Source organism: Nocardia sp. NPDC059236 (assembly GCF_042754085.1).
Taxonomy (GTDB): Bacteria; Actinomycetota; Actinomycetes; order Mycobacteriales; family Mycobacteriaceae; genus Nocardia.
In genome coordinates this window covers 1-56,614 of record NZ_JBHZAF010000015.1, presented here as the reverse complement: position 1 = coordinate 56,614, position 56,614 = coordinate 1, and the positions used below count along the sequence as shown (strand labels likewise).

The 56,614-nt window shown below is 67.7% G+C and carries 52 protein-coding genes and 1 pseudogene (1 of these 53 cut by a window edge); 34 read left to right on the top strand and 19 right to left on the bottom strand.

Going from position 1 to position 56,614, the window contains the following annotated elements:
• The 8 genes from mqo to ACFXIV_RS32445 all read left to right on the top strand — a co-directional run.
• Positions 1-807: the 3' portion of a malate dehydrogenase (quinone) gene (mqo, locus tag ACFXIV_RS32480; RefSeq protein ID WP_379402473.1), read on the top strand. Its footprint begins 726 nt before the window's first position; the window shows 807 of its 1,533 coding nt (coding positions 727-1,533); its start codon lies beyond the left edge, outside the window; its stop codon occupies positions 805-807.
• Positions 808-825: 18 nt separating this feature from the next.
• The gene (locus ACFXIV_RS32475; RefSeq protein ID WP_354837578.1) at positions 826-1,275 is read left to right on the top strand and encodes a GNAT family N-acetyltransferase; all 450 of its coding nucleotides are present in this window, start codon (positions 826-828) and stop codon (positions 1,273-1,275) included.
• A 140-nt stretch (positions 1,276-1,415) separates the two neighbouring features.
• Positions 1,416-3,572 (top strand): magnesium chelatase subunit D family protein, encoded by a 2,157-nt coding sequence (locus ACFXIV_RS32470; protein WP_379402474.1) that lies wholly within the window; start codon positions 1,416-1,418, stop codon positions 3,570-3,572.
• Between the two features lie 192 nt (positions 3,573-3,764).
• A complete protein-coding gene (cobO, locus tag ACFXIV_RS32465) occupies positions 3,765-4,385 on the top strand; it encodes a cob(I)yrinic acid a,c-diamide adenosyltransferase (RefSeq protein WP_356997889.1) in 621 nt (206 codons plus the stop codon).
• Entirely contained in the window at positions 4,379-5,764 is a 1,386-nt protein-coding gene (locus ACFXIV_RS32460) for a cobyrinate a,c-diamide synthase (protein ID WP_379402476.1), read from the top strand. The genes cobO and ACFXIV_RS32460 overlap by 7 nt, the downstream gene beginning before the upstream one ends.
• On the top strand, positions 5,751-6,131 hold the full coding sequence (locus ACFXIV_RS32455; protein WP_379402477.1) for a cobalamin biosynthesis protein: 381 nt from the start codon (positions 5,751-5,753) through the stop codon (positions 6,129-6,131). Before ACFXIV_RS32460 ends, ACFXIV_RS32455 begins: the two co-directional genes overlap by 14 nt.
• A gap of 63 nt (positions 6,132-6,194) precedes the next feature.
• A complete protein-coding gene (locus tag ACFXIV_RS32450; protein WP_379402479.1) occupies positions 6,195-7,646 on the top strand; it encodes a DUF222 domain-containing protein in 1,452 nt (483 codons plus the stop codon).
• Positions 7,647-8,126: 480 nt separating this feature from the next.
• The gene (locus ACFXIV_RS32445; protein WP_379402480.1) at positions 8,127-8,489 is read left to right on the top strand and encodes a hypothetical protein; all 363 of its coding nucleotides are present in this window, start codon (positions 8,127-8,129) and stop codon (positions 8,487-8,489) included.
• Positions 8,490-8,630: 141 nt separating this feature from the next.
• Here ACFXIV_RS32445 and ACFXIV_RS32440 read toward each other — a convergent pair whose 3' ends face one another.
• A complete protein-coding gene (locus ACFXIV_RS32440; protein ID WP_379402481.1) occupies positions 8,631-9,743 on the bottom strand; it encodes a hypothetical protein in 1,113 nt (370 codons plus the stop codon).
• A gap of 3 nt (positions 9,744-9,746) precedes the next feature.
• Positions 9,747-10,883 (bottom strand): phosphotransferase family protein, encoded by a 1,137-nt coding sequence (locus tag ACFXIV_RS32435; RefSeq protein WP_379402482.1) that lies wholly within the window; start codon positions 10,881-10,883, stop codon positions 9,747-9,749.
• A 325-nt stretch (positions 10,884-11,208) separates the two neighbouring features.
• On the opposite strand from ACFXIV_RS32435, the gene ACFXIV_RS32430 reads away from it, so the two are divergent.
• Complete coding sequence (locus ACFXIV_RS32430) at positions 11,209-12,564, top strand: DoxX family protein (protein ID WP_379402483.1); 1,356 nt, start codon at positions 11,209-11,211, stop codon at positions 12,562-12,564.
• Here the strand turns inward: ACFXIV_RS32430 and ACFXIV_RS32425 are convergent.
• Positions 12,554-13,516, bottom strand: a complete 963-nt coding sequence (locus tag ACFXIV_RS32425; protein WP_379402484.1) for a hypothetical protein — start codon at positions 13,514-13,516, stop codon at positions 12,554-12,556. The genes ACFXIV_RS32430 and ACFXIV_RS32425 overlap by 11 nt on opposite strands.
• Positions 13,517-13,725: 209 nt before the next feature.
• Here ACFXIV_RS32425 and cobA point away from each other — a divergent pair, with 209 nt between their 5' ends.
• On the top strand, positions 13,726-14,934 hold the full coding sequence (gene cobA, locus ACFXIV_RS32420) for a uroporphyrinogen-III C-methyltransferase (RefSeq protein ID WP_379402522.1): 1,209 nt from the start codon (positions 13,726-13,728) through the stop codon (positions 14,932-14,934).
• Positions 14,935-14,986: 52 nt separating this feature from the next.
• Positions 14,987-16,471 (top strand): MFS transporter, encoded by a 1,485-nt coding sequence (locus tag ACFXIV_RS32415; protein ID WP_379402485.1) that lies wholly within the window; start codon positions 14,987-14,989, stop codon positions 16,469-16,471.
• Here the strand turns inward: ACFXIV_RS32415 and ACFXIV_RS32410 are convergent.
• Positions 16,468-17,457, bottom strand: coding sequence for an SMP-30/gluconolactonase/LRE family protein (locus ACFXIV_RS32410; protein WP_379402486.1), 990 nt, complete (start codon positions 17,455-17,457; stop codon positions 16,468-16,470). The two genes, ACFXIV_RS32415 and ACFXIV_RS32410, sit on opposite strands and share 4 nt — an antisense overlap.
• A 56-nt stretch (positions 17,458-17,513) precedes the next feature.
• On the opposite strand from ACFXIV_RS32410, the gene ACFXIV_RS32405 reads away from it, so the two are divergent.
• Together ACFXIV_RS32405 and ACFXIV_RS32400 are read left to right on the top strand one after the other, a co-directional pair.
• Entirely contained in the window at positions 17,514-18,089 is a 576-nt protein-coding gene (locus ACFXIV_RS32405; RefSeq protein ID WP_379402487.1) for a TetR family transcriptional regulator, read from the top strand.
• A gap of 74 nt (positions 18,090-18,163) precedes the next feature.
• Positions 18,164-18,817 (top strand): metal-dependent phosphohydrolase, encoded by a 654-nt coding sequence (locus tag ACFXIV_RS32400; protein WP_379402488.1) that lies wholly within the window; start codon positions 18,164-18,166, stop codon positions 18,815-18,817.
• Between the two features lie 15 nt (positions 18,818-18,832).
• Here ACFXIV_RS32400 and ACFXIV_RS32395 read toward each other — a convergent pair whose 3' ends face one another.
• Positions 18,833-19,327, bottom strand: coding sequence for an Lrp/AsnC family transcriptional regulator (locus tag ACFXIV_RS32395; RefSeq protein WP_379421369.1), 495 nt, complete (start codon positions 19,325-19,327; stop codon positions 18,833-18,835).
• A gap of 104 nt (positions 19,328-19,431) precedes the next feature.
• On the opposite strand from ACFXIV_RS32395, the gene ACFXIV_RS32390 reads away from it, so the two are divergent.
• Entirely contained in the window at positions 19,432-20,559 is a 1,128-nt protein-coding gene (locus ACFXIV_RS32390; protein ID WP_379402490.1) for a metallophosphoesterase, read from the top strand.
• Positions 20,560-20,569: 10 nt separating this feature from the next.
• Here the strand turns inward: ACFXIV_RS32390 and ACFXIV_RS32385 are convergent, their stop codons facing one another.
• From ACFXIV_RS32385 to ACFXIV_RS32370, 4 genes are all read right to left on the bottom strand, one after another.
• Positions 20,570-21,985 (bottom strand): NAD(P)/FAD-dependent oxidoreductase, encoded by a 1,416-nt coding sequence (locus ACFXIV_RS32385; RefSeq protein ID WP_379402491.1) that lies wholly within the window; start codon positions 21,983-21,985, stop codon positions 20,570-20,572.
• Between the two features lie 290 nt (positions 21,986-22,275).
• Positions 22,276-23,763 (bottom strand): gamma-aminobutyraldehyde dehydrogenase, encoded by a 1,488-nt coding sequence (locus ACFXIV_RS32380; protein ID WP_379402492.1) that lies wholly within the window; start codon positions 23,761-23,763, stop codon positions 22,276-22,278.
• 37 nt (positions 23,764-23,800) lie between these two features.
• Positions 23,801-25,165 (bottom strand): aspartate aminotransferase family protein, encoded by a 1,365-nt coding sequence (locus ACFXIV_RS32375; protein WP_379402493.1) that lies wholly within the window; start codon positions 25,163-25,165, stop codon positions 23,801-23,803.
• Between the two features lie 12 nt (positions 25,166-25,177).
• Positions 25,178-26,668 (bottom strand): CoA-acylating methylmalonate-semialdehyde dehydrogenase, encoded by a 1,491-nt coding sequence (locus ACFXIV_RS32370; protein ID WP_379402494.1) that lies wholly within the window; start codon positions 26,666-26,668, stop codon positions 25,178-25,180.
• 134 nt (positions 26,669-26,802) lie between these two features.
• Between ACFXIV_RS32370 and ACFXIV_RS32365 the strand changes: the two genes are divergently transcribed.
• The 4 genes from ACFXIV_RS32365 (at position 26,803) to ACFXIV_RS32350 (ending at position 33,693) form a co-directional block, all read left to right on the top strand.
• On the top strand, positions 26,803-28,374 hold the full coding sequence (locus ACFXIV_RS32365) for a PucR family transcriptional regulator (RefSeq protein WP_379402523.1): 1,572 nt from the start codon (positions 26,803-26,805) through the stop codon (positions 28,372-28,374).
• Positions 28,375-28,629: 255 nt separating this feature from the next.
• Complete coding sequence (locus ACFXIV_RS32360) at positions 28,630-31,683, top strand: BTAD domain-containing putative transcriptional regulator (protein WP_379402495.1); 3,054 nt, start codon at positions 28,630-28,632, stop codon at positions 31,681-31,683.
• A gap of 80 nt (positions 31,684-31,763) precedes the next feature.
• The gene (locus ACFXIV_RS32355; protein ID WP_379402496.1) at positions 31,764-32,978 is read left to right on the top strand and encodes an FAD-dependent monooxygenase; all 1,215 of its coding nucleotides are present in this window, start codon (positions 31,764-31,766) and stop codon (positions 32,976-32,978) included.
• Positions 32,979-33,120: 142 nt separating this feature from the next.
• Entirely contained in the window at positions 33,121-33,693 is a 573-nt protein-coding gene (locus ACFXIV_RS32350; RefSeq protein ID WP_379402497.1) for a methyltransferase family protein, read from the top strand.
• A gap of 2 nt (positions 33,694-33,695) precedes the next feature.
• Here the strand turns inward: ACFXIV_RS32350 and ACFXIV_RS32345 are convergent, their stop codons facing one another.
• Positions 33,696-34,538 (bottom strand): hypothetical protein, encoded by an 843-nt coding sequence (locus tag ACFXIV_RS32345; RefSeq protein WP_379402498.1) that lies wholly within the window; start codon positions 34,536-34,538, stop codon positions 33,696-33,698.
• A 250-nt stretch (positions 34,539-34,788) separates the two neighbouring features.
• Here ACFXIV_RS32345 and ACFXIV_RS32340 point away from each other — a divergent pair, with 250 nt between their 5' ends.
• The 5 genes from ACFXIV_RS32340 (at position 34,789) to ACFXIV_RS32320 (ending at position 39,990) form a co-directional block, all read left to right on the top strand.
• Positions 34,789-36,303, top strand: coding sequence for an APC family permease (locus ACFXIV_RS32340; RefSeq protein ID WP_379402499.1), 1,515 nt, complete (start codon positions 34,789-34,791; stop codon positions 36,301-36,303).
• Between the two features lie 13 nt (positions 36,304-36,316).
• Entirely contained in the window at positions 36,317-37,705 is a 1,389-nt protein-coding gene (locus ACFXIV_RS32335) for a purine-cytosine permease family protein (RefSeq protein ID WP_379402500.1), read from the top strand.
• Between the two features lie 5 nt (positions 37,706-37,710).
• The gene (locus ACFXIV_RS32330; protein WP_379402501.1) at positions 37,711-38,160 is read left to right on the top strand and encodes a nucleoside deaminase; all 450 of its coding nucleotides are present in this window, start codon (positions 37,711-37,713) and stop codon (positions 38,158-38,160) included.
• The gene (locus ACFXIV_RS32325) at positions 38,157-39,116 is read left to right on the top strand and encodes an isopenicillin N synthase family dioxygenase (protein WP_379402502.1); all 960 of its coding nucleotides are present in this window, start codon (positions 38,157-38,159) and stop codon (positions 39,114-39,116) included. The genes ACFXIV_RS32330 and ACFXIV_RS32325 overlap by 4 nt, the downstream gene beginning before the upstream one ends.
• Before the next feature lie 196 nt (positions 39,117-39,312).
• Positions 39,313-39,990 carry an NAD(P)-binding domain-containing protein gene (locus tag ACFXIV_RS32320; RefSeq protein ID WP_364624018.1) on the top strand — a complete coding sequence of 226 codons (678 nt, stop codon included), beginning with the start codon at positions 39,313-39,315 and terminating at the stop codon, positions 39,988-39,990.
• 77 nt (positions 39,991-40,067) lie between these two features.
• On the opposite strand, the gene ACFXIV_RS32315 is transcribed toward ACFXIV_RS32320, so the two are convergent.
• Positions 40,068-40,430: a DUF4189 domain-containing protein gene (locus ACFXIV_RS32315; RefSeq protein WP_379402503.1), complete on the bottom strand. Its 363-nt coding sequence runs from the start codon at positions 40,428-40,430 to the stop codon at positions 40,068-40,070.
• A gap of 640 nt (positions 40,431-41,070) precedes the next feature.
• On the bottom strand, positions 41,071-41,469 hold the full coding sequence (locus ACFXIV_RS32310) for a PPOX class F420-dependent oxidoreductase (RefSeq protein ID WP_379402504.1): 399 nt from the start codon (positions 41,467-41,469) through the stop codon (positions 41,071-41,073).
• 718 nt (positions 41,470-42,187) lie between these two features.
• On the opposite strand from ACFXIV_RS32310, the gene ACFXIV_RS32305 reads away from it, so the two are divergent.
• Positions 42,188-42,469: a helix-turn-helix domain-containing protein gene (locus ACFXIV_RS32305; RefSeq protein WP_379402505.1), complete on the top strand. Its 282-nt coding sequence runs from the start codon at positions 42,188-42,190 to the stop codon at positions 42,467-42,469.
• Between the two features lie 224 nt (positions 42,470-42,693).
• On the opposite strand, the gene ACFXIV_RS32300 is transcribed toward ACFXIV_RS32305, so the two are convergent.
• Entirely contained in the window at positions 42,694-43,509 is an 816-nt protein-coding gene (locus tag ACFXIV_RS32300) for a hypothetical protein (RefSeq protein ID WP_379402506.1), read from the bottom strand.
• A gap of 816 nt (positions 43,510-44,325) precedes the next feature.
• A complete protein-coding gene (locus tag ACFXIV_RS32295) occupies positions 44,326-44,580 on the bottom strand; it encodes a hypothetical protein (RefSeq protein ID WP_379402507.1) in 255 nt (84 codons plus the stop codon).
• Between the two features lie 277 nt (positions 44,581-44,857).
• Here ACFXIV_RS32295 and ACFXIV_RS32290 point away from each other — a divergent pair, with 277 nt between their 5' ends.
• From ACFXIV_RS32290 to ACFXIV_RS32280, 3 genes are all read left to right on the top strand, one after another.
• Complete coding sequence (locus ACFXIV_RS32290; RefSeq protein ID WP_379402524.1) at positions 44,858-45,052, top strand: hypothetical protein; 195 nt, start codon at positions 44,858-44,860, stop codon at positions 45,050-45,052.
• A 67-nt stretch (positions 45,053-45,119) separates the two neighbouring features.
• A complete protein-coding gene (locus tag ACFXIV_RS32285; RefSeq protein WP_379402508.1) occupies positions 45,120-45,602 on the top strand; it encodes a macro domain-containing protein in 483 nt (160 codons plus the stop codon).
• A gap of 156 nt (positions 45,603-45,758) precedes the next feature.
• Entirely contained in the window at positions 45,759-46,223 is a 465-nt protein-coding gene (locus ACFXIV_RS32280; protein WP_379402509.1) for a hypothetical protein, read from the top strand.
• A 247-nt stretch (positions 46,224-46,470) separates the two neighbouring features.
• On the opposite strand, the gene ACFXIV_RS32275 is transcribed toward ACFXIV_RS32280, so the two are convergent.
• From ACFXIV_RS32275 to ACFXIV_RS32265, 3 genes are all read right to left on the bottom strand, one after another.
• The gene (locus ACFXIV_RS32275; protein WP_379402510.1) at positions 46,471-47,064 is read right to left on the bottom strand and encodes a hypothetical protein; all 594 of its coding nucleotides are present in this window, start codon (positions 47,062-47,064) and stop codon (positions 46,471-46,473) included.
• A gap of 326 nt (positions 47,065-47,390) precedes the next feature.
• Positions 47,391-48,446: a dihydrodipicolinate reductase gene (locus tag ACFXIV_RS32270; protein ID WP_379402511.1), complete on the bottom strand. Its 1,056-nt coding sequence runs from the start codon at positions 48,444-48,446 to the stop codon at positions 47,391-47,393.
• Positions 48,447-48,479: 33 nt separating this feature from the next.
• Positions 48,480-49,367: an LLM class flavin-dependent oxidoreductase gene (locus ACFXIV_RS32265; protein WP_379388188.1), complete on the bottom strand. Its 888-nt coding sequence runs from the start codon at positions 49,365-49,367 to the stop codon at positions 48,480-48,482.
• 368 nt (positions 49,368-49,735) lie between these two features.
• Here ACFXIV_RS32265 and ACFXIV_RS32260 point away from each other — a divergent pair, with 368 nt between their 5' ends.
• The 7 genes and pseudogenes from ACFXIV_RS32260 (at position 49,736) to ACFXIV_RS32230 (ending at position 55,836) form a co-directional block, all read left to right on the top strand.
• Complete coding sequence (locus ACFXIV_RS32260) at positions 49,736-50,332, top strand: PadR family transcriptional regulator (protein WP_379402512.1); 597 nt, start codon at positions 49,736-49,738, stop codon at positions 50,330-50,332.
• Between the two features lie 14 nt (positions 50,333-50,346).
• The gene (locus ACFXIV_RS32255; protein WP_379402513.1) at positions 50,347-50,979 is read left to right on the top strand and encodes a DUF998 domain-containing protein; all 633 of its coding nucleotides are present in this window, start codon (positions 50,347-50,349) and stop codon (positions 50,977-50,979) included.
• Positions 50,980-51,358: 379 nt separating this feature from the next.
• Positions 51,359-51,757: a hypothetical protein gene (locus ACFXIV_RS32250; RefSeq protein ID WP_379388186.1), complete on the top strand. Its 399-nt coding sequence runs from the start codon at positions 51,359-51,361 to the stop codon at positions 51,755-51,757.
• A gap of 5 nt (positions 51,758-51,762) precedes the next feature.
• Positions 51,763-52,434, top strand: coding sequence for a TetR family transcriptional regulator (locus tag ACFXIV_RS32245; RefSeq protein ID WP_379402514.1), 672 nt, complete (start codon positions 51,763-51,765; stop codon positions 52,432-52,434).
• Between the two features lie 881 nt (positions 52,435-53,315).
• Complete coding sequence (locus ACFXIV_RS32240; RefSeq protein WP_379402515.1) at positions 53,316-54,359, top strand: hypothetical protein; 1,044 nt, start codon at positions 53,316-53,318, stop codon at positions 54,357-54,359.
• Positions 54,356-54,487 (top strand): annotated as a pseudogene (locus tag ACFXIV_RS32235) (23S rRNA (adenine(2503)-C(2))-methyltransferase RlmN); the annotation flags it as partial. The gene ACFXIV_RS32240 and the pseudogene ACFXIV_RS32235, both read left to right, overlap by 4 nt.
• A gap of 965 nt (positions 54,488-55,452) precedes the next feature.
• On the top strand, positions 55,453-55,836 hold the full coding sequence (locus ACFXIV_RS32230; RefSeq protein WP_379402516.1) for a hypothetical protein: 384 nt from the start codon (positions 55,453-55,455) through the stop codon (positions 55,834-55,836).
• 16 nt (positions 55,837-55,852) lie between these two features.
• Here ACFXIV_RS32230 and ACFXIV_RS32225 read toward each other — a convergent pair whose 3' ends face one another.
• Positions 55,853-56,185 carry a hypothetical protein gene (locus tag ACFXIV_RS32225; RefSeq protein WP_379402517.1) on the bottom strand — a complete coding sequence of 111 codons (333 nt, stop codon included), beginning with the start codon at positions 56,183-56,185 and terminating at the stop codon, positions 55,853-55,855.
• Positions 56,186-56,364: 179 nt separating this feature from the next.
• The coding region (locus tag ACFXIV_RS32220) for a winged helix-turn-helix transcriptional regulator (RefSeq protein ID WP_379402518.1) at positions 56,365-56,614 on the bottom strand (250 nt) is incomplete at its 5' end.

Sequence of the window (56,614 nt, the reverse complement as noted above, 5' to 3'; positions counted from 1 at the left end):
GTCGGCGCGGGCGGCGGCGCGCTGCCGCTGCTGCAGAAGTCGGGCATCAAGGAGATCCGCGGCTTCGGCGGCTTCCCGGTGTCGGGCCTGTTCCTGCGCTGCACCAATCCGGGCCTGGTGGCTCAGCACGAGGCCAAGGTATACGGCCAGGCGTCGGTCGGTGCGCCTCCGATGTCGGTGCCGCACTTGGACACTCGCGTCATCAATGGCGAGAAGGGCCTGCTGTTCGGCCCGTACGCCGGCTGGACGCCGAAGTTCCTCAAGGACGGCAAGATGACCGACCTGATCAAGTCGGTGAAGCCGAACAACCTGTTCTCCATGCTCGGTGTCGGCGTCACCGAGATGGGCCTGGTCAACTACCTGGTCGGTGAGCTGCTCACGTCGCAGGCCGGTCGCATCGGCGCCATGGAGGAGTTCATTCCGCGTGCCGACGGCGACGATTGGGAGCTGATCATCGCCGGTCAGCGCGTTCAGGTCATCCGCCGCAAGGGCGCGGGCGGCGTGCTGGAGCTGGGCACCGCGGTCGTCGCGGCCGAGGACGGCACCATCGCCGGTCTGCTCGGCGCGTCCCCCGGCGCGTCCACCTGTGTGAGCGCCATGCTGGATGTCATGGAGAAGTGCTTCCCGCGCGAATTCTCCACGTGGGAGCCGAAACTCAAGGAAATGGTGCCGTCGCTGGGCGTCAAGCTCTCCGAGAACCAGGCCCTGTACCGCGAGGTCTGGGACTGGTCCACCAAGGCTCTGCAGCTGGATTCGGTGGATTCGGACAACACGCCCAAGCCCGTCGGTATCGCTTCTCACGCCTAGATGTGATAGCAAGACGCGATGATGTCAACGGTTGCTCTCAAACGGTCGTGGTCCCAAGACCTGGACACCGCGACGCTGTACAAGCTGTTGAAACTTCGCGTCGAGGTGTTCGTCGTCGAGCAGAAGTGCGCGTACCCGGAACTGGACGGGTTCGACCTGCTGCCGGAAACCCGGCACTTCTGGCTCGACGATGAGGGCGAGGTCATCTGCACCCTGCGCCTCATGGAGGAGCACGACGAGGGCGTGAAGTCCTTCCGCATCGGCCGCCTCTGCACCACCCCCGAGGCCCGCGGCCACGGCTACACCACCCGCCTGCTGCAGGCCGCCCTGGCCGAAGCCGGCTCGGCGACCGTCCGCCTGAACGCGCAGACCTACCTGCTCGACATGTACACCAAGCACGGCTTCAAGCCCGACGGCGAGGAGTACATCGAAGACGGCATCCCGCACATCCCGATGCGCCGCGGCTGACCCCGCACCCACCGAACAACCCCGCGCCCGCTGTGAAACCCACAGCGGGCGCGGCTGTTTCGTCCAGTGGTCCAGGTCGGCAGCGCGACCGGGAAGGGGTGCTCGGGGTGGGGGACGGGGGCGCCCTTAGAGTTGGGGTCGTGTCCGTTTCTCCTGTGGCTTACTCCGAGAGTGTTCGTGCGGCCCGTGATGAGGCCGGGTTTCCGTTCTCCGCGGTGGTCGGGCAGGAGCGGTTGCAGCTGGCGCTGATCCTGTGCGCGGTGCATCCGGGGATCGGCGGGGTGCTGGTGCGCGGGGAGAAGGGGACCGCGAAATCGACCGTGGTGCGGGCGCTGGCGCAGTTGCTGCCGCCGGTGGTGGACGAGTCCGGGGCGCGGCCCGCGCGGCTGGTGGAGTTGCCGGTGGGCGCCACCGAGGACCGGGTGGTCGGGTCGCTGGATCTGGAGCGGGTGCTGCGGGACGGGGAGCAGGCGTTCAAGCCGGGGCTGCTGGCCGCCGCGCATCACGGCGTGCTCTACGTCGACGAGGTGAACCTGCTGCACGACCATCTGGTGGATGTGCTGCTCGACGCGGCCGCCATGGGGCGGGTGCACATCGAGCGCGACGGTGTCTCGCATACGCATCCGGCGCGATTCGTCCTGGTGGGCACCATGAATCCGGAGGAAGGCGAGCTGCGGCCGCAGCTGCTGGACCGGTTCGGGCTCACCGTGGACGTGGTCGCCTCCCGCGATGTGGACGTGCGGATGGCCGTCGTTCGCCGCCGCCTGGACTACGAGGCGGATCCCGTCGCCTTCGCCGGCCGCTACGCCGCCGCGGATCGTGAAGTGGCCGAACGCATTCTGACCGCCCGCGACCAGCTCGCCGACGTCGGTCTCGACAATGTCGAGCTGCGCCGCATCGCCGCCCTGTGCGCGAGCTTCGATGTCGACGGCATGCGCGCCGACCTGGTGGTGGCGCGCACCGCGACCGCCCACGCGGCCTGGCGCGGAGCGACCGCGGTCACCGAGGCCGACGTCCGCGTGGCCGCCGAACTGGCGCTGCCGCACCGCCGTCGCCGTGATCCCTTCGACGAACCCGGCATCAGCGAGGAGCAACTCGACGACGCCATGCGGAAAGCGGCCGAGGAAGCGGCCCGCGCCGAGGAGGACGACAGCCTGGGAAAAGGTGAAGCGGTCCCGCCGAACAACGGTGCGGGACCGCAAGATCCGGCGGACGAGGCCGAGGACTCCGGCCTGAACCCGGAACACGCCAATTCACCTGGCGCCGAACCGGACTCGCGCGATGGCGGCCCCGGGTCGTTCGATGGCGCGGACCCCTTGCCGAGTGACTCCGATACCCCGGGTGACGGCCCGGATTCGGGCCATCGCCTCGAGCCGGACGGCGACCCGGATTTCTCTGGGGGAAGCCAGAATCCACCGGCTGACCTGCGCCCGGACGACGACGATCGGCGTGGCCGGAACGACTCGGCCGGCCGTGAGGGCCGCATCGCCGCCCCCACCGCAACCCTGCCCAAGCCCCCGCGCTGGGAGGTCCCTGGCGTCGGCGAGGGCGCGCCCGGCCGCCGCTCCCGTGCCCGCACCCGCCAGGGCCGCGTCGTGCGCATCACGGACGACACCTCCACCGGCCTGCATCTGCTGGGCACCATCTTCGCCGCGGCCCCGCGCCAGTTCGAGCGCGGCCGCCTGTCGGGCCCCCTCGCCTTCGCTGCCGACGACCTGCGGGGCGCGTATCGCGAAGGCCGCGAAGGCAACCTGGTCGTCTTCGTCGTCGACACCTCCGGCTCCATGGCCGCCCGCGACCGCCTAGCCGCCGTCACCAACGCGGTGGTGGCGCTGCTCCGCGACGCCTACCAGCGCCGCGACAAGGTCGCCGTCATCACCATGCGGGGCCAGGACGCGGAACTGGTCCTTCCGCCCACCACGTCGGTCGACATCGCCGTCCGCCGCCTCGCCGACCTCCGCACCGGCGGCAAAACCCCACTCGCCCAAGGCCTCCTGAAGGCCCGCGACCTCATCCGCCGCGAACGCACCCGGGACCCCCACCGCCGCCCCCTCCTGGTCCTCCTCACCGACGGCCGGGCCACCGGCGGCACCGACCCGCTCCCGCGCGCCCGAACCGCCGCCCGCATGCTCGCCGCCGACGCCGTCACCGCCATGGTCATCGACTGCGAACGCGGCATGATCCGCCTGAACCTCGCCCGCGACATAGCCACCGCACTCCGCGCCGGCTATCTCCAATTGACCGCCCTCACCGGCGATTCCGTCGCCGGCATCGTCCGCGCCACCCGAGCCGCCTGACCTTCGTCGGCGAAGCCGCACCGTCGCGGTCGGCCGATCCGGATCAGGGCGGGCACCGGGGTTCCGGAGCGGCCCCGGCCATGACCACGAGCGGTGACCGGTCGTCGTGCTGGACCGGGGCGCGGATCGGCGCGCCGGGTGCGTATGGCACCGTGATTCACCGACGAGTCGGTGTGGAAGGAGCTGGAGACGATGCCGAAGGGTGTGCCGCTGCCGGAGAGCATTCCGGATGACGGGCTGACGACGCGGCAGCGTCGGAATCTGCCTGTGCTCGCGGTGCACACCGGACCCGGGAAGGGGAAGTCGACGGCGGCGTTCGGGATGGCGCTGCGGGCCTGGAATCAGGGGTTCGATGTCGCGGTGTTCCAGTTCGTGAAGAGCGCGAAGTGGAAGGTGGGCGAGGAGGCCGCGTTCCGGACGCTCGGGAAGCTGCACGACGAGACCGGGGTCGGCGGGGCCGTGGAGTGGCACAAGATGGGGGAGGGCTGGTCGTGGACGCGGAAGCAGGGGTCCGATGAGGATCATGCGGCCGCGGCGCTGGCGGGGTGGCAGGAGATTCGCCGCCGCCTGGAGGCCGAGCAGCATCGGTTCTATGTGCTGGACGAGTTCACCTACCCGCTCAAGTGGGGCTGGGTCGACGTGGACGAGGTCGTCGAGACACTGCGCAACCGGCCGGGCAACCAGCACGTGGTGATCACCGGCCGCGACGCACCCCAGGCGCTGATCGAGGCCGCGGACCTGGTCACCGAGATGACCAAGGTGAAGCACCCGATGGACGCGGGCCGCAAGGGCCAGCGCGGCATCGAATGGTGAACACGCCCGCGGTCGTCATCGCCGCGCCCGCCTCGGGGAGCGGGAAGACAACCGTCGCCACCGGTTTGATCGGGGCGCTGCGCCGGGCCGGGCACCGGGTCGCGCCGTTCAAGGTGGGCCCGGACTACATCGACCCGGGATATCACGGGCTGGCGGCCGGACGGCCCGGGCGGAACCTGGATCCGGTGCTGGTCGGGGCCGACCGCGTGGTGCCGCTGTACCGGCACGGGAGCCAGGGCTGCAATCTGGCGGTCGTCGAGGGCGTCATGGGCCTGTTCGACGGGCGCATCGACGAACACCACACCGAACCCGTCGCCGAGGGCTCGACCGCCCAGATCGCCGCCATGCTGGGCGCGCCGGTCATCCTGGTGGTCGACGCGCGCGGGCACAGCCAGAGCCTGGCGGCCCTGCTGCACGGATTCGCGACCTACGACAGCGGAATCCGGCTCGGCGGGGTGATTCTCAACCGGGTCGGCAGCGAACGCCACGAGCAGGTGCTGCGTACGGCCTGCGCCCGCGTCGGGCTGCCGGTACTGGGTGCACTGCCGCGACTGGCCGAATTGGCGGTGCCGTCACGGCATCTCGGCCTGATTCCGGCGGTGGAGCACGGCTCGGCGGCCCAGGCCGCCGTGGACGCGATGACGGATCTCGTTGCGGCACATATCGATCTCGCGGCGGTGGCCGCCCTGGCCGCGTCGAGCGCACAGGGACAGGACTGGGATCCCGGCGCCGAGGTGACGGCGGCGGAATCCGGGCCGGTGGTGGCGATGGCGGGCGGACCGGCCTTCACCTTCGGGTACGCCGAACATCGCGAGCTGCTGGCGGCGGCGGGCGCGCAGGTGCGAGTCTTCGACCCGCTGCGCGACGAATTGCCCTCCGGTGCAGCCGGACTGGTCCTTCCCGGTGGTTTCCCCGAAGAGCACGCCGCCGAACTCGCGGCCAACACGGGCCTGCTCGACGCCATCGCCGAACAGGCCGGCCGCGGCCTCCCGATCCACGCCGAATGCGCGGGCCTGCTCTACCTGACCCGCACCCTCGACGGTCACCGCATGGCCGGGGTCATCGACGCCGAAGCCGAGTTCGGCCCGCGCCTCACCCTCGGTTACCGGGATGCGGTGGCGCTCACCGATACTCCGCTCTGGCGCGCGGGCGAACGCGTGCGCGGCCACGAATTCCACCGGACCCGCCTGGTCACCCCCGGATCCGCCGCTGCGGCCTGGGCCTGGCGCGCTCCCTCCGGCGAGACCGTCCGCGAGGGTGCGGCAGTGCATCGCGTCCACGCGTCCTACCTGCACACCCACCCCGCCGGCAATCCCGCGGCCGTCAGCCGATTCGTCACCACCGCCGCTGATTTCGCCCGCACCCATGCCCCGGCCTGAATTGGCTGTCGGGATCGGACTTCGTCCCGGGACAACCGCCGACGCGATCCTCGTCGCCATTCGAAACGCGGTAGGTGACAGGGAGATTCGCTGCTTGGCGACCGTCGAGCGGCGGGTCGGAGAGCCCGGGATCAGAGCGGCCGCCGACCGGTTGGGTGTCGAGCTGGTGGGATTCACGCTCACGGAGCTGGAGGCCGTTTCCGTCCCCAATCCGTCGGAGCGGGTTGCGCTTGCCGTGGGGAGCGCGAGCGTTGCTGAGGCGGCTGCTGTGCTGGCCGGCGGTAGCGGGAATTTGGTCATCGCCAAAACTGTTTTCGCTGGGGTTGTTATCGCTGCGGCAGAATTCAATTCGTCGTCGCAAATATGAAAAGCTAAGTAATACAGGACATTTCGGGTTTCTAGGTGATCGCTGTGGCGGTAAAATCAATGCATGAACTCGATGGAGGTGACACTCGACGCATGCGGAATCGCCGACCTGGCGACCGCCGTCGAAACCCTGTCGAACACCATCCAGCACGGCAACCTGAACCCATTCTCCGACGGTGATGTCGTGGAGTTGATGCAGCGCCTCGAAACCTGCAAACGCCAACTGTCCGCGTTGGATTCACGCCTGATCATCGAAGCTGCGAATCGCTCCTTGCCTGAAACCAGCGGAGCCGGGGAACTGGTGCCGTTCCTGCGCCAGACATTGGGATTGTCGAGGTACGACGCGTCGGTGCGGGTGAAGATCACCCGCCAGTGCGGAGAGTTCTTCGAACCCACGGGTCATCTGCGTCCGGCTGCGTTGGCGGCGACCGCCGAAGCGTTTGAGGCAGGCGATATCTCGCGTGATCATGTTCGCAACATCATCGACGTGATGAACCACCTGCCCGCCGACATCCCCGCCGAGACCCGCGCCGAGGCCGAAGACATCCTCGTCGGCCACTCGCGGATCGGGTGGCCCGATGACCTGCCCAAGATCGGCCGCGACATCCTTGCCCGTGTCGACCCGGACGGCAAGGTCGTCTCCGACACCGACCGCCGTCGCCGCCGTGGCCTGATCCTGGGCCGTCCCGGGGTGGATGGCATGTCGTGGATCGAGGGCTGGATCACCCCCGAACTGCGGGCCCTGCTCGATGCCGTGTTCGCGAAGCTGGCGCGTCCGGGCATGTGCAACATCGACGACACCGACAGCGTCGCCGCCACGGTCAAAGTCATCGATTCCAAGGTGCTGGAAGCGGCCGCCCGCCGCGACCGCCGTGATGCCGGTCAGCGCACCCACGACGCGTTGTTCGCGCTGCTGCAGCCCGGCGTCGACCCGGCCAAGCTGGGTTCGCACCGTGGCCTGCCGGTGCAGGCCATCCTGACCATGTCCGTCGCTGATCTCGAGCGTGGGACCGGTGTCGCGACCACCGCCTCCGGCGGGCACGTCTCCATCGACGAGGCATTGAAGATGGCCGAGGGCACCCGCCCGGTGCTGGCGGTCCTCGACGCCGACGGGCTGCCGCTGTACCTGGGCCGCTGCGAGCGACTGGCCACCCCCGCCCAACGGTTGGCCCTTATCGCTCGCGACAAGGGCTGCACCCGACCCGGATGCGATGCGCCCGCGAGCATGTGCGCGGTGCACCACATCACCGACTGGGCCAAGGGTGGCCCCACGGATCTGACCAATCTGACCTTGGTGTGCGATCACTGTCACGCGCTGGTGAATGACGGTGCCGAGGGTTGGAAAACCGTTGTCATGGGCAAGGATTCCCCTTACAGGGGGCGGACCGGGTGGATTGCCCCGAGACGTCTTGACCCGACCGGCACGGCGCGGGTGAACGACAGACATCACGTGGGGCAGCAGGTCGCCGCTGCGATCGATTCCAGTTGCCGGAGGTGGGGTTCACGGGCGGCGTGATTCGCGGCTGCTCGTGTCGGGTTGGCGTGCGCAGGGCATGGGGAGGTGCGGGTGAACGATCGGCATCACGTTGGGCAGTGGCTCGCCGCTGCCATCGATTCCAGCTGCCAGAGGTGGGGTTCACGGGCCGCGTGATTCCCGCATTCCCGCCAACGCACGAACCCACGAGGCTGGTGACCCCATCCCGGGCAGCACAGACCAATCCAGCCCGCCGGCTCCCTGTCCTCACCACACTGCCGCCCGCCGGGGAGGTCGATCCCCGGCTTCACTACCGATCCGCAGTGTCCCCAACGGGCGCAAGCCATCATGTGGCGACCCCAACCCCGTGATCTGAGGGAATACCTCCTGCAATAACCCCACATGCGGCTTCAAAGGTGAGGGGGCTGGTAGGTGTAGGCGCGGACGTGAGCCCGACCCCCGCTCTTCTCCAGGCGTCCTTGGTCTTTTGTCTTTTGCGTTTTGTTCTTTATCTTTTGCCTTGTGGCGTATCCCACCCTCGTACCCGACGCCTGGCGCAGCTTCCTGATGTGGTGGCGTTTCTGGGGCACCGTCGGCTTCTGCGTCACAGGCTTCCTGTCCTTCATCATCATCAGAAACCTGGACGGCATCCCAGAGTTCTGCGGCTGGCGGCACCCTTGCCCACCCCAGATCATCCTGGGCCTGGGCGCGTTCCCCCTGTACACCTGGGCGGCCGGTGGAGCCGTCTCCTGGCAGCTCGGTCGCATAGCCCTGCGCCACGGCTGGCGCCCCACCTGGGGACTCGCGATCGGTGCCCTGATCTTCATCGCAGGCTTCCTATTCAGCCTCTACATGGTCGCCAATTACTGGTGGCCCTCCACCTGACCACTTCCGCATCCGCCTGTGGCGTCCGCGATCAGTGAATTCCGTAGTGGGCCACCGGAATTGCCGACATGTGAGGCCACTCTCGCACGCCGCAGCCCCCGCCGGGTGGTTGGTTCCGGCGAGGGCTGCGGCTGTGCGCGATCAGGGTGCGACAGCACCCCAATCGGCGAATCCGGTCGGATCGTGGCGCCCCATGGTGCCGTGCTCGAACAGTCCCCAGCCCTCGGCGTCGCCGCAGCGCGCCTTGCCGACATGGTCGATGACGCCGAACGGAACGCGCCCGGCAATGGCCGGATCGGTCAGGTCGTAGAGCTTGCTCTCGGACCAGTCGCGGCCCTTCCATTGGCCGTGCTGCCAATCGGGGTCGCCGCCGTAGCCGCAACCGACATTGAGGGCCATGAAGGTTCCGGCCTCGACCTCGACCTCGAGCGGCTTGCCGTCGGGCGTGGTGAGATCCAGGCGCACCCGCGTCGGGATGCGTGTGCCGGACTTGTACGTCAGATGCACACGGGGCCAGCCCAGTTGCTCGACTCGCCCGTCCTTCCAGATCCGGGTGGCGTCATTCAGCGTGCGGAAGCCGTTGGGCTCCTCCTGCACGATGACGATGATGGAGAACTCGTCGAACAGCAGCGGCACGTACAGCCACCAGAAGCCTTCGGACGGTTCGGCCGCCAACCGGCCCGGGTGATCGGATTCGCCGACCGGGCGGATCCCCCAGGAGCGGTCGCGGGTGCCACACCACGCGGACGGGTCCACGCTGATATCGGTGCCGTCGACATGCAGTGTGCCCGACCAGGTTCCGACCTGTGCGAAGCGCTGCGCGTCGATGATGGGCCGGTGCACGCCGGTGAGGATGGTGTGCGGCTGTTCGGCCATGGCCGGGAAGGAACCCTCCCAGGTCAGGTCGAAGGACAGGTCCTCGTGTTCGCAGAGCACACGGATCTTCTGCAGCGGTTCGGCGATCTCGATCCGGTAGCCGCCGACCTTGGGCTCGAGGCTGCGCTCGGCCAGGGCGTCGGAGAACCGCACGGCCCGCTGGGTGTCGCCGCGGCGCACGGTCGCGAACGCGTCGGTCACGCCCAGATTCGGGTACACGCCGAAACCGGTGACCAGAAAGGTGTCACTGCCGGTGTCGAGCGCGTTGAAGTAGTTGCGGTCGTAGAAGTTCCGATCACTGGTCCCGACCCGCGACATGGACAGCGGGGTCTGGTGGATCGGGTATTCGTCGAGCGAGTTGATCTGATTCTGCGTCATCTCTCAATCCCACGAGTAGGTGCCGTCGAGCATGGCTTCCAGCAGATGCCGGTGCATCACGTAGTCGTCGCGATCGTCGTTGTCGGCCGCCTCACCGAAGTGGATCATCCGCCGCCGGATGCGGGCCATCACGATGCCGTGCCGCAGCGCGGCGTACATGAGGTACCAGTCCAGGTCGCGCACGGCGTGCCCGCTGGCCTCCTCGTAGAGCTTCTCCACATCGGCGCGCCGCATGTAGTCGGCCAGGCCCGGCTGGTCGAACCGGGTGGCGATGTCCTGGAAGAACCGGTGGATGAGAATCGTCCAGGCCACGTCGAGTTCCCGCGGGCCGATGGCCGCCATCTCCCAGTCCAGTACCGCGACCGGATCGAACTCGTCGAACATCACATTGCCCGGCCGGGCGTCGCCCCAGCTCAGCACGTCCGGTCCGGTATCGGTGGGGAAGTTCTCCTCGAGCCAGTCGAAGGTGCGCTCCAGCAGCGGGATGCGGAATCCGTCGCGCGCGAGCGCCCAGTCGTACCACGCCCGCTGGGCCTCGAAGTGCCGCCGCAGCGCCGAGCCCTCGCCCGCCAGCATCGGGAACCGCTGGGCCGGATCGGGAATCGTGTGCACCTTGGCGATGATCTCGATGGTCCGGCAGGTCACCTGGTAGCGCTGCTCCGGGGTGGCCTCGTGCAGCCAGCCGATGAACACGTACGGCGGATTGTCCTCCGGCACACGGCCGTTCACGCGTCGCATGACGAAGAACGGTGCGCCCAGCACATTGTCGGAACCGGTTTCCAGCCAGCACAGCGGCGGCACCGGCAGGTCGGTGGCCTCGGCGACACCGGCAATGACCGCGAACTGCGTTGCCAGGTCGTAGTTCTCGAACACCGGGAAGGAGTTCCGATCGGGCGCGAGCCGCGCCACGAAGGACCCGCCGGCCGCCTGCCCCTGCTCGGTCCACTCGGCGTCGAAGAGCAGCGTGGTGCTGGACATGCCGCCGGCCTGCGGCCGGGTGATCGAGGTGACCTGCGGCGGCTCGTCGGCCTCGACCTTGGTCCCGAGCCACTGCGCGAGTTCGGTCGCGAGTTCATCGAGGTTCTGGTCGGAGACGGTGAGTTCCATCCGCTGGTTGGGATCGGCGTGGGCCGAAGTCATGGGGTCCTCCCTGCGCGGGTGTAGCGGAGTGTGCCTGCGGGGTACCGGATGCGGCCGAGTCGCCGCTGTGGTAAGTCCGGTCGGCACGTTGGGTGAAATGTAACGCGTTCTAAATAGCTCCGGTAGGGGATCGGCAAGACCCGTTTCGCCAGTACCGGTGACCGGGATGTGGCTTGGTCGCCACATCGTGGTCGTGCTGACACGTACTCCTCGAGAAGTAGTTCCTATCAGGCATATTCCGGGTCGGCTCAGGGTGAATCCGGAAGCGTGCGGGCCGCCGGACCGCCTACCGTCGAAGCTTCCGAATGGAAGTGAGGGACGGGGTATGAGCGTGCTGACAATCGACACCGCGACCGATCGGGAGGGGAGGGACACCGAACCCGCACGGTCCTGGAATCCGATCGGACGCATTCTCTTCCGCTTCGGATTCCTGTACTTCGGGCTCTTCTGCGTCTTCTACCCGCAAATGCTGATCGACTTCGCGGGACCGCTGCAACGCCGGCTCCCGGACGACTGGCCCCGCCTCTGGATGAGCGTGTCCCTGCCCATGGTGAAGTGGGTGGGCCACACCGTCTTCGGGACCGATGTGACGCTGCACGAAACGGGCAGCGGTGATCAGGCGGTCTTCTGGATCCTGGTGTTCTGCCTGCTCGTGATCGCGGCAGCCGGGACCGTGCTCTGGACGATGCTGGACCGCACCCGGACCGAGTACCACCGCCTGTCCGCGTGGTTCCTGTTGTTCATCCGGTTGTGCCTGGCCGGTCAGATGCTCGGATACGGTTTCGCCAAGGCGATTCCGACGCAGATGCCCGAGCCCGCGCTCACCACGCTGCTGACCCCGTACGGCGACTTCGCGCCCATGGGTGTGCTGTGGAGTCAGGTCGGCGTGTCACCGGTGTACGAAAGCCTGCTCGGTACCGCCGAGGTGCTGGGCGGCGTGCTCCTGCTACTGCCGCGCACCCGGTTGGCGGGTGTGCTGCTGAGCCTGGTGAGCATGGCGCAGGTGTGGGTGCTGAACATGACCTTCGATGTGCCGGTGAAGCTGCTGTCGTTCCATCTGATGCTGCTCTGCCTGGTCCTGCTGGTGCCCGAGGCGCCGCGGCTCACCGCGTTCCTGACCGGCCGGGCCGCCGGTCCGGCCGCCACCCCACAGCCGTTCCGCACTCGCCGGACGGTGCGCTGGGCGGCCGCCGCGCAGGTGCTGCTGATCGTGTGGTTGTCGGCGGGCTACGTCTGGATCGGGGCGGACAATTGGCGCGAATACGGCGGTGGCAGCGCGAAATCCGAGCTGTACGGCATCTGGACGGTCACCGACTTCACCCGCGACGGCCAGCCGGTGCCGCCGCTGCTCACCGATGAGAGCCGCTGGCGGCGACTGGTTTTCGACCAGCCCAAGATGGCCGTCGTGCAGCGCATGGACGATGAGTTGATGCCGCTGGGCGCGCAGATAGACACCGGCGCACACCGATTGGTGCTCCGCGGCGCGCAGGCGACCACGGACCTGGCGGATCTCGGCTACGAGCAACCGACGCCGAACCGGTTGGTGCTCAACGGCCGGCTGGACGGCCACCCGGTCACCGTCACGCTCGATCAGGTCGACCTCGGCCAGCTGCCGCTCCGGAAGGGCCGTGGCCTGCACCTGATTCAGGAAGACGCGAACTTCGGCAAGGTCATGGGGTAGTGATGTCGCTCATCTGGTTGGTCCACAGCGGATTCGGGGCGAGGAATTCGCCGGATCCGGCCGCGAACGCCCGCTGGGCGTCGGCCCTGCCGAGCAGCCGGGCGGCCAGCCAGACGGTGGGATAGCCGAGGTAGCCGGAGACGCCGGAGGTGCACGGCCAGGAGGCGTCGGCGCAATCCGGCTGGCCCTGAACATCATTGTGATTCGGGCCGACCAGGGTGCCCCACGCCTTCTGGACACCGGCGGGCACCGCGTCGTAGAAGGCCCGCAGTGACTGCAGGCCGACGGCTGTCGGCGGCAAGGTCTGCTCGGACGGCGAGATGACGGTGTCGGCCGAACCGTTCACGAAGAAGACCGAACCGCCGGCCAGTCCCTGGGCATCCGGGCACCAGCCCAGGAAGCACGACAGCTGGATGGGCAGCTCGATCGGCACCGCGGTCTTGATCCGGCCGCCCGAATGCATCATGGCGTTGAGGGCGCCCGTCGCCCCCTGCGAATGCCCCACCGCGCCAATCGCATCCGGGTCGAGCCGGTCGTGGAAGACGCTGGCCGGATCCGCGGCCAGGGACAGCAGCCGGTCGACCGCCCCCGCGATGTCGATCCCTGACCCGGTGGCCGAGTTCTCGGTGGCGATCACCACGAACCCCCAGGATGCGAAATGCCGGAGCAGATACGCGTATTGGTTCGGATGCGCGTTGGTCCCGTCGCCCCAGGTGATGATCGGATGCCGGAACCCGTTGGCCCCCAGCTCGGTCGGATACCAGATGTCGAAGGCGGCCCCGGTGGAGTCGCAGCAGGTGAAGGCGCGCTGTTCGGTCACCGACCAGGGCCCGGGCTGCGCATAGACGGCCTCCACCGGAGGATCGGCGTGACCGATTCCGAGGGGAATGCCGAGCACCACCAGTGCGGCGAGCAGGCAACAGCGAACAAGCACGGTGGCACTGCGTGTCATAGCTATTGAGCATAGAAATGACCGGCGCGTTGGATGCGCAAGATGACCGCGACCGTTGTGAACTCTGTATCGATTGCCACCCGGATGCCGGGCGATTGTCGTGCGCCGCCGCCCACGCCGTACCCTGAATCCTTGTGCAGAACCCCGCAGCCACCCCCGATGACCAGCCGGTTCCCGAGTCCCGGGTCGACACCGGCGATCCGAACTACCTGGTCGGCCTCGATCTGAACGGTCGCCGCGTGGTCGTGGTCGGCGGCGGCACGGTGGCGCAGCGGCGGCTCGGGCTGCTCATCGCTTCCGGCGCGGATGTGCACGTGATCAGCCGTGAGGCCACGCCCGCGGTCGAGGGCATGGCCACCTCGGGACAGCTGACCCTGGAGTTGCGTGCCTACGCCGACGGCGATCTCGACGGCGCCTGGTACGTCATGGCCTGCACCGACGAACCCGAGACCAATGCGGCCGTGGTCGCGGAGGCCACCCGCCGCCGCGTTTTCTGCGTCCGCGCCGACACCGCGCGGCTGGGCACCGCGGTCACTCCGGCCACCGCGCGCTACGACGGCATGACGATGGGCGTACTGGCCGGCGGGCAGCACCGCCGCTCGGCCGCGGTGCGCAACGCGCTGTTGGAAGCCCTGCAATCCGGTGTGGTGACCGATGATTCGGCCCCCGTGACCCCGGGCGTGGCGCTGGTCGGCGGCGGCCCCGGCGATCCGGATCTCATCACCGTGCGCGGCCGCCGCCTGCTGGCCCGCGCGAATCTCGTTGTCGCCGACCGGCTCGCGCCGCCGGAGCTGCTGGCCGAGCTCGGGCCGGAGGTGGAGGTCATCGACGCGGCCAAGATTCCCTACGGCCGGGCCATGGCGCAGGAGGCCATCAATGCCGCGCTCATCGAGGGCGCGAAGGCGGGCAAGTTCGTGGTGCGGCTCAAGGGCGGCGACAACTATGTCTTCGGGCGTGGCTACGAGGAACTCGAAGCCTGCGTCGACGCCGGTATCCCGGTGACCGTGGTTCCCGGTGTCACCAGCGCGATTTCGGTGCCCGCCCTGGCCGGTATCCCGGTCACCCACCGCGGTGTCACGCACGAGTTCGTGGTCGTCAGCGGCCACGTCGCGCCTGATCACCCGGATTCGCTGGTCGACTGGCCCGCGCTGGCCCGGCTGCGCGGCACCATCGTGCTGCTGATGGCGGTGGAGCGGATCGAGAAGTTCGCCGACGCGCTGATCTCCGGTGGCCGTGCCGCCGACACCCCGGTCACCGTCATCCAGGAGGGCAGCCTGCGCACCCAGCGCATCCTGCGCGCCGACCTGGCCACCGTCGCCGAGCGGGTGCGCACCGAGGGCATTCGCCCGCCGGCCATCATCGTCATCGGCCCGACGGCGGGCTTCACGGCGGGTGCGCCGGACCAGGACAACTCCTGACGTCGCGTAATGAGATCGGTTCGCCGGATAGTGCATCCATTACAGTGGGCGGGTGCTCGATAACCCCGCTGCGACGATGCAGTATCCGGTGACCAAGCGGGCTTTCGGGCTCGCAATTCTCGTCCTCAGCGGGCTTCAGCTGATGGTCGTGCTGGACGGCACCGTCATGATCCTGGCGCTGCCGCGACTACAGGAACAGCTCGGCCTGTCCAACGCGGGCAGTGCGTGGACGGTCACGGCCTATGGTCTTCCGTTCGCGGGCCTCATGCTCCTGGGCGGGCGTCTCGGCGACTCGTTCGGCCGCAAGCGGATGCTGATTCTCGGCGTCGCGCTGTTCACCCTCGCCTCGGCGCTGTGTGGCATGGCCCAGAACGAGGCATGGCTGATCGCGGCCCGCGCGCTGCAGGGCACGGGCGCGGCCATCGCCGCGCCGACCGCCTTCGCGCTGGTGGCGAGCACCTACGCGCCCGGCCCGGCCCGCAATCAAGCGGTCGCCATCTTCGGATCCATGGTCGGTATCGGCTCGGTCGGCGGTCTGGTCATCGGCGGCGCGCTGACCCAGGTCGACTGGCGCTGGATCTTCTGGATCAATGTGCCGATCGGCATTCTCATCGTCTGGGGCGCGATCTACCAGCTCCGCGACACCGCGCACCACCGCATGTCCATGGATGTGCGCGGCGCCATCCTGGGCACGCTGGCCTGTGTGTCGGTCGTCTTCGGCGCGACCGAGGGGCCCGAAATGGGTTGGGGCTCTCCGGTCATCCTCGGCGCGCTGATCGGCGGCTTCGTCCTGCTGATCGTGTTCATCTTCGCCGAGCGTGACGTGGACAACCCGCTGCTGCCGTGGTCGCTGTTCAAGAGCCGCGACCGCGTGATCACCTTCGCCGCCATCTTCCTGACCTCCGGCGTGCTCGGTGCGACCACCTTCTTCGTCGCGCAGTTCCTGCAGAACGTGCTGCGCTACAGCCCGCTGCAGGCCGGTCTGGCCAGCATTCCGTTCACCCTCGGCGCGGGCGTCGGTACCGCGGTGGCGTCCAAGGCGTGCATGTATGTCCGGGCGCGCTGGCTGCTGCTGGCGGCCGCCCTGGTGCTGGCGGGCGCGCTGTACTTCGGTTCGACACTGGACAGTTCGGCCGACTATTTCCCCACGCTGCTGGTCATGATGTCGATCGTCGGCTTCTGCGTGGGCACCGCCATCGTGATCCTGCCGCTGTGCGTGCTGGTCGGCGTGGACATGGCCCACATCGGCCCGCTGTCGGCGGTCGGGCAGATGTTCATGAACATGGGCACGCCGTTCGCGGTCGGCGTGCTGAGCCCGGTCGCCCTGTCGCGCACATTGGCGCTCGGCGGCAAATCGGGCAAGGTGAGCGAGATGTCGCCGAGTCAGATCGATGCGCTGGGCAGCGGGTACACCCTCGTCCTGCTGGTGTGCGCCATCGGCACCGCGGTCATGGGCCTGCTGGCGCTGACGCTGCGCTACACGCCCGGGCAGCTGGCCCAGGCGCAGCACGCGCAGGACGAGGCTCAGAAGAGCTAGGGCACCGCGGTGACCGCGATCGCCGATTCGGTCAGGCTGCCGAGGTAGATCGCACCGTCCTGTTCGGCGACCCCGGTGACCATGGCGTAGTCGGTGCCCTCGCGCTGCAGGTCGTGGACGAGATTCCCGTCGAAGTCGAAGGCCTGCACCCACACGGTGCGTGCCGGTTTCGGTTGCAGCGCTTCGGGAATCGCCCACACCAGCCGGCGCAGCACGCCGGGCAGCGGAAGCAGCATGTCCAGCAGCGGATTTCGCGGCGACACCAGCGCCACCCAGGCCAGCCCGTCACTGCCGAGGCCCATATTGTCGGGGAAGGCGGGCAGGTTCTCGGCGAAGTAGTCGTGGGTGCCCGCCTTCGGCCCGGTCAGCCAGTAGCGGGTGATGCTGTAGCCGCCGGTCTCGGCGACCAGCACGCACGAGCGGTCCGGGGCGAGCACGATGCCGTTCGCGAATTTCAGCCCGTCGACCAGGGTTTCGACACTGCCGTCGGGATTGCGGCGCAGCAGCCGACCGGTCTCGGAGTGCTCGAGCATGTCGCCCATGTATTCGCCGAGCGACCAGTGCCGGGTGGATTCGGAGAAGTAGACGGTGTCGCCGTCGGCGACCACATTGCTGGTGAAGTTCAGCGGCACGCCGTCGACCTCGGACACCAGCACCTCGACCTGCCCGCCCGGCTTGTCCAGGCGCAGCAGCCCACGGTTGGCATCGCAGATCAGCAGCGAGCCATCGGGGTTCGCGTGCAGTCCCAGCGGTCGCCCGCCGGTGTGCCCGATCCGCTCGGCCGTGCCGTCGGCCGGGTCGACCGCCACCAGGGTGCCGTCCGAGAGTCCCGCGACGACTCTGCCGTCGGGGGCGATCACCACATCCTCGGGCCCCTCTCCGGGCACCTCGAGCCGCCGCACGGGCGGCATGGGTGGCGCACTGTGGTTTTCGTGGGCGCGGGCCGTCGCCTTGGGCGGCGTCCAGCGCTTGGGCTGCATGGACATGGCTCACTGTAACCCGGCCCTTGGTAGTCAACAGTTGTTGGCCTACACTTGTGGGCATGACTGTGGAGACGGGGCCGCGGCGGTCGGATGCCACCCGCGCGGCGATTCTGGAGGCGGCGCGCCACCGCTTCGCCGAGGACGGCTACCGGAAGGCGACCATCCGGGCGATCGCGGCCGACGCCGGGATCGACCCGTCGATGGTGATGCGCTACTACGGCAACAAGGACGGATTGTTCGACGCCGCACTGGATGTCGACCTGGAGCTGCCGGATCTCGGTGCGGCCGCGCCGGATTCGCTGGGCGCACTGCTCGCGGCGCGTTTCCTGGAGCTGTGGGAACAGCCGCCGACCAGCGAGATCCTGCTCACCCTCATCCGTTCGTCGCTGACCGACGAGGACGTGGTGGAACGCACCCGGCGCATCTTCGCCCAGCAGCTCATGCCGGCCGTGCTGCGTTTCGGCGATCCGGCCGACGCACCGCATCGCGCGGGTCTGATCGCCACCCAGATCCTGGGACTCGCCCTGTGCCGCTACGTCTTACGGCTCCCGCCGGTGGTGGCGCTGAGCTCGGATCAGATCGTCGCCGACATCGGGCCCACTATTCAGCGCTACCTCACGCTCGGGAACGCTTGACCTTATGAGCCAGTGGTGAAAACCACGCTGCCGGAGGGGTTTTCTCCGGACCGAAGATTGGGCACACTGCCCGGATGGGGATGAGTCTGGACGCGGATCTGCTGGACCGCTGGACGAAATTGGCCGGGCCGCAGGCACGCGCGGTGGGGGAGGACCTGGTCCGCCGCTACCGTGAGCCGCACCGCCGCTATCACACCGTCGAGCACCTGGCCGCCATGCTGGCGGTCATCGACGATCTGGCCGCCGACGCGGAGGATCTGGACGCGGTGCGCTACGCCGCCTTCTTCCACGACGCGGTCTACGCCGTCGACGGCACCGACAACGAGGAGGCCAGCGCCCGCCTGGCCGAAACCGCCCTGCCCGCACTGGGAGTCGGCGCGGACACGGTGGCGGAGGCCGCGCGGCTGGTCCGGCTGACCGGCGGCCACCACCCGGACCCGTCGGACCGCAACGGCGCTGTGCTCTGCGATGCCGATCTGGCGATCCTCGCGGCCGACGCGGCCGCCTACGCCGCCTACACCTCGGCCGTCCGCGCCGAGTACGCCCACGTTCCCGACCCGCTCTTCCGCTCGGGCCGGGCGGCCGTGCTGGCGGCGCTCGCCGGGCAGCCCGCCCTCTTCCGCACGCCCACCGCCCGGGCCCGCTACGAGTCCGCGGCCCGCGCCAACCTCGCGGCCGAACTCGCAACGCTCACCCCGGAGCCGGCGGGCGAACCCGGGGACGAGTGAGGGTTCGCGCCCCGATCAGCGGGTGCCGTACTTGTAGGTCTGCTTCCGCAGTTTGAGGTACACCATGATCTCGGCGTGCCGGACCCCGGCCAGCCCGCGAATCCGGTTGGACACCAGGTCGAGCAGGGCCTCGTCGTCCGGGCACACGGCCTCGCAGAGGATGTCGTAGCGGCCGGCGCACACCACGACATAGTTGATCTCCTCGATGGCAGCCAAGATGTCGGTCACCTGCTGCACCGGCCCGTCGACGGTGATGGCGATCATGGCCTGCCGGAACAGACCGACCTGCAGGGGATCGGTGACCGCCACGATCTGGATCACCCCGGCATCGGCCAGCTTCTGCACGCGCTGGCGGACGGCGGCCTCGGAGAGTCCGACGGCCTTGCCGATGGTGGCGTACGCGCGTCGCCCGTCCTCCTGAAGTTCGGCGATGATCCGCTTGGAGATGTCGTCGAGGATCGGAGCTCCCCGGCCGGAGTACTGGTCGATCACGAGATCATCCTTCCTCATCGCGGCTGGTCGGGCGAACGCCCGACTGGCGGTCGCGAGCGCGCGGGTATGTTGGGATCGGTCGCCGGGTCCGGCGGTTTTCGGTCCGACAAGGATGATCTCCCGTGAAGTACGTTCCGCGCGCGGTTCTGTTCCTCGGCATTCCCGCGCTCCTGTTCGCCCTCCCCTGGTGGCTGCTGGTCTACACGACGATGTCGGGGACATGGTTCTGGCTCGGGTCGGCGGTGTTCCTGCTCGGCTATGTGGCGCTGCCCGCGGGCATGCTGCTCGGGCACGGCCCCCGGCAGTCCGACGCGGCTTCGCTGGTGGGCGACACCATGCTGGGTGTCATGTGGGTGGTGTTCACCTGGTCGGTGATCGGCGCCGCGGTCCGGGGTGTGCTGGCGGTCGCGGGGGTGGACGATCCGGTGCGCTCGCGCGTGGTGGCCGTCGGGGTGCTGGCGGTGTCGGTCGTGCTGTCCGCCTGGGCGATCTACGAGGCGCGCCGGGTGCCGCGCGTGCGCACGGTCGAGGTCGAGATCCCCGGTCTCGGTGCGGGTTTGGACGGTTTCCGGCTGGTGGTCGTCACCGACACCCACTACGCCGCGACCGATCGGTTGCGCTGGTCGGAGCGGGTGGTCGAGGAGGTCAACGCGCTGCGTCCCGATATCGCCTGTCACGCGGGCGATCTCGCCGACGGCTCGGTGGAGAAGCGGAGGGCGCAGGTCGATCCGCTGGGCAAGGTCGAGGCCGAGTACGGCCGCTTCTACATCACCGGCAATCACGAATACTTCGGCGACGCACCGGGCTGGATCGACCACATGTCCGGCCTGGGCTGGCAGCCGCTGCGCAACCAGCACGAGGTCATCACCCGCGATGGCGACAGCCTCGTGCTGGCGGGCATCGACGACCCCACCGGTAGCGGCCTGCCCGGCCACGGCCCCGACATCGAAGCGGCCCTGGCCGGCGCCGATCCGGCACTGCCGGTGGTACTGCTGGCCCATCAGCCCAAACAGGTCACCGATGCGGTGTCGGCCGGTGTGGCCCTGCAGATTTCGGGCCACACCCACGGTGGGCAGATCTGGCCCTTCCGGTACCTGGTCCGCCTGGACCAGCCCGTGGTGGCCGGGCTCAGCCGCCACGGCGAGCGCACCCAGCTCTACACCAGCCGGGGCACCGGCTTCTGGGGTCCGCAGCTGCGCCTGTTCGCGCCGAGCGAGATCACGGTGCTGATCCTGCGCCGGCCCAACTGATTCCGCCCGCTCAGCTGTCGAAGCCCAGGCCGGTGTAGTCGAGGGTCTTCAGCCACAGATTGCGGCGCCCCTGGTGCGCGTCCGCGCGGGCCAGGGACCAGCGGGTGAGGTGAATTCCCGCGGAGCGCAACGGTTCCGGCGGCAGCGGCAGCGGCCGGGAGCGGACCATGCGCAGGCGGGTCCGCTCGGTGTCGCGGCCCCACAACTGGTCGAGCATGACCTCCGCGCCGAAGCGGGTCGCGCCCACCCCGAGCCCGGTGTAGCCGGCGGCATAGACCAGCCGGCCCTTGTAGGCAGAGCCGAAGAAGGCGCAGAACCGGCCGCAGGTGTCGATGACCCCGCCCCAGCGGTGGGTGAAGCGCAGGCCGTCGAGCTGCGGGAAGGTCTGGAAGAAGTGCTGGGCGAGGGTTTCGAAGGTGGCCTCGTTGTATTCCAGGGCGGGGGCGATGCGATTGCCGAAGTGGTAGATGGCGTCGTAGCCGCCGAAGAGGATGCGGTTGTCGCTGGTCAGGCGGTAGTAGTGGAAGCGGTAGGAGGCGTCGCCCAGGCCCATGCGGGTGCCCCAGCCGATGCTGTCGAGCTGTTCGGCGGTGAGCGGCTCGGTCATGAGCGCGTAGTCGTAGACCGGCACCACATGGCGTGACACCTTGGGCACCGGGCCCGCGAAAGCGCTGGTGCACAGGGCAACCCGGGGCGCGCGGACCTCACCGTGCGGGGTGTGCAGGGTCAGCGTGCCGCCGTGGGATTTCGAAAGGCGTTGCACCGGAGTGCCTTCGAAGATGCGGACACCGGAATCCAGGCAGGCGCGCCGTAGTCCCCAGGCCAGCCGGGCCGGATCGAGCATGGCGACGCCGTCGCGGTCCCACCAGCCGCCGAGGTAGGTGGGGGAGTGCACCATGCCCTGCACCTGGCCGGCGTCGAGCAGCTCGGTGCGGTAGCCGAGGGCTTCGGCGGCATCGTGGCTCTCCTGCAGCCATTCGACCTCGTGCGGTGCGGTGGCGACCTCCATTTCGCCGGTGCGCTCGAAGTCGCAGTCGATGCCGTACCGGAGGATGGCCTTCTCGATGTCGTCCAGGTTGGAGCGGCCGAGCCGTTCGAGCTGGCCGATCTCGTCGGGGAAGCGCTCCAGGCCATTGGCCAGGCCGTGGGTCAGGCTGGCGGAGCAGAATCCGCCGTTGCGGCCCGAGGCCGCGTGTCCGCAGAGACCGGACTCCAGCAGCACCACATCGATGCCGGGATCGCGTTCCTTGGCCAGCAGCGCGGTCCAGAGCCCGCTGTAGCCGCCGCCGACGACGGCCAGATCCGCGGTGGTGGCGGTGGTGAGGGGGTCGGTGGGGGTCGGCCGCTCGGGCCGGTCGGTCCAGTACGGCGTCGGCGCTGCATCGATGAGTGCCGACGCCCACAGTTTGCTTCCTTTGGCCGACATGGCCGATCAACTCCTTCTCTCGTGCCGATACGGCGAACGTTCGCGCCTGCGTGCTCGGGGTACGCGGAAGCCGCCGATGGTCACCCGTGGGGGGACCAGTCGGCGGCTTTCGAGAGAGTCAGCTGGTGGCGGCGCGATCCTCGGAGCGGCGGGGCATACGCACAGTGGACCGCAATACCTGCGTCGGCGACGTCGGCCGGTCCATTTCCGCCTCCTCCTGTGTCATGAGGATAGCCCAGAAATTCGCGGGCGGGTCCGATCGGAGCCCGCCCGCGCGATATCGCCGCCTTTTACCCGGCCCGGAAGATGACGTCGTGCCAGGGCTTGTGCGCCGCGCCGGTGATATCCGACATGACGTGCTTGATATTCGTGTACTCCTCGAATGCGTAGGCGGACATGTCTTTTCCGAATCCGGAGGACTTGTACCCGCCGTGCGGCATTTCGCTGATGATCGGAATATGGTCGTTGATCCACACGCAGCCGGCCTGAATTTCCCGGCTCGCCCGCTGGGTGCGGAACACATCGCGGGACCAGGCGGAGGCGGCCAGCCCGTAGACGGTGTCATTGGCCAGTGCGATGGCCTCGTCGTCGGTGTCGAAGGGCAGCACGACCAACACCGGGCCGAAGATCTCGTGCTGCACGATCTCGGAGTCCTGGGCCGCGCCGGTGATCAGGGTCGGCTCGAAGTAGGAACCCGCCGCCGGGGTGTGTTCCGGAATTCGGCCGCCGCGTACGATTTTCGCGCCGGATTCGCGGGCGCGTTCCACCATGCCCAGCACTTTGTCGCGGTGCGCGCGCGAAATGAGCGGTCCCATATCGGTTTCCGGGTTCTCGACCGGACCGAGCACCACCCGGTCCATGAGATCGGCTACGCGGCCGACGAATTCCTCGAACAGCGGACGTTGCACATAGGCGCGGGTGGCGGCCGTGCAATCCTGGCCGGTATTGATGAGCGCACCCGCGACCGCGCCTCGCGCCGCGGCTTCGGGGTCGGCGTCGTCGAACACGACGAAGGGGGCCTTGCCGCCGAGTTCGAGATGGACCCGCTTGACCGCACCGGCGGCGGTGGCGGCCACCCGTTTGCCGACCCCGGTGGAGCCGGTGAACGACACCATGGCCACGGCCGGATGCTCCACCAGCGGCTGTCCCGCCTCGGCGCCGGTGCCGGTGAGCACATTGATCACGCCCGGCGGCACGCCCGCGTCGGTCGCGGCCTCCGCGAACAGCAGCGAGGACAGCGGGGTCAGCTCGGAAGGCTTGAGCACCACCGTGTTTCCGGCGGCGACGGCGGGCAGGATCTTCCAGGCCGCCATTTGCAGCGGATAGTTCCAGGGCGCGATGGACCCGATGACGCCGAGGGGTTCCCGCCGGATCGACGAGGTGTGGTCACCGGAGTATTCGGCCGCCGACTTGCCTTCCAGGTGCCGGGCGGCGCCGGCGAAGAAGGCCGTGTTGTCGATGGTGCCGGGCACGTCGAATTCCGTGGCGAGGCGAATCGGCTTGCCCGCGTTGACACTTTCGATCGCGGCGAGGTCCCCGGCACGAGCGCGCAGGATCCGGGCCCATTCGTGCATGAGGTCCGACCGCGCGCCCGGGGTGAGCCCGGCCCAGCCGGGGAAGGCCGCCCGGGCCGCGGTCACCGCCGACTCGACGTCGGCCGCGTCCGCGCCGGCGCCGGAGGCGATGACCGCGCCCGTGGCCGGCGCGATGATCGACAGCGGCGCACCCGACCCGGATCGTCGTGCGCCGCCGATGAATTGCAGTTGTTCCTGACCCATCGCGCTCCTCGCGTTCTCGAATGTCACCGTCTCCGGGTCACACGGTATGGGCGTCGGCGACCGTGAGCGCCTGATCGAGGATGGCGAGTCCCTCCTTGGCCTCGGCCTCGCTGATGGTGCAGGGCGGGACCACGTGCAGGCGGTTGAAGTTCACGAACAGCAGCAGTCCGGCGGCCCTGGCGGCGGCGACGGTCTCGTTCATGGCCGGGCTGGTGCCGCCGTAGGGCGCCAGGGGTTCGCGGGTGGCGCGGTCGCGGACCAGCTCGACGGCCCAGAACACGCCGAGTCCGCGGACCTCGCCGACGCTCGGGTGCCGCTCGGCCAGTTCCCGCAGGCCCGGGCCGATGACGCGCTCGCCCATGTCGGCGGCGTTCTCGACGATGCCCTCCTCGCGCATGGCGGTGATGGTCGCGACGGCCGCGGCCGTGGCCAGCGGATGCCCGGAGTAGGTGAGCCCGCCCGGATAGGCGCGGTCGTCGAAGGTGGCCGCGATGTGCGGTGCGATGGCGACGCCGCCCAGCGGCACATACCCGGAGTTGACGCCCTTGGCGAAGGTGAGCAGGTCCGGCGCCACGTCGAAATGGTCGATGGCGAACCATTCTCCGGTGCGGCCGAAGCCCGACATCACCTCGTCGGCGATGAACACGATGCCGTACTTGTCGCACAGTTCGCGCACGCCGGCCAGGTATCCCGGGGGCGGCACCATGATTCCGGCCGTGCCCGGTACCGATTCCAGAATGACGGCCGCGATGGTGCTCGGCCCCTCGAGCGCGATGGTCTGCTCGAGGTGCTGCAGCGCCCGTTCGGTCTCCTCGGCCTCGGTGGCGGCGTGGAAGTGTGAGCGGTACAGGAACGGCCCGAAGAAGTGCACGACTCCGGCATTGCCGTGGTCGTTCGGCCAGCGCCGCGGGTCGCCGGTCAGATTGACCGCGGTCTCGGTGCCGCCGTGATACGACCGGTAGCGCGCGAGCACCTTGTACCGCCCGGTGTGCAGCCGGGCCATGCGCACCGCGTGCTCGACCGCGTCCGCGCCGCCATTGGTGAAGAAGATCCGGTTCAGCTCACCGGGGGTGCGTTCGGCGATGAGCCGCGCCGCCTCCGAGCGGGCGTCGTTCACGTAGGCCGGGCCGATGGTGCACAGCGTGGCCGCCTGCTCCTGGATGGCGGCCACCACCTTCGGATGCTGGTGTCCGATATTGGTGTTCACCATCTGCGAGGAGAAGTCGAGCAGCCGGTTGCCGTCGCCGTCCCACACGTAGCAGCCCTGGGCGGCGGTGATCACCATGGGATCCAGCGACTTCTGCGCGGACCAGGAGTGGAAGACGTGCTTGCGGTCCAATTCGTAGGCGCGGGCGGCTTTTTCGCGGGCCGCCTCCGGGGTCAGCCCATTGGGCAGGGTCATCGCGGACTCCGTTCAGTGGTTCTGGGGGAAGCCGAGGTTCAGGCCGCCGTGGCTGGGATCGAGCCAGCGGGTGGTGACGGCCTTGGTGCGGGTGAAGAAGTGCACGCCGTCGGTGCCGTGCGCATGCGAATCGCCGAACAGGGAGTTCTTCCAGCCTCCGAAACTGTAGTAGGCCATGGGGACCGGAATGGGGACATTGATGCCGACCATGCCGATCTCGACCTCGTTGTGGAAGCGCCGGGCCGCACCGCCGTCATTGGTGAACAGGGCGGTGCCGTTGCCGTAGGGGTTGGCGTTGACCAGGGCCAGCGCCTCGTCGTAGCTGTCCACGCGGACCACCGACAGCACCGGGCCGAAGATCTCGTCGGTGTAGACGCTCATGTCGGTGGTGACGTGGTCGAGAATGGTGGGGCCCAGCCAGAATCCGTCGGCCGCGCCGTCGGCGGCCACCGCGCGGCCGTCGAGAACCACGGTGGCGCCGGAGGATTCGCCCGCCGCGATGTAGGACGCCACCTTGTCACGGTGCGCCTCGGTCACCAGCGGGCCCATATCGGTGCCGCGGGTGCCGTCGCCGGTGCGAATGGTCTTGGCGCGCTCGGTGATCCGCGCCACCAGGTCGTCGGCGATGTCGCCCACCGCCACCAGCGCGCTGATGGCCATGCAGCGTTCACCGGCCGAGCCGAAGCCCGCGTTCACGGCGGCGTCGGCGGCCAGGTCCAGATCCGCGTCGGGCAGCACCACCATGTGGTTCTTGGCCCCGCCGAGGGCCTGCACGCGTTTGCCGGCGGCGGTGCCGTGCTCGTAGACGTACTTGGCGATCGGGGTGGAGCCGACGAACGACACCGCCTTGATCGCGGGGTTCGCCAGCAGTTCGTCCACCGCCACCTTGTCGCCCTGGACCACATTGAAGACCCCGTCCGGCAGCCCGGCCTCGCGCCACAGCTCGGCCAGCCACAGCGACGGCGAGGGGTCCTTCTCGCTCGGCTTGAGCACCACGGTGTTGCCGGCCGCGATGGCGACGGGGAAGAACCACATGGGCACCATGGCCGGGAAGTTGAACGGCGAGATGATGGCCACCGGGCCCAGGGCTTGCCGCACGGAGAAGATGTCGACCTTGGTGGAGGCGTTCTCGGTGTAGCCGCCCTTGAGCAGATGCGGTATGCCGCAGGCGAATTCGACGACCTCGAGGCCGCGGGTGACCTCGCCCATCGCGTCGGCGAGCACCTTGCCGTGCTCGCTGGTGATGAGGGCCGCCAGCTCCTCCTTGCGCTCGTTGAGCAGTTCGCGGAAGCGGAACAGCACCTGGGTGCGCTTGGCCAGGGAGGCGTCGCGCCAGGCGGGGAACGCGGCCACGGCGGATTCGATCACGGTGCGGACGTCGGCCGCGGAGGCCAGGGCGACCTGTCCGGTCACCACGCCGGTCGCGGGATTGGTGACCGGTGCGGTCGCCGTGCTGGAACCGGTGAAGGACTTGCCGTCGAGCCAGTGTGCGATGGTCTGCATATCTCCTCGATTCCGTGAGTGTCCGTCCCTACTCTGCGCCATTACCCGCCGGTTGATTCCCGACGTTGTGTATCCATTTTCCAACTTCGTATTACGATTCGTCGGTGCTCCTCTCCGTTGCTGATGTGCTGGCCATGCCGGTCGTGCGGGCCGGGCAGCCGCAGGTCGTGGGCGGCGGTCCGCTGGATCGGCCGGTGCGGTGGGTGCATGTGAGCGAGCTGCCGGACGTGGCGAAACTACTGGTGGGACGGGAATTGATTCTCACCACCGGACAGGCGCTGGCCGGTAGCGACGCGGCCACCGTGGCCTACCTGCAATCGCTGGCCGCGGCCGGGGTGTCCGGGCTGGTCATCGAATTGGGTACCTACGTGCGGGAATTGTCGCCGGTGGTGGCCGAGACCGCCGACCGGGTGGGGTTGCCGACCGTGGCGCTGCACCGGGTGGTGCGGTTCGTGGAGGTCACCGAGGCGGTGCACCGGGTGATCGTGGCCGACCAGTACGCGGAGCTGGAATTCGCGCGCACGGTGCACGAGACGTTCACGGCGTTGAGCGTGCGGCGGGCGTCGCTGGCCGAAATCGTGAAAACCGCTGCCGGGATGCTGGACGCCTCGGTCGTGCTCGAGGACCTGGCGCATCGCGTGCTGGCCCTGACCGCGCGCCACACCGGCACCTCGGCCCTGCTCGAGCACTGGGAGACCACCTCCCGGCTGCTGCCCGACACCGACCCGAATGTGGTTCCCGTGGGCCCGCATACACAGCGCTGGGGCCGGCTCATCCTGCGCTCCAGCCGGGTGCCCACGGCCCGCGCGCGCATGGTGCTCGAACGCGCCGCGCAGACACTGACCCTGCACCGGATGATCGAGCGCGACCGCTTCGGGCTGCACCGGCAGGCCCAGACCGGGCTCATCGACGATATGGTCAACGGCCGTCTCACCGACGAGCGTGACGCCGTGGCGCTGGCGGCGGCGCTCGGGCTGGCCCGCCGCGCCCGCTATGTCCCGCTCGCGGTGGAGGTCGCGGCGGCGGCCGAAGCCGATCCGGTGGCGCAGCAACGCCGTACGGCCACACTGCTCGACGCGGCGCTGCACGGGGTGGCGCTGGCCAAGGCCACCGCGCTGGCCGCGCCCGACCACGGCAATCGGGTCACCATCGTGCTGGGTGTCTCCCGGAGCGGCGACCTGGACAGCGCGCTCACCGCGATCTGCTCGGCCATGCTCGCCGAGATCCGCCGCGTGGCGGGTGTGGAGCGCGCCGTCATCGGCGCCGGCGGTGAATCGGACTCCCTCCTCGACACCGCGCGTGAGCTGGCCCAGGCCGCGCACGTCGCCGAAGTCGCTCTCTCCCTGGACCCTTCGGTCCCGCGCCCGTTCTATCGCAGCGGCGACGTCCGCCTGCGCGGCCTGCTGTCGCTCATCCGCGACGAGCCGGGTGTCCAGCGCTTCGCCGAGACCGAGCTGAGCGCCCTGCTGCGCCACGACATCCGCAATGCCGCCGACCTCACCCGCACCCTGCGCCAATTCCTCGACCTGGCGGGCAACAAGACCGAACTCGCCAAACGCCTCAATATCAGCCGGCCCACCCTCTACGACCGCCTGTCGCGCATCGAACGCATCCTCGACGTCGATCTCGACAACGGCGAGACCCGCACCTCCCTCCACACCGCTTTGCTCATCCGAGACCTGGTCGCTGCCCCCGAACCCCGCTGACCGCCGCCCCGGCGAGATCCTCCGACGTGAATTCCGTGGTAGGGGGCTGGCCCGAGAAGCGCTGTGCGCCAGCGCATTCTCGAGGCGGTGATCCGGATCGCCGCCCGTCATCCAGGTATGTCGCCGGCCTGGCCTTCGAACCGGCGGTGCCTCCGACGTGGGTCGGTGGGCTCCGGGCAGAGCGCATCGGAATGACCGGGAGCGGTTGAGGTCCGTGCGTTGGGGGGCCAGGTCCGGCCCGGGCATACTGGCCGCGTGGAGTTCGGGATTCTGGGTCCGATCGAGGCGCGACGGGCCGATGGGGGCCCGTTTCCGATCGGGGGTCCGCAGGTGCGGGCCTTGCTGGCGGTGTTGGCGTTGGATGCCGGGCGGGTGGTCGGGCGGGAGCGGCTGATCGACGACCTGTACGGGTCGGAGCCACCGGGGGATGCGGGACATGCGTTGCAGTCGCAGGTGTCGCGGCTGCGGCGGGCGCTGCGCACTGGTGTGGGGGACGGCGAGTTCGTCGAGTCGGCCGGGGCGGGTTATCGATTGGCGGTCGACCCGGAGTCGGTGGATGCGCTCCGATTCGCGCGGCTGGCGGCGCAGGGGCGGAAAGCCTTGCGGGACCGGGATTCCGGCGCGGCGATGACGCTGCTGGATGAGGCGCTCGGATTGTGGCGCGGTCCGGCGCTGGCCGATGTGCGGGACGCACCCTTCGCCGAGAGTCAGGGTGCGCGGCTGGACGAGGCGCGGCTGGCCGCCGAGGAGGATCGGGCCGAGGCGGCGCTGGCGGTGGGGGATCCGCAGGCGGTGGTGGCGACACTCTCGGAATTGGTTGCGGCACATCCCCTCCGGGAGCGGGCACGTGCTCTGCTCATGCGCGCCCTGTACGCGGCCGGCCGTCAGGCCGAGGCGCTGGAAACCTTCGAAGCGGGACGGCGGCTGCTCGCCGACGAGCTCGGGGCCGATCCCTCGGCCGAGCTCATGGACGCCCACCTGGCGATCCTGCGCGCGGATGAGGTTGCGGCCGTGTCGAATCGGCGGCTGCCCACCCCTCTCACCAGTTTCGTCGGCCGGGAGGACGAACTCGCGCGGCTGGTGCCACTGGTCGCCCAGGCCCGCCTCGTCACCCTGATCGGCCCCGGCGGCACCGGGAAGACGCGCCTGGCGCTGGCGGCGGGCGGCCGGGTCCGCGGCGACGTCTGCTTCGTCGAATTGGCGCCGCTGGTGGACGGTGTGCAGGCGGCCCAGGCGATCGCGAGCGCCCTGGGCTGTCGCGACCTGTCGGCGCATGCGGCCCCCGCACCACGCGATTTCGAGTCGCAGCTGGTCGCCATGCTCGCCGACCGTCCGCTGCTGCTCATCCTCGACAATTGCGAGCACGTCGTCCTCGATATCGCCCGCCTCGCACACCGCCTGCTGGTCGCGTGCCCTGGCCTGCGGATTCTCGCCACCAGCCGCGAGGCGCTGCGGGTCACCGGCGAAACGCTGTTCCCCGTCCCCCAATTGCCCATGGCCCCACCGGATTCGCCGTTGGCCGACCAGCTGGCCGCTCCGGCGGTGCGCCTGTTCGCCGACCGGGCCGCCGCGGTCCGTCCCGGCTTCCTCCCGGACGCGGGCACCATCGACCTGGTCGCCCGCATCTGCCGCCGCCTCGACGGCCTCCCGCTCGCCATCGAGCTCGCCGCCGCCCGCCTGCGCACCCTCGACCTCCCCGAGATCGACGCCCGCCTCACCGACCGCTTCCGCCTGCTGGCCCGCGGCGACCGCACCGCCGAACCCCGCCACCAGACCCTGCAGGCCGTGGTGGCCTGGAGCTGGGAACTCCTCGACCCCGCCGAACAGCAACTGGCCCAGCGCTTCTCGGTCTTCGCGGGCGGCGCGACCACCGAGCAGGCCCGCCGGGTGTGCGACATCGACGATGTCGACGACCTCCTCGCCGACCTCACCGACAAATCCCTCCTGGACATCGCCGCCGGCCGCTACCGCATGCTCGAAACCATCCGCGAATTCGCCCGCACCCGCGCCATCGAATCCGGCGACCACGAGAAAACCCAACGCGCCCACGCCGAATACTTCGCCGACACAGCCGAAACCACGGACCCCCTACTACGCACCGACACCCAACTCCAACACCTGGCCCGCCTCACCACCGACCACGACAACCTCCAGTCCGCCCTGCACTGGTCCGCCACCGCCGACCCCGCCCTCGCCGCCCGCCTCATCGCCGCCCAAGCCTGGTACTGGTGGCTGACCGGCCACTCCGGCGACGGCCCCGCCCTCGCCAACCGCCTGCTACCCGAACTGAATTCGGCGGTACGTCGGCCGGCCGCCGCCGCCCGGCCTCACGATCAGCCGGTGCGCCGTGATGACGTTGGCGACCGCCGAGACGCAGACCTCCACGAGGCTACGACGCTGATCACTCCCACTGCGGCGCCCAGGTCGGATGCGCGCCCTCCAGGCGAGGAGCGGCGCGTGCCGTTCGTTGCGGAAACCGCTGCTGGGCATGATGCACCGGGAGTGGGGTCGAGCGTCGCCGCGGAGGCTCGCATATCCCGGCCCGAGTGGCTGGTTGCCGTGGATGCGGAGCAATACGCGCTGGTGGTGGCGGTGGCGGCGCGGGGACGGGATGATCTCGCGGCCGAGGTCGAGCGGGCGGCGGCGGGGGTTGCGGCGCAGGAGCATCCGATGCGGCAGCCGCATCTGATCTTTCTGCTCGCGCTCGCGGGTGGTTTGCTGCCCGGGGAGCCTGCGGAGTTGCGCCGGCTGTTCGGGGCGGATGACTGGTCGCAGGCGTTTCTGCGGCTGGGGGACGGGATGGCGTTGTTCATGTCCGGGCAGGTCGACGAATCCGAGCCGGAGTTCGCGGCGGCGCTGGCGGGGTTCCGGCGGATCGGGGACCGGTGGGCGATCGCGGCCGCATTGGACAAGCTGGCGGCCGTGGCCGAGCGGCGCGGCGATCGGGCCGCCTCGCTGGCTCTGATCGATGAGGCAATCGCGGTGAACACCGAATTGGGTTGGGCCGCGGACACTGCCGACCTCTTGACCCGTCGCGGCGATATCCACCTCGGTGGGGCGGCGGAGCGGGATGCCGAAGCGGCCCGCGCGGATTACGAACGGGCAGCGGAGCTGTCGCGGACCCACGGCGCGATCGACATGTACGCCGGTGCACTTCGCGGCCTGGGGGATATCGCTCGTGCCGAGGACCCGGCCGCAGCGCGGAACCTCTACCGGTCGGTGCTGGAGATCCCGGCCGGAGGTTCGATCGCCATCACCGAGGCGCACGAGCGAGCGCGGGAGGGTCTCGCACTGTTGAACGACGCCTGAAATCGCAGGTCAGGGTGCTGGTGAGGGCCGGTGAGCCGACGGTGAGGGGTTGGTGAGCGCCCCGGCCGAAGCTTTGTGACATGACCAGCACACAGCAGTTCGCCAACAAGACCGTCCTCATCTCCGGCGCCAGCGTCGCCGGCCCGGCCCTCGCCTTCTGGCTGAAGAAGTACGGCTTCACCGTCACCGTCGTGGAGCAGGCTCCGGCCCTGCGCGAGGGCGGGTACAAGGTCGATATCCGCGGCGTGGCAATGGAAGTCGTGGAGCGGATGGGGCTCACCGACGAGATCCGCAAGGCCTCCACCGATATGCGCGGCGGTGCGTGGGTGGACGCGACCGGCAAGGCGATCGCCACCCTCGGACCGGACCTGATCGGCATGCGTTCGCCCGGCGACGACGAGGTGCTGCGCGGCGACCTGGCGCGAATCCTGTTCGACGCCGGCAAGAGCGGCGTCGACTACCGGTTCGGCGACGCCATCACCGAGCTGATCGAGCACGCGGACGGCGTCGAGGTGCACTTCCGCCACGCGGCTCCCCAGGTGTTCGACCTGGTGATCGGCGCGGACGGCATGCATTCCACGGTGCGCCGCAGCGTCTTCGGCGCGGAGGAGCAGTTCGCCCGGCACACCGGTATGGCCGCCTGTGTCATCTCGGTGCCGAACTACCTGGACCTCGACCACTGGGAGCTCATCCACGCCGCCCCCGGCAAGGTCGTGCAGGTGTACAGCACGCAGCGCTCGGCGGCCAAGGCGCAGTTCATCTTTCCCGCTCCCGAGCAGCTGCCGGACCGCCGCGACACCGCCGCACAGCAGCGGCTGGTGGCCGAGGTCTTCGCCGGCGGCGGCTGGGAGACCTCGACCCTGCTCGACGCCATGCCGGACTCGCCGGACTTCTATTTCGACACGGTGAGCCAGATCCACCTGGAGCGCTGGACCTCGGGCCGCGTCGCGCTGGTCGGCGACGCCGCCTACTGCCCGTCCCCGCTGTCCGGGCAGGGCACCAGCATGGCCCTGGTCGGCGCGTACGTACTGGCCGGTGAGCTGCGCGCCGCCGCCGGCGACCACCGCGTCGCCTTCGCCGCCTACCAGGAGCGCATGCGTGAGTACGTCGACGAGAACCTGACCCTCGGCTGGAACAACGCCACCCAGATGGTCGCCGGCGACGCCCGTGCCCTGCGCATGCAGATGACCATGATGCGCATGCTGCGCTGGATGCCGTGGAAGGGCATGGCCCTGCGCCCGATCATGAAGCCGATCGAGAAGGCCGCCAATGCCATTCGACTCGAGCGGTACTGACCGGGGCGCGGTGTCGGCATCAAAGGGGGCGCGGTGTCGTCATCGAGTCTGATCCGGGACGGTCAGGGTTCATTCTCCGGGTGGATCCCTGATGCGGGCCGATCCCGTTTGATGGTTATCTCGAACTGGAAGGGAGTCCGACGTGACCATCGCCGTGTACACCACCTGGGCGTGGATGGCATTCGAGATCGCGCTGCGAGTGCGGGATCGCATGCGCGGCACCGGCTCCACCGCCGGGGACGGCCACACCAGGCTCCTCATCTTCGTGCTCGTGGCCGCCGCCATGACGGTCGCCAGCTTCGCCGGAATCCTCCTCCCGGCCGACAGCCCGCTGCGTTTTCCCGGACCGGTCCTGCCGTGGCAGATCCTCGGCGTCGCTCTCATGTGGCTGGGCCTGGTCGTGCGAGCCTGGGCGATCGCGGTGCTGGGCAAGCACTTTCGCACCACCGTCGAGGTGGACCAGGACCAGCCGGTCATCAGCACCGGCCCGTACCGCTGGATCCGGCACCCCTCCTACACCGGCATCCTGCTGCTGACGCTGGGTTTCGGCCTGGCCGCCGGCAACTACGTGTCCCTGCTGCTCACCACCGTGGTCCCGGTCTACGCGTTCCTGCGCCGGATCACGCTCGAGGAGAAGACGCTGGTGGCGACCCTGGGCGCGTCCTACGAGACCTACCGGCACACGACCAAGCGCCTGGTCCCCGGCGTCTGGTGACCTCAGGCGGGGTCGGCGCCCATCGGGTTCGGGTAGGGAACCTCGCCGCTGCGGACCACGGCGCGGGCGGCGGGGGTGAGGGCGGACAGCATTTCGAGGATGCCCGGGACGCCGCGGTAGGCGGTCATGGCCAGGGCATCGGTGCGGGCCTCGACGTGTGCGCGCAGGGCGCTGCCGGCCTCGGTGATGCCCTCGGCGTTCAGCAGGCCGCGCTCGGTGAGCCGCTCTCGCGCTGCCTTCCAATCGGTTTCGCTCCAGCCGCGATTGTCGCGCCACAACTGCGCGGGGGTGCCGGTGGACGCCGAGAACAGTACGTGCGCCTCGCAGCCATCGATGCCCTCACTCAGCAGGCATGCCACATGGCCGTCACCGCGGTGTTCGCGCAGCGCCGTGACCGCCTGCCAGAGCGCGTGGACGGAGTCGTCCGGGGTGGGCAGGTCGCGATTGGCGGCGAAGAGCGGGCGGCCCGCCGCCGGCGCAGTGGCAATGGCCTGCTGCAGGCGCGGGACGGCGCGGGCGGCGATGTCGGCGATATCGGGCACGACGGTGCGCAGGACCGCGGCCGCGGCGATGGTGCGGGTGGCGATGATCGCATCCGGTGCGGCGAAACCCCAGGCGTCCGGAATGGCCCGCCGGACCATGGCCGGATGGAAGTTGTAGAAGGTCGCCTCCACGACCGAGGGTCCGACCGCGCCGAGCGGGGCGGAGCGCGACGCGAAGTAGCCCATCCAGAAGCCGCGCAGGCCAACGGCTTTGTTGGCGGCGATGCAGTCGGCGGCGAAATAGGTGACGGCGTGCAAGGGCTCCAGCACGCGCCACACCTCACGGGCGAGGTCGTTTTCCATGTACCCACCCTAGTAGCTGAGTTCAGTTAACTGAAGCCAGATTGGTGACGCGATCCGCTGCGGTGTGCGAATCGAAATGGCTGTGCGCCATACGATCCGTAAAGCATCGGAACGTGTTTCCGGCTGACTGTAAGAATAGTGACCTGAGTCACTCCTTTGGTTTCTGCTGGTAACTCCGTTTCATATCCAGGCAACATTCCAGCCCGAACATTCCTCGCAGGTCAGTCGACCAAGATTGAGGAGCTTCACCATGGAATCGAGTGCACCAGTCGTACTTTCCGGGCGATCGGACACATCCGCAGCGGGGGTGTCGCGGCTCAAACCCAATGTGGTCGGTCTGCTCGGCGTGGTGTTCATGGCCGTCGCGACGGCCGCGCCCATCACCGCCATGACCGGCAATGTGCCGTTCATGATGTCGGCCGGCAGCGGAATCGGCACGCCCGCGGCGTTTTTGATCGCCATGGTGGTGCTGGCCATCTTCACCGTCGGCTACACCACCATGGCCAAGCACATCACCACCACCGGCGCGTTCTACGGTTTCATCTCCTACGGACTGGGCCGCACCGCGGGCCTGTCGGCCGGGCTGCTGGCCACCTTCGCCTACATGGTGTTCGAGCCGTCGCTGATCGGCATCTTCTCGAGCTTCGCGCACAACACCGTCTCCGATCAGGTGGGCGTGAACATTCCGTGGTGGGTGTTCGCCATCCTGATGCTGGTGATCAACGGCCTGGGTACCTGGTTCGGCGTCGCCGTGGCCGAGCGGCTGCTCATCGTGCTGCTGGTCACCGAGGTGACCGTGCTGACGGTCATGGGCCTGTCGGTGCTGCTGCACGGCGGCGGGCCGGACGGGTTGTCGCTGGCCCCGATCAATCCGGTCAACGCCTTCCACGGCGCGTCCGCGGGTCTGGGACTGTTCTTCGCCTTCTGGTCGTGGGTCGGGTTCGAATCCACCGCCATCTACGGTGAGGAATCCAAGGATCCGAAGCGAATCATCCCGCGCGCCACCATGATCGCCGTCCTCGGTGTCGGCGTGTTCTACCTGTTCATCTCCTGGATGACCATCTCCGGCAACGGGCAGGGCAGGGCCATGGAACTGGCCGCCTCCGACAATCCGATGAATCTCTTCTTCGCGCCCACCGAACGCTATGTCGGGCACTGGGCCGTGGACGCCATGCAGTGGCTCATGGTCACCGGTTCGCTGGCCTGCGGCATGGCCTTCCACAACTGCGCCTCCCGCTACCTCTACGCGCTCGGCCGCGAGGACGTGATTCCGGCGTGGAAGCGGACGATCGGAAAGACCCACCCGCAGAACGGATCCCCGTACATCGCCGGTCTGGTGCAGACCGTCTTCTCGGCCGTGCTGGTGCTGGCCTTCGGCCTCGCGGGCAAGGACCCCTACGCGAGCCTCTACACGCTGATGGCGGTGCTCGGCACCATGGCGATCCTGATCGTGCAGGCCGTGTGCTCGTTCGCGGTCATCGCCTACTTCCGGAACCACCACCCCGAAACCCGGCACTGGTTCCGGACTCTGGTGGCCCCGCTGGTGGGCGGCGTGGCCATGATCGGCGTGGTGCTGCTGCTGGTCCTCAATATGGACACCGCGGCCGGAAGCGAGGCCGGGTCGCTGATTCTGAAGGCGACACCGTACCTGGTGGCCGCGGTGGCCATCGCAGGTATCGGCTACGCCTTGTACCTCCGGCGCACCGACCCCGGCCGCTACGCGCTGCTGGGCCGGACCGTGCTGGAAGAATCCCACGAGCGCTGAGAGGCGGAAAGTCATGACCGACACCGAGATCCGTCCCGCATATGGCGACCGCGTGATAGCCGTCGAGCCCGGCGGCGACGACTATATCCCTGATGACGCCCGCCACGGTACGCCGCGAAAACTGTTCTGGACGTGGATGTCTCCCAATATGGAGTTCGCCACCGTCTTCGTGGGCGTGCTCGCCGTCACCGCGTACGGCATGAACTTCTGGCAGGCGAGCCTGGGCATCGTCGTGGGTACCGGGCTGGGCGCGGCCGCCCACTACCTGCTGTCGGCGCGCGGGCCCCTGCACGGTGTCCCGCAAATGGTGCTGGGGCGCTTGGCCTTCGGCTATCGCGGCAACGCCCTGCCCGCCGCGTTCATGTCGGTCATGTGCGGGGTCGGTTGGTTTGCCACCAACTCCGTGAGCGGTGCGTTCGCGCTGAATTCCCTGACCGGCATGCCGAAACTGACCGCGCTGCTGGTGATCGTGGTGGTGCAGACCGCCTTCGCCTTCTTCGGCCACAACCTGGTACAGGCGGTGGAACGCATCGCCTTCCCGCTGCTGGCCATTGTGTTCGCCATCGTCACCGTGGTGATCTTCAGCAAAGCCTCGTTGGGCGCGCCCGCACCGGCCGGGGGCGTGGGCGGCATGGGCGGATTCCTGCTCACCGTCGGCACCGCCTTCGGTTACGGCGCGGGCTGGAATCCCTACGCGGCGGACTACTCCCGCTATCTGCCCGCGACGGTGTCACGGGTCGCGACCGGTGCGTACGCCTCGGCGGGCCTCTTCATCTCCTGTGTCTGGCTGGAGGCGGTCGGTGCGGCCTCGGCGACCGTGGCGAGCGTCGCGCAGGGCAGCCCGACCGATGTGTTCACCGCCAACCTGCCGAAGCTGCTGGCGGACCTGACCCTGCTGGCCATCGCGGTGGGCGCGGTGGCCGCCAATGCGCTCAATGTCTACTCGGGCGCAATGGCTTTCGTGACCATGGGCTTCACGTTCTCGGTGCGCACGCAGCGGGCGCTGGTGTCGGCGGCCTTCGGCCTGATCGGGTTCCTGGTCGCCTGGTGGGCGCTGCCGGACGCGGCGGCCAGCTACGAGGGCTTCCTGCTCATCGTCGCGTACTGGATCGGACCGTGGCTGGGTGTGGTGTTCGCCGACGAGTATCTGCGTCGTGGTCAGCGCATCGACCATCTGCTCTACGACCGCGACCACCGCAACTGGGCCGGCGTGGCGTCGTTCCTGGCCGGGCTGGTGGTGTCGGTGCTGCTGTTCTCCAATCAGGAGAAGTTCGTCGGCTTCGCCGCCAAGGCGGTGCCGCAGCTGGGCGACATCACCTTCTTCGTCGGCTTCGTGCTCTCCGGCGCGGCCTATCTGATCGTCAACCGATCCCGGATCGCAGGCGCCGCGGTGGCAGCATGATCGGCATGATCAACGCACAGGATCTGCTGGTCACCGCCTACGAAGAGGCGCAACTCGGGCTACTGGAAGGCGGGATTCCCATCGGGGCGGCCCTGTTCGACAGCGCCGGCAACCTGCTCGGCCGCGGCCACAACCGCCGCGTCCAGAACGACGACCCCAGCGTGCACGCCGAGACCGACGCCTTCCGCAATGCCGGCCGCCGCCGCGACTACCGCGACACCATCATGGTCACCACCCTGTCCCCGTGCTGGTATTGCAGCGGCCTGGTCCGCCAGTTCGGCATCGGCGCGGTCATCGTGGGGGAATCGCGCACCTTCACCGGCGGCCACGAGTGGCTTGCCGCTCACGGGGTTTCCATCACTGTGCTCGACGACCCGGCCTGCGTGGACATGATGACCCGCTTCATCGCGGAACGGCCCGAACTCTGGAACGAGGACATAGGAGTGGCGGAATGACCCCTATCGCGACCGTCGACCTGGACCGCTGGCGCGCAGGCGGCGAGACCGCGGCCACGGTGCTGCGCGAGGTGGACGCGGGCATGCAGCGCGCCGGATTCCTCCTGGTGCGCGGACACGGTGTGCCGCAAGGACTTCCGGCCGACCTGCGGGCGGCGGCCCGGCGCTTCTTCGCACTCCCGCCCGAGATCAAACAGCGGTATGCGGTCTCCGTCGGCGGGCGCGGCTGGATCGGTCCCGGCCTCGAGGCCAACGGCTACGCCGAGGGCACCGAGACCCCGCCGGACCTCAAGGAGACCTTCGCGATCGGCGCGGACACCCGTATCGGCGACGCCCTGATCGACACCGTGTGGTTCCTCGACAACGTCTGGCCCGAGGAGGTGGGCGAGCTGCGCGAGCTGTTCCTCGCCTACACCGCGGCCATGCGCACCCTCTCCGACGAACTGCTCGCGCTCTTCGCCGCCGCACTCGACCTGCCGCACAACCCCTTCGAGGGCCTGGCCAGCCGTCCGACCTGGACCTGCAATATCAACCGCTACCCGCCGCTGGCCGAGGTCGGCCCGCCCGAACCCGGCCAGTTCCGGATCGGTCCGCACACCGATTTCGGCACCGTCACCGTCCTCGACCGCGAACCCGGTGCGGGCGGATTGCAGGTCTACACCGAGGACGGCGGCTGGGCGGACGCGCCCTACGACCCGTCCGCCCTGACCGTGAACATCGGTGATCTGCTGGCCTATTGGAGCGGCCAGCGCTGGCCCGCGGGCCGCCACCGGGTACTCCCGCCCCAGGCGTCCGCACCCGACGAGGACCTGGTGTCGCTCATCTACTTCTACGAACTCGACCACGACGCCCGGGTGATACCCCTCGAGCCGCCCATCGGCCGGGTCTCCGGCCTGACGCCGGTCGTCTCCGCCGAGTTCCTGCGCACCCGCCTCGACGCCATCACCCTCGGCTGAGACCACCCGGCGAGCTCCCACGGCCGTCGCGTGCCGGCGGCCGTGGGAGCGACCTGGACCCGCCCACCCGGTGACCGCCGGCGGATCTCGCGGGAACATTGCCCGCCGCGGCCGCGTTACCAGCGGGCATGACGACGCTCGGACGCCGGCGGATCTCGCGGGAACATTGCCCGCCGCGGCCGCGTTACCAGCGGGCATGACGACGCTCGGATTGATCGGAAGCGGAAATATCGGCGGCACCCTGGCCCGGCTGGCCGTGGCCGCGGGAATCGATGTGGTGCTGAGCAATTCACGAGGGCCGGAGAGCCTGGCGGAGCTGGTGGCCGAACTGGGGGAACGGGCCCGTGCCGCGACCCCGGCCGAGGCGGCCGCCGCGGGAGACATCGTGGTGGTGACGGTACCGCTCAAGGCGTATCAGCAGGTACCGGCCGATCCGCTGGTCGGCAAGGTGGTCATCGACACCAACAACTACTATCCCGGCCGCGACGGCGAATTCGCCGATCTGGACGCGGGTGTGGCCACCAGTTCCGAACTGCTGCAACGGCATCTGCCGCGCTCACGGGTCGTGAAGGCGTTCAACAACATCCTGTTCAAGCATCTGGCCGTGCTGGCCCGCCCCGCCGGGGCAGCCGATCGCACCGCGCTGCCCATCGCCGGTGACGATACCGCGGCGAAAACCGCTGCGGCGGAACTGATCAGCAGGCTCGGCTACGACACCGTCGATATCGGCTCGCTCGCCGACAGCTGGCGCACGCAACCCGAAACCCCCGTCTACGGCACGCCCTACGCCGTCGCCGCGCCGTTCTGGGAGAACGAGGCGGCCCCGGCCGATGCGGAGACGGTGCGCAAGGCGGTCGAAGCCGCCGAACGCTGAAGCCCCCGAAAGGGGCTCCAGCGCAAGGACTCCGGGGCCGGCCGACCATGTCAGGGCGGTCGTCCGGCCCCGGTGGGTCAGTCGTTGCAGATGGCCGTGCGCACCAGGTAGGAGTCGGAGTACCACTTGGCGGAGTTCTCGGCGTCGTCCGGCGTCGCGCCGTAGCCGCCGGTGTACTTGTTCATCGAATCCGAGAAGGCCACCGCGCCGCAGCCGGTGAAGGTGGTGACGGTCGAGCAGCTCGCCTTGGCGCACTTGTCGATGGCGGCCTGGCTCGCCGAGCCCTCGGTGTCGTAGTTCCAGGACCAGCCCAGGTCGCCGTTGTCGGACACCGCGATCGCGCCCCAGGAGCCGGAGGCGGCCTGGGCCGGGGCCGCCGGCAGCACTGCGGCGGCGGTGGCGAAGGCGAGGCCGGACAGGGCGAACAGAGTCTTGCGCATGTTGTTCCTTGCGTTGATCGAACTGGCGCGCGCATCCCGGTGGGGTGGGATGCGCGCGCCGCTGTCGAGTCAAGATCGGCGGGCTTCGAAGACGCGTTAACCGGCAAGTGGTTGGGGCACAGCGTGTCCGGGGTCACGTGGACGGCGGAATCGCACTTCTGGATCGATGGCTGATCGTGCCGGTGGGGATTGGGCTGCGCGGTGGAACCGGCTCTCAGGCGGCCGTTCGGTGTCCCGGCGCCCGGGCGGGGTTTCTTCGCCGGCAAAGTCCGATGTGCGAACGGAGCCCCTTGCGGAGGACCCCTCCTGAGCGGGTTAATTGGTGTTCGAGCATTCCGCCCCCCGCCGGGTCGACCTGCCCAGCGGTCCGAGCGCAATCGAGTGCACTCGGCGAGGTCGTCCGGTACCACTACAGCGGAGGTTGCCATGACCAAGAAATCGAGTGCACTGACAACAGCCCTAGCGATTGCATCCGTCATCGCCGCTGGTGCGGGCGTAGCCACAGCCGAACCGGCAGCTGCCCCCGTGGTGGAGCAACGGTCCGAAGCCATGGCCGGCTATTCCGCTCTACCCTGCTTACCCTGGATCCTTCCGCCCGCCGTCAACGTCGGAGCGTTCTTGATCTGTCTTGTGTAATGCCCTACTCGGCGCTGCGACTGATGAAGTCGAAGGATCCGCCGTCGATGCCCCAGGAGATGATCCGTTCGGGGTGAATTCGGATGACCGCGCGTTCCTGGGGCTGGAACGGTGGCTCCTCGTCATCGAGCGCCTCGGCCGTGCCGCGTACCTCGATGCCGCGAATCACGTATGGCTCCAATGAAACCTGTTGGTCGATCACGAACGACACCCGGCTGCCCGCCTCGACATTGCGGTACTTTCGACTGGCACGCATCCGCATGCCCCCGATGTCGATCGTGCCGTCGGCGTTCACCCGATAGCTGGTCGGGTTGTTCTGCACAACGCCGTCGGGCGACACCGTCGCCAGCCGACCGATCCCGGCCTCCGCGAGGAACTGCTGTTCGTTGCTGGTGAAGGTCATTTCAGTTACTCCTCAGTGAATTCGATATCAGATATGCCCCGGCGATCAGCCGGAAGTTGTTGGGTGCGGGAAGCGCAAGCTGTCGCCTGCCGCGTCCCGCGCGCACAGCCCGGCAATGAACCGGTGATGATGAGCATTTCAGTCTCCCCTTGCTGAAGGCTAGCAGGGCTAGAAACTGGAGCAACGGTAACACCCACTCCAACAGCTTGTCTAGCGTTGCTAGATTTCAGATCGCCACTGCGGGATCGCGCTCGGATCAACAAGCTGCACAAGCCCGTTCCGGCCGAGCGGACGCTGTCGCCCGGCAACCCCCGCCTTGATTGCGGTGATCTGACCTGCCGCCCATCATTGCCACGCACCGAGACCACCCGCAGAAACGCACCCATCTGCGCCTTCCCGCGAGGGTCGCGCGGTGCACGTGGGGGCGAAAGTAGATCGACGTTTGGTGGCGCGATCGGATTGAACTATGGCGTCATCGGGCACTGCCGGGACCGTTCCACATTCCTGACGTGGAGCAGTGAAAGGAGCGCCACCATGACACAGCCCATTCTCATCACCGGTACATCCAGTGGGCTCGGTCGGGCAACGGCCGAACTCTTCCACTCCCGCGGCTGGAACGTCGTCGCGACGATGCGTAACCCTGACGCCGAGCAGGAGCTCACCGAGCTCGACGACCTGCTCGTCACTCGTGGATGCGTTACCGAGCGGATCGGCATCGATGGACACGATCGCGCGAAAGCTGACACTCAGCAAACGGACACTGCAATGCCGGATCGAAGCAGAGTCCACGAGCTTCCAGCAAATTCTCGACATGACCAGGAACGATCTGGCCAAGCACTACCTCGGGAACACAGGCTTGTCGGGCGCCGAGATCTCGTTTCTCCTCGGCTTCAGCGAACCCAATTCGTTCTACCGCGCGTTTCGCGTATGGACAGGAACGACTCCGGACAAACTCCGACGCACCCTTACCCCGCACGAGAACTTCCGAATTACGGTGTAGGCGACCCACACCGAAGTGCGTTGGCTGCGGCCGCTTTCCGGCACCTCGGTAAGCGGGATACGGTGACCGCCTCGACCACAACGCACTCTATTTGCCGCTGACCGAAGCGGTTAGCGCGGGACGACGGAAGATCAACTGGCCGTGTCCATCCGAGGCCGACCGAACGCACCTAATCAGCGTGGGCGCGATTCGAACCGGCCAGGATGGCATCTGGTCGGTGCGAGTCAGGCGCAGGGCTGGGTGCCGGCGGCTGCTACCGGCAGCCACATCTCACCGGCATAGCCGGGCAGAACCACTCCGTCGGGGAAGCCGGGCTGGGCGCCGGTGTCGTACTGGCCGGTCAAGTGGTGATATCCGGCCGTCGTGGGTGTCCACTTCATGGTGACGGTGCTGCCGCTGATCGTCGTGGCGCCGGTGGCCGTCCCGTTGTCGGATACCCACGCATTGCGAGTGTGGGATCCCGCGCTCAGGCTCTGCAACAGGGCCGAACCCGACGAAACCGCCAGCGAGGCCGGGATGTTCGAGATGGTCACGGTGAGTGTGCATCCCACCTCGGGGCTCCCGTGGACCGTCGTGCAGAGCGACGCGGATGCGTCGCCACACGCCTTGGGGTCCGTACTCGCGGTGCCGCCGACCTCGACGGTGACAGTACCGAAGTCGGTGTACGGCGGGAGGCTCGGGTTGCCGTTGCCGTACCCGATGCCCAGCACATGGGTGCCCGGAGTCAGCGGAGTCCACTGGATGGTCTCGGTGGACGTCGTACCGCTGCAGGGGGTGCCCGCCCCAAGGCTCGATGTGACGGTCCAAGCGGACCGGATGGTCACGCCGCCGACGGTGTCCGACAGCCCCGGGCTTTGGCATCCGGACACCGGGACAACGACATTGTAGGTCTGCCCGACTTGAAAGTTGCTGCCCTGCACGGTCATTCCCGTTCCCGCAACGTCGGCGTGAGCCGTTACGGCGCTGAGCGCGGTCAGGGCGGAAGCTGTGGCGGTGATACCGGCCGCAGCGAGGGTGCGAGCTGATGTCCGGGTACGCATGATGCGGTCATTCTCGATTCGGCAACGCTGACTAGAGCGGGGTGATCATTTGCGAATAGCACTGTTCACTGATCGGCATCCCGTCGCATGCCCCCGCTTTTTGGGGCCATGTTTCACGCCCGCGAACTGACCTGTGCAGGTTATGAATCGGTTGGTCCCGGCGGATCGTCTGCGGCGCAGCGCCCGAGTTTCACCGTGCTACAGCAATGCTTCACGCACCGCTGGCAGGCACCTCGCCGGCTCGACCTGTAATGGCCGATTATCTGCGGTAAATCGCTAGAGCTGGTTTTGCATGAACGTACAGATCCGCTGCTACGCGGCAGGATCGGATCAACCTGCGCACCCCACCGAGGTCTGTTCTCTTCCGAGAGCTACTCTCGCACGAATATCCCTCAACCCCTGACAGCACCCGGGAGCTGGATCGGGTGCCCGAGCGGTACCGGCGGGCACTGTATCTGCGCGGAGTCCGCACCGTGGGCGATCTGCTCGAGCTGTCAAACACCCGGCTGCGGTCGCGCGGGCGAAGTTCGGCGAGCACCGCGTCACGATCATCGCCCATGCCCGCGCCCGCTAGCGGACCGGGCCTGGGTGAAGCACGCGGGGTAGTCGGCACGATCGGTCACGGCCACGCCCCATGTCGTCACCGTCCGGGCCTGCCGGGGAGCCGAGTACCTGCCAGCTCCATCACTCGTGGGGTCGATGCGCCTGCTCGCGCCCATCCTTCGGACACTGCAATCCGGACATGCGTGCAGGCGCATCTTTACATCGGCGTCCGTGTGCGAGTGTCGGCGCCTGGCGGTCGTATTGAACGCTCTACTAGTCCCAATCGAACCAATCGAAGAACTCGAACGGCAGTAGATGCTTGAACCATCCCGGAGGGATTCCCCAGCCCGGAGGGAAGAAGAAGTGCTTACTGTCCCAGCCGTGGTCCCAGTGCTGATCGACAGGGGTGGGGGTGTAGTTGGTGACCACATCGGCCTGGACCGGCACGGTCACGGCGGTGACCGGAGCCACCGCAATCGCACCGGCGAGGACGGCCCGAGCCACCGTTTGCCTGGTCATTGCGAACATTGCTGATCCTTCTAATGATCCATTCAACTCGATTGCACCAGGGCTATCCCCGCGCAACGTGCGCGGAAGATTACTCGGTCGACTGCTACCGAATCAGCGGTGGAAATACTGGCCGATAGATCCGCAGCACGGCGAATAGCACAGGCGCGCCACAACCATAACCCCGCCAGATTCTTCCGAGCAATTGATCGCTGCCTTTATCTGGGGTTCCGGTAGCAATCACCGAGAATCCAACGAAGTGCTGGCCGACCGGGTGCGGTACGACCCCGAGGCTGGGATGTTCGTCGCCTACGGGGCGGACGCCGAGGCGCTCCAGCAGCTCGGGGCGCTGTTGCAGGAGGCGGTTCGAGATCCAGCGGTACTGTCCGGGTATATCTCGGCCGGCGACTCCGAATGGTTCTCGATAGAGCACGTTCAGGCTCATCCTGGCCGGGATCCAGTCCTACCACCATTCTCTGAACGGTCGCATTGAGCGCTGTTCGAATCGGCAAAATGGTTGATGTCGGTGCCCGCGTCTATGTTCGGCGCGGGAGGACAGCATGAGTAAGACCGAGATCGTGTACGAGACCGGGGACGCCACCGCACCCGGCACTGCTGGACCCGCGATCATCGCGCACATCTGCAACGATCTCGGCCGCTGGGGCAAGGGCTTCGTCGTCGCTGTGTCGACACGATGGCCGGAACCCGAACGGGCTTACCGCGACTGGCACCGGCAGCGCGACGCCAACGACTTTGCCTTGGGCGCGGTACAGCTCGTCCAGGTCGCACCGAATCTGCACGTGGCCAACATGATCGGCCAGCACGGCATCCGTTCCCGCGCGGGCAGTCCGCCGATCCGCTACGACGCCGTCGACCAGAACCTGGAGAAGCTAGCTGATTTCGCGGCGGCGTCGGATGCCTCGGTGCACATGCCACGCATCGGCTGCGGTCTGGCCGGCGGAACCTGGGACCGGATCGAGCCACTCATCCGTAACCGCCTATCCAGCCGTGGCATCACCGTCGTCGTATATGACCTGGAATGACTCCGGTGCCCGTATCGGACCGTCCGCAACTGGCGAATGTCGTGCATTCGCCCTGCCATGACGCCCGGGCGTCATCCTCCTTTTCGAGCTAGGCTCGCGAGCGGAACGCCAATCGCACCAACGGCATTCGGCATGGCAAGTAATGGAGGGGGAACCATGAAGGAGTCCGACAGGTTGGTTCGGGCAGACTTACGGATAGGGGGTCGGCGACGCACCTTCACGCTGCGCCTTCCCAACCGCGCAACCGGCACGGGGGAGATTCCGCTGGTGCTCGCATTGCATGGTCGGGGTGGCACCGGGCAGATGATGCGACACATGACCGGGTTCGACTCCAAGGCAGACCACTGGAGTATGGCCGTCGCGTATCCGGATGGGTATCGCCGTAACTGGGCCGACGGCCGAAATGGCGACGATGTTGGGGCCGACGCCGAACGCGACGTAGATTTCCTGCGTGCCGTGATCGATTGGTCGGCGCAGCGGCATGGAACGATGATCAGACGATCGTGGTCGGTATGTCGGCTGGTGGGTTCATGGGACACCACGCAGAATATCGACGCCACCGACGAGATCTGTAAATTCGCACTCCCAAGACTCACCCCCGCGTCGAAACGTCAACTGTGACTTCGGAATCCACCCATCGGCATTCGCAGGTAAGGCGACATGTCACCAACCGGCGGCCCGAGACCACCACACAGAACATCCGCTACTGCCGCATACCGCGCTGACCGAACCGGCCAGCGCCGGGCATCGGAAGATCAACTGGCCGTGCCGATCCGAGGCCGGCTGAACGTCCGCCACTGCCGAGTTCAGGATGCGCTCACTGCGTGGTGGGCATGGCCAGCAGTCCGGCGAGGCCATCGCGGCCGGCCTAGTCCTCGGCTTCCTGGGCGAGCATCCGCATGTACCGGTGGAGGAATTCACCGTCCGCGACGGGGCCGGTGCGGTCGAGCCAGTAGTCAGCGATGACCGACGGAGCGAGTAGGTCAACGGCAATGATCGCCCGCCGGAGCAGTTCCAGACGCGCGGGGTCTTTGGTGTCGGCCCGAAACCAAATACTCTCGACCAGAGGCTCATCGCCGTTCAACTTGATGAAACAGGACGCGTCCACGCCGTAGCAGTAGGCGTCATCCTCGTAGATGCCCATCGGGTCCCGTCTACTCTCGTCGAACCCTGCCGACGCCGTCGCGACGAACCGCCGGACCCGCGGCATGATCGGTGCCAGTACCGCATCGACCTGTGCGAAGGTCAGCCCTGCCTCCGCGTAGTCGTGCTCGGGCGCCACGATCTCGTGCACATCGGTCCAGCCGATGCCGTCCGGCGCGCGGTTGGCACCGCTCGCGACCTCGCTCGCACGCAAGTCGCCCGCCACTTCGGTGGCGGACGCCAGAGGGTGAAGGCAGCGCATGCCCCACTCGTCCTCGTGGATATGAATCTTCGTCACGGCGGCGAACTCGTCGGTCACGCGGCCCACCCTGTCATGGAACGCGCACTACCGACACCAGACCGCCCCTGCGGCACACACTTCAGGCCAGCAGCAACGACGTGTAATGCCGCTGATCGTACTGACCGAACCGGTCGGAGTGTGATCGCTTACGGGATGCAGTCGTAGCCGTTGACGTAGGCAGGAGCATTCGCGATGTTGCCGGAGATGGCGAGGAACTCGATGGGCTTGCCGTCGAGGCCAAGGGGCGCTGGAGGTTGCTTTCCGCAGCTGTAAGTGATGGGTGTCGGGCTGCGTTGGGTGATCTGCCAGGGAGAGATCCAGTCGGCGCGAGACGCCCGGTGTGATCAGCGCGCCAGGTCCGGGTGCGCCCGACCGGTGACTACGGGCATGTCGACGAAGGTCAGCAGGCCGGGTTCGGCAGCACAGACGTAGGGGATCGAGTTCACGCAGTGCGCCGCGGTCACGACGATGCCGGGGTTGCGCTGCAGGCCGGCCGCCACGCTGGTCGGGTGCCATCCGTGGATCGTCACGAAGCAGTCGGGATCGCCCTTCACCTCGACCTCGAACCGGACGCCGCCGTCGCCGTATTTCCAAGGCGGGTCGAGGTTCTCATCGCCCATCAGCCAGTTGACCGCGACCCTGACGACCTTGGTGTCGCCGATGAATGCCTCCCAGGCGAAGCGCTGGGCGGCGACCTGGCCGGGCTGGATCACGCCGATCGGCGAGTCGATCGGCGCGGTCGCGACCGCCACCTCGCGGCTGCTGCGGATCTCGGCGTCGGCGAAGCCGAGCGCGTCCAGGCACATCCGCACCGACTGGTCGAACCCGTTGTCCAGCAACGCCAGCATCGGACCGTTCATCGCCTGCTCGGGCGACTGACCGAAACCCATGAGGTGGCGTACGACGTCGGGGGCGTTGTAGGTGCGGATGTCGGAGTACTCCTCACCGCGGACGAACGTGATTGCGCTGGACAGGCCCGTGAAGAACAGCGGCTGCTGCTCGGTGGCACCGCCCGGGTCGATCCCGGTCCCGTGCAGCGTCACGCCGCCTTCGCGGGCCGGGGCCGTCATCCTCTCCTTCTCCTCCGCGGTCGGCCAGAACCAGCCCAGCGGCGTGACGACGTTCTTGCCCGAACGCAGAATCGCCGCCACCTCTTTAGGATTCGGCATCAGCGGCGAGTAGAGGACGCAGTCGGCGTCCATCGCGAGGATCTCGTCGATGCTGTTGGTGGCGGTGACACCGATCGGGCCGATCCCGGCGAGCTCACCGGCGTCCCAGCCGACCTTGGCCTCCGAATGCACCCAGCACCCGACGAGCTCGAGATCCGGGTGCAGCTGGATCTGGCCGATCGCGGCCTGGCCAAGCCCACCGGTGGCCCACTGGATCACTCGCAGCGTCATGCATGGAATAGAACAGGTTCCATTCCTCGAGCGTCAAGGCCGTGCGGTCACCACCTCGGCCGCCACCTCGAGGAATTTCAGGTCGGTGACGGCCGGGACCAGGATGAACTCGTCGCACCCGGCCCGCTCCGCGCCGTCGAGAATGTCGGCGAGCACCTCGGGACTCGACGCCCGCGTCGAGGCGGCGATCATCTCGGCCAGCCTGGGTCCGAGGAAGCCGAGGTAGCGAGCGGTGAAGGCGTGCAACGCCTCCGAGGCATCGGCGACGCCCAGGGCGGTGAAACAGCCACTGACCTTGCGCGGGGTCGTCGCACGACCGGCCTCGGCCCAGCACCGGTCGGCGAGCTCGCCCACCTTGGCGATCTCCTCGGCATCGCCTCGAATACTGAAGCCGGAGATGCCATCCGCCCACCGCGCCGCCCGACGCATCGCCTTCGGCCCCATCGCGCCGGCGAGAATGATCGGCCCGCCCGGCTGCACGCACGCCGGCCCGACCGGGTCCGCGCCCTCGAACGGCGGCTCACCGGCGAGCAGTGACTTCAACTCGGCCACCTTGTCGTCGAGCTGCTGGTGCCGTCCCTTGAAATCAGCGCCGAGAGCGCGGTAGTCGTGCTCGCGACCGCCGACGCCCACGGCCACCTCGAGACGTCCGTTCGCGAGCTGGTCGAGAGTCCCGATCTGCTGTGCGACCATCGCCACCGGGTGCTGTGGCAGCACCCAGAGGTTCGCCAGAACCCGCACCCGCTCCGTCACCGCCGCGCAAGCACCCAGCGTCGCAACCATCTCCGGGTTCGAAAACGTCACCCGCTCGCCCACCGAGACACTCGAAAACGGACCCGCGTCGATTCGCCGAGCCCAGTCGACCGTCGTACCCGGTCCGTACCCGGGAGCCATCTGCGGAAGCGCAACACCGATCTTCATACGGCGACCCTCTCAGAACCACCCGACCCCGGTCAGGCGATTTCGATTTCGAGAAGCGATGGCGGTCAACAGATTCAGCGCAGCTCGACATCAGCAGTGCGCGCTCATGCCGATGAGCGTGCGTTTTGGCGAACGCCATCATGCCGGGCCGACCCGCGCTCATCGTGGAGCCGGATCTACAGCCTCGCCACCACCGATTCCGCTGGACGAGCGCGGCGAAAGTAACACCACCAGGGGCAACCCCCGGCCACTACCAGTAGCAACGGGCCTGGTGGCGACACAAATCGCCGCCATTGCGGCCCAGCCCCAATATAGTCGTCTACGACTAATTCTGTACAGTATAGTCGTAGACGACTAAAGGAGTTTTAGTGGCGGACACGCGGCGCAAAGTGGGCAACCTGCTGGCCCTGTTCGTTCTGGCAGAGCTGATGGCAGGACCGAAGCATCCTTATGAGCTGGGGCGTTTGTTGGCCGAGCACGGTAAGGATCGGTCTGTGAAGTACACCCGGAGCACGTTGTACACGGTCGTGGAGCAGTTGGTCGGGGCCGGTTTCATCGTTGAGCGCGAGACGCTGCGGGATACCGCGCGGCCGGAACGCACTGTCTACGGCATCACCGAAACCGGACGCTCGGAACTACGGGACTGGCTGTGCGACCTGGTCGCCACGCCACGCCCGGAGTACCCGAGTTTCGGGGCCGCCTTGTCGTTGATCATGGTGCTTGCGCCGGCCGAGGCGGTGGACATGCTGCGGCGACGCTTGATGACCCTGGACCGGCAGGCCAACGAAATCCGCGGCACGCTCGATGATTCCGCAGGCGTCGAGTGGGTGTTCCTGGTCGATGAACAGTTCCGGCTGGAGATGCTCGACACCGAGCGCCGCTTCGTCGCGCACCTCATCGATTCACTCGCCGCCCCGGAGTACGACCAGGCTTGGCTGAAAGTTGTGGAGGGCTTTCAAACATGACAATCACATCCCCAGTGACACGCGAAGCGTCAACCTACGCGGCCGCGGCCAGCACCGGTCTGTTCACCCTCGCCTATCTCGTCCTCGGGCCGCTCCGGCCGGGATACTCACAGATCGCCGATCAAATCAGCGATCTCGGCGTGGGACGTCTGGCCCCTGTCATGAACGCCACCTTCATCCTCAGCGGACTGCTTCTGTTCGGTGCGGCGTCGGCCATCGCGCGAGGCGTCCGCCCCGCAGTGGGCACGTCAGCACGATGGATCGCCGTGCTGCTGACCATCCCGGCGATCGGACAAATCCTCTGCGGCATATTCACCGAAGCGCGCCCCACACAGGGCCCCCATGTTCTCGGGGCCATGATGGGATTCGCCATTCCAGTCCTGGCGTTTCCGATCACCGGGTCGATCTTGCGCCGCAGCCCCGCCTACCGACGCATCGGAAACCGGCTGCTGGCCTCCGGCCCATTGGCGCTGATCATGCTAGTGATCTTCTTCAACACCGGCGCTCCAGAGGCCGCCGGCAAGCACCTGGGCATCGGCGGGTTGACCGAACGAATAATGGTGCTGCACGTCCAATTCTGGTACATCGCAATCAGCGCAGCTGTCCTGCGTGGCCCACACAGCGTCGGTTACCAGTTGCGCAGGTAAGCCGCGCCCTTCCACAACTGCACTGAATCCGCACCCAGACATACTGTAATGCGCATACCGCGCTGACCGAACAGGCCAGCGCGAGGCGCCGGCGCCGGAACCCGCTGCGGCGCAGAACGTCCGCTGCTGCCGATTACAGCGCAGCTCACGCCCTGTGCGGCACCCCGGTATGCCTGACTGCGCTACGCGGTCCCGGTGCCGAGTCAGCGAAAGCGACGGTGCCGCCGATCTGACCGGTGACGGTCATGCATCGCATGCAGATGCCATGGTGGGCGCAGACTTCGGCGCTCAACGTGTTGCGCTGCTCATACTTGAACACGTTCAAAAAATGACTTAGTCTCGTAGTTGAACACGTTCAAATCAGCGGGGAGCTGGAACAATGAATCTTGTCGTCGTCACATATGCGACCTACACGACCGTCAGCTTGGCGGTCACGTTCTGGGTGGCGCGGGTCTTGCATCGCACCGGCGCACGATTTCTTGTGGATGTCATGAATGGAGACAGCGACCTGGCCGAAGCCGTGAATCATCTGCTGGTCATCGGGTTCTGGCTCGTCAACGCAGGCTTCGTGGCACTGGCTTTGCGCATCAGCGTCCCAGTCGGCGACGCGCGCGTCGCAATCGAGGAACTCGCCATGAAACTTGGCAGGGTCCTGCTCGTACTGGGTGGCATGCACTTCGCAAACCTGATCGCCCTGAACAAGATCCGACGCAGCCGGCACAAGGAGCAGCAGGCCGGTGTCCCGCCGGTTCCGGTCGACGCCGCCCAGCTAGCCTGAGCCCTATGCCCCGCCCCGAGCCCGCGACCGCACGCGGCGAGGAAACTCGCCAGCAGATCATCGACGCCGCCCTGCGCCTGTTCGAGCAGAACGGCTATACGAAGACCACCATGCGCGCGATCGCGGGCGAAGCCGGTGTCAGCGTCGGCAACGCCTACTACTACTTCACATCCAAGGAACACTTGGTCCAGGGTTTCTACCAGCACATCCAGGCCCTGCACCAACAGCGGGTCGAGCAAGGGCCCCGCAGCGACTCCCTCGCCGCCCGATGGCTGACGATGGAACTGGCCTTCGTCGACGTAGCCGCGCCCTACCACGAGTTCGGCGGCAAATTCTTCGCAATCGCCGCCGAACCCACCAGCCCGCTCAGCCCATTCAGCGACGAAAGCCGACCCGCCCGACAGACATCCACCGCCATCATGAGCGACATGGTCATCGGCACAGATGTCAAGGGTGACAAGCGGCTGATGGCCGAGCTACCGAATCTGTTGTGGCTGGCCCACATGGGCGTCGTCCTGTTCTGGGTCCACGACCGCAGCCCTGACCAGGAACGCACCCGACTGCTGATCCGCCGAACCGCCCCACTGGTCGAACGCATCGTGGCACTGTCGAGACTCCGTCCACTGCGCCCCGTCCTATACCCAGCCCTGGATCTCATCCAGGACCTCAGCAACTAATCAGGCACACCGCCGACGAAGGCATCAGCCCCATCGCACCGGACAGCGTCAGCGCTCCGAAGATCAACGGGCTGAGGTCATCTCACCCGAATGGGCCCGCACTTTACGCGGTTCGAACCGGCGGCGCGGGCAGGCTCGAAGATCGACTCGGGCGGCGACACGGCCGGTGATGCTGGGGGATTCCGTTCTCGGATCTGGCCTGCGGAAACCGGCTGCGGCCGAGAGTGTCTGGTGAGCGGTCGTTTGTGCGCGTGATCATGAGTGGACTCGACGCCACTTCCCGGGCCGCGGACGGGTTGCCGACGAGCGATCCGGATTCGGGGACTGCTGCGAACCTTTCGTCGATCTCACGCACGCGTGTCCCCCGCACCGCAGTCCGATTCGAGGACATCGCCGTCGGTGACGAACTTCCTTGATCAACCGAAGCACGCCGCGTGCCTAATTGGAGATGGTGAAACTATCCGGGCCATAAGGACTTTGAGCTTAGACGCTGGATTCGACCAGGGTGTAGCGACACAATATCGCCACGTATCGGCCACTATTTTCACAGGCCGGTTCGTTAGTCTGTCGCCTCTGTTTGGCTCGCTATCTCTTGCACGGCACGACACCCACGAGCAAGCCTGGGTGATCAGTGCCATACGCGCTATCCCGCTGACCGAACCGGCCGGCGCGGAGCGGCCGGTGGCCGGAACCTGGTGCGGTGCAGAGCGTCCGCTATTGCCGAATTGAGGGCTAGGCGTGGGCGATATCAGCGGGCGGCCCGATCAGGCTGATCGTGTCGAACACCGCCCGCGCGGGTCACCGAATCATGTTCGACGGCAACTGAAAGTTGATCGGCTCGACGGGCGAAGCCATTCGCCGTGCCATAGGCTGGGCGTTCGGTGACGAATGGGGGGCGGATGCGGTGGTCGCTGTGGTGGCGACGGACGTGGATTGCCGGGCTGACGGTGCTGGGGCTCGTCACCGCCGTGGTCGGCGGAATGGTGGTCGCGCTGCGGCTGGAGTATGCGGGGACGCCGACAGCGCACACCAGGGGTCGGGACGCGCTCTGGCTGGGGCACGAGTGGATCGATGGTCGCAAGGACGAAGGTGACGTCGCCGCGTTGAAGGCGCAGTTGGCCGACACCGGCATCAAGGATCTCTACGTCTTCTCCGGTCCGCTCGACTCCGATGGAAGCCTTCCCGACGACCGGCATCCCAACGTGTCATGGTTCGTCGACGCCGTCCACCGCGAAATTCCCAACGCCCGGGTGCAGGCCTGGTTGGGAAACTTCGTCGCCCCGGAGTACCCGGACGAATTGCACCTCGACGCCCCCGACGTGCGGGGAAACATCCTCGTGTCGACCGGACAGCTACTGGATCTCGGATTCGATGGCGTGCATTACGATTTCGAGCCGATTCGCTCGGGCACCGCCGATTTCCTGACCCTGCTGGACCAGGCCCACGCCCTCACCACGGGCCGTCACGCCCTGCTGTCGATCGCCGCTCCCCAAATCGACCCGCTACCTGGATTGCACGCCCCCTACCTCGCCGTCGCCGGACATGAAAAGTGGTGGTCGCAAGCGTATTTCGCCGCGGCGGCACATCGGGTGGATCAAATCGCCGTGATGTCCTACGACACGGCCATGCCCTACCGTTTCATGTACGGCGGCTACGTCGCCGAACAGACCACACTCGCCTTACAGGTCACGCCCCCATCCGTCGACTTACTGATGGGCCTACCGGCTTATCAGACGGAGAACATCGCCCACCACAGCTCAGCGGAAACCGTTGACGCGGCAATCCGAGCGATCCGGCTGGGCTTGGGCCGCACCGATCCCACCCGGCCCGCTTTCGGCGTAGCCCTCTTCGTCGACTACACCGCCACACCCGCGGACTGGGCCGCCTACCGATCCAACTGGGTGACCACCGCACCGACCAGGTGACCGAAGCCCTCTCCTCCGCACACTATTACGCCGACGAGTCCGGTCGCCGAGCCTCCATCGAATACGCGTTGATCCGCGACGTCGACGACCAGGGCTGGCGAGCGGACATGATCGGCAGGAGACTCCAGGTCTGAAGGCTGACTCGGCCTCATCCTTGAACGGACTACGTGCCCGCCGACCGAATCGAGGTGGGGGTCCAATACGGCTTTGGAATCCAATAGCGTGAATCCCTCTGCTTTGCAAAGGGATTCACGCTTCAATGTGTCCGGAGGGGGACACGACCACTACGCACACGCATTCCACCGGCGGAAATCGATATTTGTCGGTTAGTCGTCAATGTGACGTTGACGGACGGATGCGCTTGGGTCAACGAGTCCAGGTGAGTAAACGGGCTACTTATCCGGTGTATTGGGTGTGTCACCGTTGCTGGCGCGCATTGCCACTTGTCGCGTGACACCCAAGCAGGCGCCCACGGTCAGGAGGCCGTCCAGGAGGGCCCTTCTCGGCACTACACCGCCCCGACAGTAGCCGCCATCAGGGAAGAAGCTGCGGCTGGTTCCAGGACACCCCATTCGACCACTGCTGAGCTCGCGGACATCGACCAGCCACGCCAGCTCCCCGTTGAATTGACTGCGGCCCCCATCTGAATATCCCTCCTGCCGCATACCGCGCTGACCGAACCGGCCAGCGCGGGGCGCCGGCGGCCCGAACCTGGTGCGGTGCGACATCCGCTATTGCCGAGTTTCGGACGACCGGTGCAATCCCGCACAATCCGCTGTAGAACAGCGATTTCGCGCCAATCCCTCAGCTGTAGTGCGCGTTTAGGAACGGTTGGGTTGGCCGTTCATGCGCGCATGGCAGCGTGCTCTTCTGCCGCATACCGCGCTGACCGAACCGGCCAGCGCGGGGCATCGAAAGATCAACGGGCTGAGTGTCGCTCGGCCGCCGGCAGTGCACGCTATTGACGATTTTCGTGCCTTAGGCAGACCGTTCTCACGTGGCCGCCGGTACGAGGGGTACGGCCAGATGCGGCTATTGTTCATTCGTTCAACCGCTTCAGCTCACTCTGCAGAGCTCACCGCCACGAAGGCCAATGGATCCTCTCGGAGACTCGCTGCTCGCTCGCCTGGTCGGTCTCGAACTTGCCTCGGTGGTTTTCGTCCGTGATTACCTCCAGCTCGACTTCGACGGCCCACGCTTGTCCTGCTACGTTTGGCCAACCATCGACGCCGACGGTACTACTCGGTCCCTGGGAGATGCGGGATATCGAGATACGCTGTGCGCCTTCATCAACCAGACCGTCGTGTCGACCGATGAAGCTGTTGGCACCGGGCTTCTCCTGCGGTTCGCGATAGGTGCCCTCTCCATCCATCCGGCACTCGAGGAACTGGAAGGCGAAATCGCGATGCTCTCGGGGTTTTCCGACATGTGGGGGGTGTGGCGTCCTGGTGAGGGGACGTTCGCTGACCTGGAATGAGAAGTTGCTCAGGTTCTCAGGTGAGGCCGAGCACTTCGTTCACGTGGAAGTAGCCGATCGTGCGTGACCCTTCAGTGATGATGGCAACCGAACCGACCTGGATTCTGTAGGCGCCGCTGTTGTCGACGACCAGCCATCCGGCGCTCGCGGGTGAACGCCACGCCGTGCGATCGTCCACGCGCAGGACGAACGATGCCAGGCCATCCTTCAGGGTGTGCGGAGGCACGAGTGCTGTTGCGGCGAAGTCCTGGTCAGCAGGCGTGGGCGGTGGACCCGATGAGCGGCCACCTTGTTCAGCAGTGAGCCAGGTGATCTCGCCTCGGAACGGGAGATTGCCACGGAAGTACATGCCGACATTATGAAGTGCGGCTGCTCGGCGATTGTGGTCGGTCGCAGCGCCATCAGCCCGAGGCGAAGCGCACTATTTTGCCGCGTACAGCGCGGCCGCACGCACCGTGTTGTCGATGATCGGTAGTCGGTTCCTTATGCTTTGGCGCCGGACTCTCCGAAGGTGTGGGCTGTCTGAACCTAGTGTGTCTGGTTCGCGGCTGTCGATTCCTGGAAGTCGACGAGTTCTTCTCCGTGTACCTGCGCCCACTCCGTCAGCATCGCTATCGGTTCCTGGAGCGTCCGGCCGAGCGGGGTCAGGCTGTATTCCACCCGTGGGGGCGCTTCGGCGTACTGCTGTCGGTCGATGAGGCCGTTGCTCTGTAGGCGGCGGAGGGTCTGGGTCAGCACTTTTCGGGAGATCCCGCCGGACAGGGCGACCAGTTCGCTG

What these genes read in the sequence shown, in the direction of transcription:
- ACFXIV_RS32305 (WP_379402505.1), top strand. Translation starts at nt 42,188, where the DNA reads ATGGACACGATCGCGCGAAAGCTGACACTCAGCAAACGGACACTGCAA.
- ACFXIV_RS32450 (WP_379402479.1), top strand. Translation starts at nt 6,195, where the DNA reads ATGAACTCGATGGAGGTGACACTCGACGCATGCGGAATCGCCGACCTG.
- ACFXIV_RS32245 (WP_379402514.1), top strand. Translation starts at nt 51,763, where the DNA reads ATGCCCCGCCCCGAGCCCGCGACCGCACGCGGCGAGGAAACTCGCCAG.
- ACFXIV_RS32395 (WP_379421369.1), bottom strand. Translation starts at nt 19,327, where the DNA reads ATGAGGAAGGATGATCTCGTGATCGACCAGTACTCCGGCCGGGGAGCT.
- ACFXIV_RS32460 (WP_379402476.1), top strand. Translation starts at nt 4,379, where the DNA reads ATGGTGAACACGCCCGCGGTCGTCATCGCCGCGCCCGCCTCGGGGAGC.
- ACFXIV_RS32290 (WP_379402524.1), top strand. Translation starts at nt 44,858, where the DNA reads ATGTTCGTCGCCTACGGGGCGGACGCCGAGGCGCTCCAGCAGCTCGGG.
- ACFXIV_RS32365 (WP_379402523.1), top strand. Translation starts at nt 26,803, where the DNA reads ATGCCGGTCGTGCGGGCCGGGCAGCCGCAGGTCGTGGGCGGCGGTCCG.
- ACFXIV_RS32250 (WP_379388186.1), top strand. Translation starts at nt 51,359, where the DNA reads ATGAATCTTGTCGTCGTCACATATGCGACCTACACGACCGTCAGCTTG.
- ACFXIV_RS32375 (WP_379402493.1), bottom strand. Translation starts at nt 25,165, where the DNA reads ATGACCCTGCCCAATGGGCTGACCCCGGAGGCGGCCCGCGAAAAAGCC.
- ACFXIV_RS32225 (WP_379402517.1), bottom strand. Translation starts at nt 56,185, where the DNA reads ATGTACTTCCGTGGCAATCTCCCGTTCCGAGGCGAGATCACCTGGCTC.
- ACFXIV_RS32440 (WP_379402481.1), bottom strand. Translation starts at nt 9,743, where the DNA reads ATGACGCAGAATCAGATCAACTCGCTCGACGAATACCCGATCCACCAG.
- ACFXIV_RS32330 (WP_379402501.1), top strand. Translation starts at nt 37,711, where the DNA reads ATGATCAACGCACAGGATCTGCTGGTCACCGCCTACGAAGAGGCGCAA.
- ACFXIV_RS32355 (WP_379402496.1), top strand. Translation starts at nt 31,764, where the DNA reads ATGACCAGCACACAGCAGTTCGCCAACAAGACCGTCCTCATCTCCGGC.
- ACFXIV_RS32405 (WP_379402487.1), top strand. Translation starts at nt 17,514, where the DNA reads ATGACTGTGGAGACGGGGCCGCGGCGGTCGGATGCCACCCGCGCGGCG.
- ACFXIV_RS32285 (WP_379402508.1), top strand. Translation starts at nt 45,120, where the DNA reads ATGAGTAAGACCGAGATCGTGTACGAGACCGGGGACGCCACCGCACCC.
- ACFXIV_RS32385 (WP_379402491.1), bottom strand. Translation starts at nt 21,985, where the DNA reads ATGTCGGCCAAAGGAAGCAAACTGTGGGCGTCGGCACTCATCGATGCA.
- cobO (WP_356997889.1), top strand. Translation starts at nt 3,765, where the DNA reads ATGCCGAAGGGTGTGCCGCTGCCGGAGAGCATTCCGGATGACGGGCTG.
- ACFXIV_RS32410 (WP_379402486.1), bottom strand. Translation starts at nt 17,457, where the DNA reads ATGTCCATGCAGCCCAAGCGCTGGACGCCGCCCAAGGCGACGGCCCGC.
- ACFXIV_RS32370 (WP_379402494.1), bottom strand. Translation starts at nt 26,668, where the DNA reads ATGCAGACCATCGCACACTGGCTCGACGGCAAGTCCTTCACCGGTTCC.
- ACFXIV_RS32400 (WP_379402488.1), top strand. Translation starts at nt 18,164, where the DNA reads ATGGGGATGAGTCTGGACGCGGATCTGCTGGACCGCTGGACGAAATTG.
- ACFXIV_RS32270 (WP_379402511.1), bottom strand. Translation starts at nt 48,446, where the DNA reads ATGACGCTGCGAGTGATCCAGTGGGCCACCGGTGGGCTTGGCCAGGCC.
- ACFXIV_RS32455 (WP_379402477.1), top strand. Translation starts at nt 5,751, where the DNA reads ATGCCCCGGCCTGAATTGGCTGTCGGGATCGGACTTCGTCCCGGGACA.
- ACFXIV_RS32295 (WP_379402507.1), bottom strand. Translation starts at nt 44,580, where the DNA reads ATGTTCGCAATGACCAGGCAAACGGTGGCTCGGGCCGTCCTCGCCGGT.
- ACFXIV_RS32380 (WP_379402492.1), bottom strand. Translation starts at nt 23,763, where the DNA reads ATGGGTCAGGAACAACTGCAATTCATCGGCGGCGCACGACGATCCGGG.
- ACFXIV_RS32340 (WP_379402499.1), top strand. Translation starts at nt 34,789, where the DNA reads ATGGAATCGAGTGCACCAGTCGTACTTTCCGGGCGATCGGACACATCC.
- ACFXIV_RS32320 (WP_364624018.1), top strand. Translation starts at nt 39,313, where the DNA reads ATGACGACGCTCGGATTGATCGGAAGCGGAAATATCGGCGGCACCCTG.
- ACFXIV_RS32230 (WP_379402516.1), top strand. Translation starts at nt 55,453, where the DNA reads ATGGATCCTCTCGGAGACTCGCTGCTCGCTCGCCTGGTCGGTCTCGAA.
- ACFXIV_RS32345 (WP_379402498.1), bottom strand. Translation starts at nt 34,538, where the DNA reads ATGGAAAACGACCTCGCCCGTGAGGTGTGGCGCGTGCTGGAGCCCTTG.
- ACFXIV_RS32475 (WP_354837578.1), top strand. Translation starts at nt 826, where the DNA reads ATGATGTCAACGGTTGCTCTCAAACGGTCGTGGTCCCAAGACCTGGAC.
- ACFXIV_RS32315 (WP_379402503.1), bottom strand. Translation starts at nt 40,430, where the DNA reads ATGCGCAAGACTCTGTTCGCCCTGTCCGGCCTCGCCTTCGCCACCGCC.
- ACFXIV_RS32310 (WP_379402504.1), bottom strand. Translation starts at nt 41,469, where the DNA reads ATGACCTTCACCAGCAACGAACAGCAGTTCCTCGCGGAGGCCGGGATC.
- ACFXIV_RS32335 (WP_379402500.1), top strand. Translation starts at nt 36,317, where the DNA reads ATGACCGACACCGAGATCCGTCCCGCATATGGCGACCGCGTGATAGCC.
- ACFXIV_RS32425 (WP_379402484.1), bottom strand. Translation starts at nt 13,516, where the DNA reads ATGACACGCAGTGCCACCGTGCTTGTTCGCTGTTGCCTGCTCGCCGCA.
- ACFXIV_RS32300 (WP_379402506.1), bottom strand. Translation starts at nt 43,509, where the DNA reads ATGCGTACCCGGACATCAGCTCGCACCCTCGCTGCGGCCGGTATCACC.
- ACFXIV_RS32265 (WP_379388188.1), bottom strand. Translation starts at nt 49,367, where the DNA reads ATGAAGATCGGTGTTGCGCTTCCGCAGATGGCTCCCGGGTACGGACCG.
- ACFXIV_RS32430 (WP_379402483.1), top strand. Translation starts at nt 11,209, where the DNA reads ATGAGCGTGCTGACAATCGACACCGCGACCGATCGGGAGGGGAGGGAC.
- ACFXIV_RS32435 (WP_379402482.1), bottom strand. Translation starts at nt 10,883, where the DNA reads ATGACTTCGGCCCACGCCGATCCCAACCAGCGGATGGAACTCACCGTC.
- ACFXIV_RS32325 (WP_379402502.1), top strand. Translation starts at nt 38,157, where the DNA reads ATGACCCCTATCGCGACCGTCGACCTGGACCGCTGGCGCGCAGGCGGC.
- ACFXIV_RS32280 (WP_379402509.1), top strand. Translation starts at nt 45,759, where the DNA reads ATGAAGGAGTCCGACAGGTTGGTTCGGGCAGACTTACGGATAGGGGGT.